The 55,961-nt window shown below is 69.0% G+C and carries 56 protein-coding genes (2 of these 56 only partly in view); 31 read left to right on the top strand and 25 right to left on the bottom strand.

The features are described from left to right. The 7 genes from ACZ6SF_RS25665 to ACZ6SF_RS25635 all read right to left on the bottom strand — a co-directional run. Positions 1 to 116 carry the 5' end (the start) of a thiocyanate hydrolase gene (locus ACZ6SF_RS25665; RefSeq protein WP_466065177.1) on the bottom strand. 256 nt of this gene lie to the left of the window's left edge, so the window shows 116 of its 372 coding nt (coding positions 1-116); the start codon lies at positions 114 to 116; its stop codon lies beyond the left edge, outside the window. A gap of 25 nt (positions 117 to 141) precedes the next feature. Then, a complete protein-coding gene (gene scnC / locus ACZ6SF_RS25660) occupies positions 142 to 870 on the bottom strand; it encodes a thiocyanate hydrolase subunit gamma (RefSeq protein WP_466065175.1) in 729 nt (242 codons plus the stop codon). Positions 871 to 900: 30 nt separating this feature from the next. Then, positions 901 to 1,722 carry an SH3-like domain-containing protein gene (locus ACZ6SF_RS25655; protein ID WP_466065173.1) on the bottom strand — a complete coding sequence of 274 codons (822 nt, stop codon included), beginning with the start codon at positions 1,720 to 1,722 and terminating at the stop codon, positions 901 to 903. An 83-nt stretch (positions 1,723 to 1,805) separates the two neighbouring features. After that, the gene (nrdF, locus tag ACZ6SF_RS25650) at positions 1,806 to 2,768 is read right to left on the bottom strand and encodes a class 1b ribonucleoside-diphosphate reductase subunit beta (protein ID WP_466065172.1); all 963 of its coding nucleotides are present in this window, start codon (positions 2,766 to 2,768) and stop codon (positions 1,806 to 1,808) included. Positions 2,769 to 2,921: 153 nt separating this feature from the next. Further along, on the bottom strand, positions 2,922 to 3,194 hold the full coding sequence (locus ACZ6SF_RS25645; RefSeq protein ID WP_466065171.1) for a hypothetical protein: 273 nt from the start codon (positions 3,192 to 3,194) through the stop codon (positions 2,922 to 2,924). A gap of 126 nt (positions 3,195 to 3,320) precedes the next feature. Then, a complete protein-coding gene (locus ACZ6SF_RS25640) occupies positions 3,321 to 4,217 on the bottom strand; it encodes a dioxygenase family protein (RefSeq protein WP_466065567.1) in 897 nt (298 codons plus the stop codon). A 251-nt stretch (positions 4,218 to 4,468) separates the two neighbouring features. Further along, on the bottom strand, positions 4,469 to 5,560 hold the full coding sequence (locus ACZ6SF_RS25635; RefSeq protein WP_466065169.1) for an ABC transporter substrate-binding protein: 1,092 nt from the start codon (positions 5,558 to 5,560) through the stop codon (positions 4,469 to 4,471). A gap of 297 nt (positions 5,561 to 5,857) precedes the next feature. On the opposite strand from ACZ6SF_RS25635, the gene ctaD reads away from it, so the two are divergent. The 9 genes from ctaD (at position 5,858) to ACZ6SF_RS25590 (ending at position 15,853) form a co-directional block, all read left to right on the top strand. After that, positions 5,858 to 7,597, top strand: a complete 1,740-nt coding sequence (gene ctaD / locus ACZ6SF_RS25630; protein ID WP_466065167.1) for an aa3-type cytochrome oxidase subunit I — start codon at positions 5,858 to 5,860, stop codon at positions 7,595 to 7,597. A 439-nt stretch (positions 7,598 to 8,036) separates the two neighbouring features. Further along, positions 8,037 to 9,254 (top strand): phosphoserine phosphatase SerB, encoded by a 1,218-nt coding sequence (gene serB, locus ACZ6SF_RS25625; RefSeq protein ID WP_466065166.1) that lies wholly within the window; start codon positions 8,037 to 8,039, stop codon positions 9,252 to 9,254. Between the two features lie 111 nt (positions 9,255 to 9,365). Then, positions 9,366 to 10,178 (top strand): aminoacyl-tRNA hydrolase, encoded by an 813-nt coding sequence (locus ACZ6SF_RS25620; RefSeq protein WP_466065565.1) that lies wholly within the window; start codon positions 9,366 to 9,368, stop codon positions 10,176 to 10,178. 93 nt (positions 10,179 to 10,271) lie between these two features. Beyond that, positions 10,272 to 11,105, top strand: a complete 834-nt coding sequence (locus ACZ6SF_RS25615; protein ID WP_466065564.1) for an ABC transporter ATP-binding protein — start codon at positions 10,272 to 10,274, stop codon at positions 11,103 to 11,105. Between the two features lie 121 nt (positions 11,106 to 11,226). Next, entirely contained in the window at positions 11,227 to 12,060 is an 834-nt protein-coding gene (locus ACZ6SF_RS25610) for an NUDIX hydrolase (RefSeq protein ID WP_466065562.1), read from the top strand. Positions 12,061 to 12,071: 11 nt separating this feature from the next. Continuing rightward, positions 12,072 to 12,875 (top strand): enoyl-CoA hydratase-related protein, encoded by an 804-nt coding sequence (locus ACZ6SF_RS25605; protein WP_466065165.1) that lies wholly within the window; start codon positions 12,072 to 12,074, stop codon positions 12,873 to 12,875. A gap of 140 nt (positions 12,876 to 13,015) precedes the next feature. Then, complete coding sequence (locus tag ACZ6SF_RS25600; protein WP_466065163.1) at positions 13,016 to 13,996, top strand: methyltransferase domain-containing protein; 981 nt, start codon at positions 13,016 to 13,018, stop codon at positions 13,994 to 13,996. Next, a complete protein-coding gene (locus tag ACZ6SF_RS25595) occupies positions 13,996 to 15,210 on the top strand; it encodes a THUMP-like domain-containing protein (protein WP_466065161.1) in 1,215 nt (404 codons plus the stop codon). Before ACZ6SF_RS25600 ends, ACZ6SF_RS25595 begins: the two co-directional genes overlap by 1 nt. 37 nt (positions 15,211 to 15,247) lie before the next feature. Then, on the top strand, positions 15,248 to 15,853 hold the full coding sequence (locus tag ACZ6SF_RS25590) for a GNAT family N-acetyltransferase (protein ID WP_466065159.1): 606 nt from the start codon (positions 15,248 to 15,250) through the stop codon (positions 15,851 to 15,853). Between the two features lie 6 nt (positions 15,854 to 15,859). Here ACZ6SF_RS25590 and ACZ6SF_RS25585 read toward each other — a convergent pair whose 3' ends face one another. Together ACZ6SF_RS25585 and ACZ6SF_RS25580 are read right to left on the bottom strand one after the other, a co-directional pair. After that, entirely contained in the window at positions 15,860 to 17,329 is a 1,470-nt protein-coding gene (locus ACZ6SF_RS25585; protein WP_466065157.1) for a type 1 periplasmic-binding domain-containing protein, read from the bottom strand. Next, positions 17,326 to 19,359, bottom strand: a complete 2,034-nt coding sequence (locus ACZ6SF_RS25580; protein WP_466065155.1) for a hypothetical protein — start codon at positions 19,357 to 19,359, stop codon at positions 17,326 to 17,328. Before ACZ6SF_RS25580 ends, ACZ6SF_RS25585 begins: the two co-directional genes overlap by 4 nt. A gap of 309 nt (positions 19,360 to 19,668) precedes the next feature. Here ACZ6SF_RS25580 and ACZ6SF_RS25575 point away from each other — a divergent pair, with 309 nt between their 5' ends. Beyond that, positions 19,669 to 20,217 (top strand): DUF1697 domain-containing protein, encoded by a 549-nt coding sequence (locus ACZ6SF_RS25575; protein ID WP_466065154.1) that lies wholly within the window; start codon positions 19,669 to 19,671, stop codon positions 20,215 to 20,217. Positions 20,218 to 20,228: 11 nt separating this feature from the next. Here ACZ6SF_RS25575 and ACZ6SF_RS25570 read toward each other — a convergent pair whose 3' ends face one another. Beyond that, entirely contained in the window at positions 20,229 to 20,978 is a 750-nt protein-coding gene (locus tag ACZ6SF_RS25570) for an acyltransferase (protein WP_466065153.1), read from the bottom strand. Positions 20,979 to 21,176: 198 nt separating this feature from the next. On the opposite strand from ACZ6SF_RS25570, the gene ACZ6SF_RS25565 reads away from it, so the two are divergent. Further along, positions 21,177 to 22,487, top strand: coding sequence for an outer membrane protein assembly factor BamB family protein (locus tag ACZ6SF_RS25565; protein WP_466065152.1), 1,311 nt, complete (start codon positions 21,177 to 21,179; stop codon positions 22,485 to 22,487). A gap of 35 nt (positions 22,488 to 22,522) precedes the next feature. On the opposite strand, the gene ACZ6SF_RS25560 is transcribed toward ACZ6SF_RS25565, so the two are convergent. The 3 genes from ACZ6SF_RS25560 to ACZ6SF_RS25550 are packed head-to-tail and all read right to left on the bottom strand — an operon-like array spanning position 22,523 to position 26,099. Continuing rightward, the gene (locus ACZ6SF_RS25560; protein WP_466065150.1) at positions 22,523 to 23,776 is read right to left on the bottom strand and encodes a glycosyltransferase family 4 protein; all 1,254 of its coding nucleotides are present in this window, start codon (positions 23,774 to 23,776) and stop codon (positions 22,523 to 22,525) included. Beyond that, complete coding sequence (locus tag ACZ6SF_RS25555) at positions 23,773 to 25,317, bottom strand: 1,4-alpha-glucan branching protein domain-containing protein (RefSeq protein ID WP_466065149.1); 1,545 nt, start codon at positions 25,315 to 25,317, stop codon at positions 23,773 to 23,775. The genes ACZ6SF_RS25560 and ACZ6SF_RS25555 overlap by 4 nt, the downstream gene beginning before the upstream one ends. Then, positions 25,314 to 26,099, bottom strand: coding sequence for a class I SAM-dependent methyltransferase (locus ACZ6SF_RS25550; RefSeq protein ID WP_466065147.1), 786 nt, complete (start codon positions 26,097 to 26,099; stop codon positions 25,314 to 25,316). Before ACZ6SF_RS25550 ends, ACZ6SF_RS25555 begins: the two co-directional genes overlap by 4 nt. 195 nt (positions 26,100 to 26,294) lie before the next feature. Between ACZ6SF_RS25550 and ACZ6SF_RS25545 the strand changes: the two genes are divergently transcribed. After that, positions 26,295 to 27,080, top strand: coding sequence for an electron transfer flavoprotein subunit beta/FixA family protein (locus ACZ6SF_RS25545; protein WP_450003709.1), 786 nt, complete (start codon positions 26,295 to 26,297; stop codon positions 27,078 to 27,080). A gap of 37 nt (positions 27,081 to 27,117) precedes the next feature. Then, on the top strand, positions 27,118 to 28,074 hold the full coding sequence (locus tag ACZ6SF_RS25540) for an electron transfer flavoprotein subunit alpha/FixB family protein (RefSeq protein WP_466065145.1): 957 nt from the start codon (positions 27,118 to 27,120) through the stop codon (positions 28,072 to 28,074). A 232-nt stretch (positions 28,075 to 28,306) separates the two neighbouring features. On the opposite strand, the gene ACZ6SF_RS25535 is transcribed toward ACZ6SF_RS25540, so the two are convergent. Continuing rightward, complete coding sequence (locus tag ACZ6SF_RS25535; RefSeq protein WP_466065143.1) at positions 28,307 to 29,329, bottom strand: Rpn family recombination-promoting nuclease/putative transposase; 1,023 nt, start codon at positions 29,327 to 29,329, stop codon at positions 28,307 to 28,309. A gap of 108 nt (positions 29,330 to 29,437) precedes the next feature. Here ACZ6SF_RS25535 and ACZ6SF_RS25530 point away from each other — a divergent pair, with 108 nt between their 5' ends. The 4 genes from ACZ6SF_RS25530 to ACZ6SF_RS25515 all read left to right on the top strand — a co-directional run bounded on the left by ACZ6SF_RS25530 (position 29,438) and on the right by ACZ6SF_RS25515 (position 32,392). Next, positions 29,438 to 30,406, top strand: a complete 969-nt coding sequence (locus ACZ6SF_RS25530; protein ID WP_466065561.1) for an aldo/keto reductase — start codon at positions 29,438 to 29,440, stop codon at positions 30,404 to 30,406. Between the two features lie 95 nt (positions 30,407 to 30,501). Beyond that, positions 30,502 to 31,389: an aldo/keto reductase gene (locus ACZ6SF_RS25525; RefSeq protein ID WP_466065141.1), complete on the top strand. Its 888-nt coding sequence runs from the start codon at positions 30,502 to 30,504 to the stop codon at positions 31,387 to 31,389. A gap of 198 nt (positions 31,390 to 31,587) precedes the next feature. Then, on the top strand, positions 31,588 to 31,908 hold the full coding sequence (locus ACZ6SF_RS25520) for a hypothetical protein (RefSeq protein ID WP_466065139.1): 321 nt from the start codon (positions 31,588 to 31,590) through the stop codon (positions 31,906 to 31,908). Positions 31,909 to 32,092: 184 nt separating this feature from the next. Next, entirely contained in the window at positions 32,093 to 32,392 is a 300-nt protein-coding gene (locus ACZ6SF_RS25515; RefSeq protein ID WP_466065138.1) for a hypothetical protein, read from the top strand. 149 nt (positions 32,393 to 32,541) lie between these two features. Here the strand turns inward: ACZ6SF_RS25515 and ACZ6SF_RS25510 are convergent, their stop codons facing one another. After that, on the bottom strand, positions 32,542 to 32,904 hold the full coding sequence (locus tag ACZ6SF_RS25510) for a VOC family protein (RefSeq protein ID WP_466065137.1): 363 nt from the start codon (positions 32,902 to 32,904) through the stop codon (positions 32,542 to 32,544). Positions 32,905 to 32,993: 89 nt separating this feature from the next. On the opposite strand from ACZ6SF_RS25510, the gene ACZ6SF_RS25505 reads away from it, so the two are divergent. Next, on the top strand, positions 32,994 to 33,938 hold the full coding sequence (locus ACZ6SF_RS25505) for a helix-turn-helix transcriptional regulator (protein WP_466065136.1): 945 nt from the start codon (positions 32,994 to 32,996) through the stop codon (positions 33,936 to 33,938). A 38-nt stretch (positions 33,939 to 33,976) separates the two neighbouring features. Here ACZ6SF_RS25505 and ACZ6SF_RS25500 read toward each other — a convergent pair whose 3' ends face one another. Next, positions 33,977 to 34,834, bottom strand: coding sequence for a LysR family transcriptional regulator (locus ACZ6SF_RS25500; RefSeq protein WP_466065135.1), 858 nt, complete (start codon positions 34,832 to 34,834; stop codon positions 33,977 to 33,979). Between the two features lie 111 nt (positions 34,835 to 34,945). Between ACZ6SF_RS25500 and ACZ6SF_RS25495 the strand changes: the two genes are divergently transcribed. From ACZ6SF_RS25495 to ACZ6SF_RS25485, 3 genes are all read left to right on the top strand, one after another. After that, on the top strand, positions 34,946 to 36,250 hold the full coding sequence (locus ACZ6SF_RS25495) for an NAD(P)/FAD-dependent oxidoreductase (protein WP_466065133.1): 1,305 nt from the start codon (positions 34,946 to 34,948) through the stop codon (positions 36,248 to 36,250). A gap of 172 nt (positions 36,251 to 36,422) precedes the next feature. Then, complete coding sequence (locus ACZ6SF_RS25490) at positions 36,423 to 37,250, top strand: GNAT family N-acetyltransferase (protein WP_466065132.1); 828 nt, start codon at positions 36,423 to 36,425, stop codon at positions 37,248 to 37,250. Continuing rightward, the gene (locus ACZ6SF_RS25485) at positions 37,247 to 38,158 is read left to right on the top strand and encodes a lysophospholipid acyltransferase family protein (RefSeq protein WP_466065131.1); all 912 of its coding nucleotides are present in this window, start codon (positions 37,247 to 37,249) and stop codon (positions 38,156 to 38,158) included. The genes ACZ6SF_RS25490 and ACZ6SF_RS25485 overlap by 4 nt, the downstream gene beginning before the upstream one ends. 101 nt (positions 38,159 to 38,259) lie before the next feature. On the opposite strand, the gene ACZ6SF_RS25480 is transcribed toward ACZ6SF_RS25485, so the two are convergent. Next, on the bottom strand, positions 38,260 to 38,850 hold the full coding sequence (locus ACZ6SF_RS25480) for a hypothetical protein (RefSeq protein ID WP_466065129.1): 591 nt from the start codon (positions 38,848 to 38,850) through the stop codon (positions 38,260 to 38,262). A gap of 274 nt (positions 38,851 to 39,124) precedes the next feature. Here ACZ6SF_RS25480 and ACZ6SF_RS25475 point away from each other — a divergent pair, with 274 nt between their 5' ends. Continuing rightward, positions 39,125 to 39,943: an alpha/beta fold hydrolase gene (locus ACZ6SF_RS25475; RefSeq protein WP_466065127.1), complete on the top strand. Its 819-nt coding sequence runs from the start codon at positions 39,125 to 39,127 to the stop codon at positions 39,941 to 39,943. A 172-nt stretch (positions 39,944 to 40,115) separates the two neighbouring features. Here ACZ6SF_RS25475 and ACZ6SF_RS25470 read toward each other — a convergent pair whose 3' ends face one another. Both ACZ6SF_RS25470 and ACZ6SF_RS25465 read right to left on the bottom strand, forming a co-directional pair. After that, on the bottom strand, positions 40,116 to 40,907 hold the full coding sequence (locus ACZ6SF_RS25470) for an ABC transporter permease subunit (protein ID WP_466065126.1): 792 nt from the start codon (positions 40,905 to 40,907) through the stop codon (positions 40,116 to 40,118). Further along, complete coding sequence (locus ACZ6SF_RS25465; protein WP_466065125.1) at positions 40,897 to 41,796, bottom strand: ABC transporter ATP-binding protein; 900 nt, start codon at positions 41,794 to 41,796, stop codon at positions 40,897 to 40,899. Before ACZ6SF_RS25465 ends, ACZ6SF_RS25470 begins: the two co-directional genes overlap by 11 nt. 72 nt (positions 41,797 to 41,868) lie before the next feature. Between ACZ6SF_RS25465 and ACZ6SF_RS25460 the strand changes: the two genes are divergently transcribed. Then, on the top strand, positions 41,869 to 42,348 hold the full coding sequence (locus ACZ6SF_RS25460; RefSeq protein WP_466065124.1) for a GbsR/MarR family transcriptional regulator: 480 nt from the start codon (positions 41,869 to 41,871) through the stop codon (positions 42,346 to 42,348). Between the two features lie 59 nt (positions 42,349 to 42,407). Here ACZ6SF_RS25460 and ACZ6SF_RS25455 read toward each other — a convergent pair whose 3' ends face one another. Beyond that, entirely contained in the window at positions 42,408 to 42,767 is a 360-nt protein-coding gene (locus tag ACZ6SF_RS25455) for a cold shock domain-containing protein (protein ID WP_466065122.1), read from the bottom strand. Between the two features lie 272 nt (positions 42,768 to 43,039). Between ACZ6SF_RS25455 and ACZ6SF_RS25450 the strand changes: the two genes are divergently transcribed. From ACZ6SF_RS25450 to ACZ6SF_RS25430, 5 genes are all read left to right on the top strand, one after another. Then, positions 43,040 to 44,266, top strand: coding sequence for a cysteine desulfurase family protein (locus ACZ6SF_RS25450; RefSeq protein ID WP_466065121.1), 1,227 nt, complete (start codon positions 43,040 to 43,042; stop codon positions 44,264 to 44,266). 2 nt (positions 44,267 to 44,268) lie between these two features. Further along, on the top strand, positions 44,269 to 45,369 hold the full coding sequence (mnmA, locus tag ACZ6SF_RS25445; protein WP_466065119.1) for a tRNA 2-thiouridine(34) synthase MnmA: 1,101 nt from the start codon (positions 44,269 to 44,271) through the stop codon (positions 45,367 to 45,369). Then, the gene (locus ACZ6SF_RS25440; protein WP_466065117.1) at positions 45,366 to 46,400 is read left to right on the top strand and encodes a methionine synthase; all 1,035 of its coding nucleotides are present in this window, start codon (positions 45,366 to 45,368) and stop codon (positions 46,398 to 46,400) included. The genes mnmA and ACZ6SF_RS25440 overlap by 4 nt, the downstream gene beginning before the upstream one ends. A gap of 160 nt (positions 46,401 to 46,560) precedes the next feature. Further along, positions 46,561 to 48,681: an NAD-dependent DNA ligase LigA gene (gene ligA, locus ACZ6SF_RS25435; RefSeq protein ID WP_466065559.1), complete on the top strand. Its 2,121-nt coding sequence runs from the start codon at positions 46,561 to 46,563 to the stop codon at positions 48,679 to 48,681. Between the two features lie 114 nt (positions 48,682 to 48,795). Next, positions 48,796 to 50,043, top strand: a complete 1,248-nt coding sequence (locus tag ACZ6SF_RS25430; RefSeq protein WP_466065116.1) for an AAA family ATPase — start codon at positions 48,796 to 48,798, stop codon at positions 50,041 to 50,043. Between the two features lie 33 nt (positions 50,044 to 50,076). Here the strand turns inward: ACZ6SF_RS25430 and ACZ6SF_RS25425 are convergent, their stop codons facing one another. Further along, the gene (locus ACZ6SF_RS25425) at positions 50,077 to 50,280 is read right to left on the bottom strand and encodes a hypothetical protein (protein WP_466065115.1); all 204 of its coding nucleotides are present in this window, start codon (positions 50,278 to 50,280) and stop codon (positions 50,077 to 50,079) included. A 297-nt stretch (positions 50,281 to 50,577) separates the two neighbouring features. Here ACZ6SF_RS25425 and ACZ6SF_RS25420 point away from each other — a divergent pair, with 297 nt between their 5' ends. Beyond that, positions 50,578 to 50,913, top strand: a complete 336-nt coding sequence (locus ACZ6SF_RS25420) for a hypothetical protein (RefSeq protein ID WP_466065113.1) — start codon at positions 50,578 to 50,580, stop codon at positions 50,911 to 50,913. Positions 50,914 to 51,015: 102 nt separating this feature from the next. Here the strand turns inward: ACZ6SF_RS25420 and ACZ6SF_RS25415 are convergent, their stop codons facing one another. After that, positions 51,016 to 51,666, bottom strand: coding sequence for an ACT domain-containing protein (locus ACZ6SF_RS25415; protein WP_466065111.1), 651 nt, complete (start codon positions 51,664 to 51,666; stop codon positions 51,016 to 51,018). 279 nt (positions 51,667 to 51,945) lie between these two features. Between ACZ6SF_RS25415 and gatC the strand changes: the two genes are divergently transcribed. Continuing rightward, on the top strand, positions 51,946 to 52,245 hold the full coding sequence (gatC, locus tag ACZ6SF_RS25410; protein WP_466065110.1) for an Asp-tRNA(Asn)/Glu-tRNA(Gln) amidotransferase subunit GatC: 300 nt from the start codon (positions 51,946 to 51,948) through the stop codon (positions 52,243 to 52,245). Beyond that, a complete protein-coding gene (gene gatA, locus ACZ6SF_RS25405; RefSeq protein WP_466065108.1) occupies positions 52,242 to 53,720 on the top strand; it encodes an Asp-tRNA(Asn)/Glu-tRNA(Gln) amidotransferase subunit GatA in 1,479 nt (492 codons plus the stop codon). The genes gatC and gatA overlap by 4 nt, the downstream gene beginning before the upstream one ends. Positions 53,721 to 53,832: 112 nt before the next feature. On the opposite strand, the gene ACZ6SF_RS25400 is transcribed toward gatA, so the two are convergent. The 3 genes from ACZ6SF_RS25400 to ACZ6SF_RS25390 all read right to left on the bottom strand — a co-directional run. Beyond that, positions 53,833 to 54,276, bottom strand: a complete 444-nt coding sequence (locus ACZ6SF_RS25400) for an SRPBCC family protein (RefSeq protein WP_466065107.1) — start codon at positions 54,274 to 54,276, stop codon at positions 53,833 to 53,835. Positions 54,277 to 54,308: 32 nt separating this feature from the next. Continuing rightward, positions 54,309 to 55,268, bottom strand: coding sequence for a hypothetical protein (locus tag ACZ6SF_RS25395; RefSeq protein WP_466065105.1), 960 nt, complete (start codon positions 55,266 to 55,268; stop codon positions 54,309 to 54,311). A 126-nt stretch (positions 55,269 to 55,394) separates the two neighbouring features. Continuing rightward, positions 55,395 to 55,961, bottom strand: the final stretch of a protein-coding gene (locus tag ACZ6SF_RS25390) for an alpha/beta-hydrolase family protein (protein WP_466065103.1). The gene runs 834 nt beyond the window's last position; 567 of the gene's 1,401 nt are visible here — the last part of the coding sequence; its start codon lies off the right edge, out of view; the stop codon is at positions 55,395 to 55,397.

The raw sequence follows: 55,961 nt of genomic DNA, 5'->3' as shown, positions 1-55,961 counted from the left end.
CACGGCGGGCTCGGATTCTCGACACCGTACTTCTCGGCCATCCGTGGCCACACCTGCCCACGGTCGATCAGCTGTTCCAGCAGCGGCACCCTGATCCCCGTGACATCCTGGTCCATCGGTATCCGTTGTCCCTTCGGTCGGTCAGTAGTTTTCGGCCGGATGGATCGCGGCATGGACCGGGCGCTGGATATCCGCGGTCCGTCCGGGCTTGGGGAGAGCGACACCGATCAGGGTGTCGCGCGTCACGATCTGCGTGAGCTCTTCCTCGTTCCACCCGTCCGTCCCGTCCGGGCGTACCGGAAGCACCATGAACCGGTGCTTGGAATTGGAGTCCTCGACCCGGATCCGGACGTCCTCGGTGAGGTAGAGGCCGAATTCGGCGAGAACCTGGCGCGGCCAGCGGACGAGCCGGCGGCGGTAGTTGGGCGTCCGGTACCACTCGGGGGAATTCCCGAGCAGCGGCCGGGGATAGCAGGAGCACAGGCTGCAACAGATCACGTGATGCAGCGTCGGCGTGTCCTCGAGGATATGCAGCGCGGTGAAATCGCTGGGCGTCCCGAACCCGGTCGGTTTCAGCCAATCGATCCCGATCTCGTTGCACGCGGCGATGGGATCGTCGAGGGCCAGTTCCCGGAATTCGGGATCGGACCAGATCTTGGCGACGAACCGGGAGCCCGGCGCCGGGCCGAGTTGCTCGAAATACTCGGTGTAACTGCGGTGATCCTCGGCGGTGAACAAACCCTTCTCGATCGCGAGTTCGCGTAGCGCGATCTCGAGCACCTCGAAATCGGTGACCTCTTCGACCATCGGCGCCGCGTGCCGGGGCGACTCGTCGTCGTGATCGTGATCCTCGTGCGACTGTCCGCTCATCGTGTTCCTCTCATGGAGGTGTAACCCGGTTTATGAGCTCGCCTGGAGCCAGGGCTCCGAAATTTCCGCTTGTAAGGTGTCCTCGGCGCATCCCCGATAGGGGTCCCACAGATCTTTCATATCGAAGCGCACGATGTAGAACCATTCGGGCCGCCGGTCCTCGCGGTCGAACGCCTCGTCCTCGGGGATCGGGCTCTCGTAGGTGACCTTGACGATGGTGCCCGGCTTACCGCGCAGATACTCCTGGGTGCGGGTGTAGAAGATCGTCGGATAATCGCGCACCAGCACCCGGTCGCCGACCGCGAACCGAGGTGTATCCGCCTGCCCGGCGAAACATTGGGGATCCCCGTGACCGACCGCGTCCCGGTGATGAATATTGCGCGCGACCTCGGCGCCGTCCCCGGTGCCGCGGGGCTCGGGTGCCAGCGGACCCGGCGAGCCCGCGCACCGCTCCCGGACCTCGTGGCTGCGTTCGATGAGTTCACGCAGCGTGATGTGGCGTTTGTCGATGAGGCAGCGGGCTATCGCCAGCACCCAGCGGCCGTAGTAGGGAAAACCGAGATACTGCGTACGCCCGAGATCGACATTGCCCAGCCTGCGCCGTTCCTCGGAGGTCCAGATACCGCGCCAGCCGAGCACCTCGCAGGTGATGAAAGTGTTGAGCTCCCAGATCTCTTCCTGTTTCTCCTCGAACACGGCCGGGGCATCCGGCTCCCCGCCCACATCGTGCGCGGTCTTCATGAATGCCCGGAAGAGCTCGTGATCGATCTGGTCGGGATAGGGCCAATCACTGAACCGATGAAACGCAACCCGCAGCTGACTGCCGAAATCGTCCATGACCGAATTTGCCATGTTCACCATCTCCCTGAAGTGGGCGGTTCGTCACCAACTCTAAAGGGGCCCGGCTCGAATTCATGGTTTCGAATTCGACAAGTTCAGAAGTCCCAGTCGTCGTCCTCGGTGTTGACGGCCTTGCCGATCACGTAGCTGGAACCCGACCCGGAGAAGAAGTCGTGGTTCTCGTCGGCATTGGGGGACAGGGCCGAGAGGATGGCCGGGTTGACCTCGGTCTCGTCCTTGGGGAACAGGCCCTCGTAACCCAGGTTCATCAGCGCTTTGTTGGCGTTGTAGCGGAGGAACTTCTTGACGTCCTCGGTGAGGCCGACCTCGTCGTAGAGGTCCTGGGTGTAGTCGACCTCGTTGTCGTAGAGCTCGAACAGCAACTCGAAGGTGTAGTTCTTCAGCTCGTCGCGTTCGGCCTGGGTGACCTGCTCGAGGCCGCGCTGGTACTTGTAGCCGATGTAGTAGCCGTGCACGGCCTCGTCGCGGATGATCAGGCGGATCATATCGGCGGTGTTGGTGAGCTTGGCGCGCGAGGACCAGTGCATCGGCAGGTAGAAGCCGGAGTAGAACAGGAAGCTCTCCAGCAGGGTGGAGGCCACCTTGCGCTTGAGCGGGTCGTCGCCGCGGTAGTACTCCAGCACGATCTCGGCCTTGCGCTGCAGGTTTCGGTTCTCCTCCGACCAGCGGAAGGCGTCGTCGATCTCGCGGGTGGAGCACAGGGTGGAGAAGATGGAGCTGTAGCTCTTGGCGTGCACCGACTCCATGAAGGCGATATTGGTGAGCACCGCCTCTTCGTGCGGGGTGAGCGCGTCGGGGATCAGGCTGACCGCGCCGACGGTGCCCTGGATGGTGTCGAGCAGGGTGAGGCCGGTGAACACCCGCATGGTGAGTTGTTTCTCGTCGGGGGTCAGCGTCGCCCAGGACGGGATGTCGTTGGACACCGGGACCTTCTCCGGGAGCCAGAAGTTTCCGGTGAGCCGGTCCCAGACCTCGGCGTCCTTTTCGTCGGGCACCCGATTCCAGTTGATGGCCGATACCCGATCGATGAGCTTCATCCTGCCTCCACACCCTTCCCGACGACTTGGACTCGTAACACTACCCCTTGGGGGTGAGATCATCGAGCAGTCCCACAGGTTGTGTCTGCGCGCGTCGAACCCGCTGCGGAAAACGGGTTTTCGGCGGACGGGACCGCAGGCGCCGAGCGTACTTCAGTCGTCGTGCGGGGGCGTGCGGTGGTGGGGCTCCTCGTCGTGGGAGGAACGGGATCCGCGCTTGCGCGGGGAGCGGTATCCGTAGTCTCCGGAAGGCGACGGTGACATGGCCAGACCGAACGCCAGGCCGAATCCGATACCGAGGCCGGCGCCCACGGCGAGATTGCCCAGGACCACCAGGCCGAGCGGGATCCCGATCGCCAGTCCGATGACGACCCCGATGCTCAGCCGGTATCCGAGTGAGCGATCACCCTCGACCTTGCCGCCCATACCTTCGACGGTACCGGTGAAATGGTCATCTACCTGGGATTATAGGTCTCGGAACGGTTGACTTACGGTTGCGGGACGGTATTCGGCGACCGGGAACCGCGTCGTCGGCGGAGTGGGACCGGACACTCAGTTCCCGGCCGGCGGCGCGCCGCCGCCCGGGGGCATACCGTCCGGTGGCGGTCCGGGAGGGGTGCCGCCCGGCCCGCCGGGAGGTGCGCCACCGGGGCCGCCCTCGGTGCGGTTCTCGGATTTCTCGGCGACGCCGATGGTCAGGGAGATATCCATCCCGGATTGGGCGCTGCCGGTGACGGTGGCCATTTCGGCGTCCCAGCCGTCGCCGAAGACGTTATCGGTGGCGAGGGTGACCTCGGACAGGTTGGTGAGGCTGCGCGCGTAGCCCGGGTCGGCGTTGAAGACCTGTTCGCACACATCCTGGGGGAGCGCGATCTGCGAGGTGAGGCGGGCGTTCTCACCGGCGACCGCGACCTCGAGGCTGTCGTAGACCTCGAAGTGGATATGGGGCCAGCGGCCGGCATAGCAGGCCGGGAAGATCGAGGTGAAGCTCACCTGCCCGGAGTCGTCGGCGACCTGCACCCCGCGCAGATAGTTCTGTTCGGTGATGCCCTCGCCGTACAGCGAGTACTCCCCGTCGCGATCGCAATGCCAAAGGTAGAGCGCCATTCCCGTACCGGCGGCGCCCTCGCGGGCGAGATCCTGCAGCGTGAGCCGGATGGTCACCGGCACGCCCTCGGCCGTACCGGAGTACGGGCCGAAACTGCTTTTGATATCCGAGCGCACGACACCGGATTCGATGAGCACGTTGGGTCCGTTGGAGCCGTCGCCGGGGTAGGGCCCGGCGGTCTCCTGCGGGGCCGCGGTCACGGTCTGCACGGTGCTGGACGCGGCCGAGGTGGCGGCCGAACCGCCGGAATCCCCGCCGGTGGAGCAGGCCGCGGCCACCGAGGCGGTCCCCGCGGCGCCCAGCAGCCACAGCGCCCGGCGCCGGGAGAACATCACCGACATATCGTGGGCGAGCCCGAGATCGTGCTCGTGGGGTTCCCCGGACGGCTGTGATCGACGTTTCCGCACGTTGTGCACCTCTTTCGACGGATGGTGACTCCGACGGTAGAAATGCTGCCTGGTCTCCACCTGGATCCCGGCTGTGAGTCCGCTGTGGACGCCGGGCGGGACCGGGGGCAGCAGGTGGCCATCGTAGGACCGGGTGGGCGCCGCCGCGTGGATCCCGGGCGGCGCCGGTGGTGTCGGAACCGGTATCAGTCCATGACGTAGGCGTTGAGGGTGTCGCGGATATCGCCGAGAACGGTGCGGGCGGAGGTCAGGCCCGTGGTGTGCCAGAGTGCGTCGTCGAGGACGAACATCCGGTTGTCGGCGACAGCGCCCAGCTTCTCCCACGGTTCCGACCGCATCACCGATTCACCGTGGGCCTGCCCCTCGGGGCCGTCGAACATGACGTAGATCAGATCGCCCTCGGCCGCGACCGGATCGGATTCGTCCACCGGTCCGGACGTCTCCCGCTGGGCGGTCGGCCGGCCCGCGCCGGTATCGGCCATGATCTGCGCCGCGAAGGTCTCGCTGCCCAGGAACTCGGTGCCCTGGGCGGTGAATCGCACGAGGGAGGCCTGGCTCAGCCGGGCGTTGATGGTGTCGCCGGTTTCGGCGGCCTCGGTGTCGTAGGCCCGCAGCGCGGCCTCGCCCGCTCCGGAGCGGCCCAGCGCCCCCGCGAACCCGGTGAACTGGTCGCGCCAGTCGCGGCCCGGGCCGACCAGCACGGTCGGGGCGATATCGCTGAGCGCCTCGTAACCCGCACGGCCCGCGGGCGCGGTGCCGATGATCAGATCGGGGTTCAGTCGCGCGATGAGCGCCGGGTCGGGATCACTGTCCGGGCCGACGCCCGGGATCTCGAGGACGCCGTACCCCAGATAGCCCGGCTGCGGAGTGGGTCCGGCGACCGTGGTCGCGCCGACCACGCGCTCCCACAGCCCGACCGCGCAGGTGGCATCGAGGGCGGAGGTGCCCAGCACCACGATCCGCTGCGGGTCGGCGGGCACCCGCGACTCCCCGGATTCGTGGCGCACGATGCGATCCGGGCCCGCCGCGGGATCCGGTGCGGTGGGCAGCGAGCACGCCTGGGTGGTGTCGCGTTCGATCCCGACCACGCCCGCCCCGGCGATATTGGTGGTGGTGCGGATGATCGACGCGGAATCGTCGGGATGGCCCGCGCACGCGGAGACCACCAGCGCGCAGCAGCCGAGCGCGGCCGCCGTCCACCGGCGGGCGCGGCCGCCTCGCGCGCCGATCCGGGAACTGCGCGCGACTGGGGTACGGACAGCGGGGCTCACCGGCATGCCGGGAAGGGTACATGCTGGGACATGGCGACGCCTCCGGCGTCGCGGGTTCGGGGGATGTGCGCAGTCACGGGTGGGATTTGCGCCGTCGGATTAGCGCGGCGCACCGGCGAGCTGGTGTCGGGGGCAGCGACGGGCCGGTAGTACGACACAGAGTAGGACCCGTTCGCCCCGCTCCGGAGGGAAGGTTTACGATTCGAGAAGCGCACAGCTAACCGTTGGCCGTCTCGTGCACCGGGGCGGCGGGCAAACAGTGGAGCCTGCGGAGCGACCCTAAAGGCACCTTCAGGAGGAACAGTGACTGCCGTAGAGCCCAAACCAGTCCCCCAGGGGCTGGAAGCGACTCGGCCATTTCCGGCGCGAACAGGGCCGAAGGGGTCGTTCATCTACAAGATGGTGACCACCACGGACCCCAAGGTCCTGGGTGTCATGTACTTGACCACCTCGATGGCGTTCTTCCTCATCGGCGGCCTGATGGCCCTGATGATGCGCGGTGAGCTCGCCCGCCCGGGTCTGCAGTTCCTCTCGCCCGAGCAGTTCAACCAGCTGTTCACCATGCACGGCACGATCATGCTGCTGTTCTACGCGACCGCGATCGTGTTCGGCTTCGCCAACATCATTCTGCCGCTGCAGATCGGCGCACCCGACGTCGCCTTCCCGCGACTGAACGCCTTCAGCTACTGGCTGTACGCGTTCGGCGCCACCATGGCGACCGCCGGCTTCATCACCCCGGGCGGCGCCGCGGACTTCGGCTGGACGGCGTATGTGCCGCTCACCGATATCCTGCACTCGCCGGGCGTCGGCACCGACCTGTGGATCATGGGCCTGGCCGTCTCCGGTCTGGGCACCATCCTCGGTGGCGTCAACATGCTGACGACCGTGGTCTGCCTGCGCGCTCCGGGTATGACCATGTTCCGGATGCCGATCTTCACCTGGAACATCGCCGTCACCAGCGTGCTCGTGCTGCTCGCCTTCCCGCTGCTGACCGCCGCCCTGATGGGTCTGGCCTACGACCGCCACCTGGGTGGCCACATCTACGATCCGGGCACCGGCGGCATCCTGCTCTACCAGCACCTGTTCTGGTTCTTCGGGCATCCCGAGGTGTACATCATCGCGCTGCCGTTCTTCGGCATCGTCTCCGAGGTCTTCCCGGTGTTCAGCCGTAAACCGATCTTCGGCTACACCACCCTGGTCTACGCGACCCTCGGTATCGCCGCCCTGTCCATCGCGGTGTGGGCGCACCATATGTACGCCACCGGCGCCGTGCTGCTGCCGTACTTCTCGTTCATGACCTTCCTGATCGCGGTCCCGACCGGTGTGAAGTTCTTCAACTGGATCGGCACCATGTGGAAGGGGCAATTGACCTTCGAATCACCGATGCTGTTCTCGGTGGGCTTCCTCGTGACATTCCTCTTCGGCGGTCTGTCCGGTGTCATCCTCGCCAGCCCGCCGCTGGACTTCCACGTCACCGATTCCTACTTCGTGGTCGCGCACTTCCACTACGTGCTCTTCGGCACCATCGTGTTCGCCACCTACGCCGGTATCTACTTCTGGTTCCCGAAGATGACCGGCCGCATGCTCGACGAACGTCTCGCGAAATGGCACTTCTGGACCACGTTCCTGGGCTTCCACCTCACCTTCCTGGTGCAGCACTGGCTGGGCGCCGAAGGTATGCCCCGCCGCTACGCCGACTACCAGGCCGGTGACGGTTTCACCACGCTGAACACCATCTCCACCATCGGCGCCTTCGTACTCGGCGCGTCGATGCTGCCGTTCCTGTGGAACGTCTTCAAGAGCTACCGCTACGGCGAAGTGGTGACCGTGGACGACCCGTGGGGTTACGGCAACTCCCTGGAATGGGCCACCACCTGCCCGCCGCCGCGGCACAACTTCTACGAACTGCCGCGGATCCGCTCCGAACGCCCGGCCTTCGAACTGCACTACCCGCATATGGTCGACCGGATGCGCAAGGAAGCCCACGTCGGCTTCAGCGGCGGCGCCAAACACCACGCCGAGGAAGCTCTGGCAAAGCAGTAATTTTGGAGCGGCTCCGCCGCTCGAGGTTCGGCTGGAATTTTGGAGCGGCTCCGCTGCTCGAGGTTCGGCCCTCCTGGGCGTCGGCTGTCAGCGCTCGAGACTCGTGGCTTCGCCACATGCGCTTCGAGCGCTGACAGCCGACGCGGGCCGAACCGGGGGCCTCGCTGGACTCGGCGCAGGGTGTGCGTGAGCACGCTCTGCGCCGTTTCTTTGTTTGGGGGCGAGTGCCACGAGGTGGGTTGCACCCACCCTCGCCGGGCCATCCGCGGCCCTCGCTAGGCTTTCCCCGGATGGTCCACCGACAAGGTTCGGGGCCCGTCTCGGTTCTGGAGCGACCAGAGGGAGGGAGCGCAGCGACCGACCGGCGGGAGTGAAGAACCGAGACACAAGGGGGCCCCGAACCCGCGCGCGCCAGCGCGCCAAAAATACAGGAGCTGTTTTGGCCGAGACGACCGTTCTCGTCACCGTCACCGGGCCCGATCGTCCCGGTGTGACGTCGGTGTTGCTGACGGCGATGGCGCGGCGGGGGGTGAGCCTGCTCGATATCGAGCAGGTGGTGATCCGCGGCCGGCTCACCCTGGGTGTGCTCGTCACCTGCCCCTCGGATCCCGAGGCGTTGCAGGACGAGCTCGAAGAGGCCATGAACACCGTCGGTATGCAGGTGGACGTCGATATCGACGCCGATGCCGCGCGGGCTCCGGTATCGACGCACGCGGTGGTGGTGCTGGGGGCGCCGGTGACCGCGCGGGCGTTCAGTGCGGTGTCGCGGGAGCTGGCGGGGCTGGGGGTCAATATCGATGCCATCCGCGGGATCGCCGACTATCCGGTGACCGGGATGGAGTTGCTGGTGACGGCGCCGGATCGGGGCGGGGACACCGATTCCCGGTTGCGGACGGCGCTCGCCGAGGTCGCGGTGACCGAGCGGGTGGATATCGCCGTGGAGCGGGCGGGGCTGGCCCGCCGGGCGAAGCGGCTGATCGTTTTCGATGTGGATTCGACCCTCATCCAGGGCGAGGTGATCGAGATGCTGGCCGCGCACGCCGGGGTCGAGGACCAGGTGCGGGAGGTCACCGAGGCGGCGATGCGCGGCGAGATCGATTTCGCGGAATCGCTGCGGCAGCGGGTGGCGACGCTGGCCGGTCTGGACGAATCGGTGATCGCGGAGGTCGCGGGTTCCATCGCGCTGACCCCCGGAGCGCGGACCACGATCCGGACGCTGAAGCGGCTCGGTTTCCGGTGCGGGGTGGTGTCGGGCGGGTTCCGGCAGGTGATCGATCCGCTCGCCCGGGAGCTGGAGCTCGATTTCGCGCAGGCCAATGTGCTGGAGGTGGTCGACGGGAAGCTCACCGGCCGGGTAGTGGGCGAGATCGTCGACCGGGCCTACAAGGCAACGGCGCTGCGCCGGTTCGCCGCCGATTCCGGGGTGCCGATGGAGCAGACCGTCGCGGTCGGTGACGGGGCGAACGATATCGATATGTTGAACGCGGCGGGGCTGGGGGTGGCGTTCAATGCCAAACCCGCGCTGCGTGAGGTCGCCGATACCGCGCTGTCCCATCCCTATCTGGACGCGGTGCTGTTCATCCTGGGCGTTACCCGCGACGAGGTCGAGGCGGCGGACGCGCGGGACGGACTGTTGCGCCGGGTGCCGCTGGGCTGATCGGCGGGGCCGCGTCCGATTCGGACGGCCGCCGCGTCGGTAGGCTGACCGGAGGCGACGGTCGGGTTTGTGGAGGGTGCTGGAATGCCGGAGTGCGGCGCGACGGAAGTGATGGCGGGCGGCCTGGACTCGGGCGAGGACGTCGCGAACCCGGACGCCACGCCGGAGCCCTGGGCGGACCCGGGGTTCACTCAGCGGCATACCGAGCTCGCCACCGGATACGGAGGCAGCGGCGACCCCGATGATCCGGCGCAGGTGCAGGCCATGCAGATGGTGCTACATATCCCGAAGGCCGACCCACCGGCCCGCAGCGCCTTGCTGGCCGCCGCGGCCGCCGCGGCGGTGGCGCTGTGCCTGGACCCGCGCGTGGGTGACGAGGGGGAATGGGAGCGGCCGTATCTGACCTGGAAGCGGTCGCGGATCCGGAAAGTCGCCCGGCGGGCGCGTGGCGCGCAATGGGCAGCGGCGAACGAGGTCGCGGGGCTGACCGTCGAATGCGGTGGTGCCCAGGCCCGGGCGCTGGTGCCGGGCGCGGTGGGCGATATCGATCCGCGGATCCGGCGACTCCAGATCGGCGGTACGGATCTGGAATCCGACGACCCCGGCCCGGCGCCCGCCGATCTCCCGGTCTTCTGGGTGAACGCGGCCCTCGGCATGACGGTCGGGAAGGCGGCGGCGCAGGTCGGGCATGCGAGCATGCTGTTCGCCGGGGCGCTGCCGGTGGAACACGCCCGGGCGTGGGCGCGCCGGGGTTTCGCCTGCGCGGTGCGCGAGGCCGGGCCCGAACAGTGGGAAACCCTGCGTGCGGCGGTGGCCGGGGGTACGGCGACCGCTGTCCGTGATGCCGGTTTCACCGAGGTCGCGCCCGGTTCGGTCACGGTGATCGGGACTCCGCCCGCGGCGCCGGATCAGGGCTGGTCCTGACGGCCGGGTCCGGTGTGCGAGACGGGGTCCGGGCGCGCCGGTGCGGAGAATCGCGGGTGCCCGGTGCCGCCGCCGATGATCGCTCGAGACAAGATGGAGCCCGTGGCGCACCCCGATCCAGATCTGCTCATCGACTTCTCCAACGTTTCCATCCGCCGCAACGGGCACACCCTCGTCGGTCCCGTGACCTGGCAGGTCGAACTCGACGAACGCTGGGTGATCCTGGGCCCCAACGGCGCCGGTAAGACGTCGCTGCTGCAGATCGCGGCCGCGGAGACCCATCCCTCCTACGGCACCGCCCATGTGCTGGGTGAACGTCTCGGCAAAACGAATGTCAGCGAACTGCGTCCACGGATCGGGTTGTCGTCGGCGGCGCTGGCCGCTCGGATCCCGGCCGACGAACGGGTCGCGGATCTCGTGGTCTCGGCGGGCTACGCGGTCCTCGGCCGCTGGCGCGAACAGTACGACGACATGGATACCGACCGGGCGATCGATATGCTGGAAAGCCTTGGCGCCGAACATCTTCTGGACCGCACCTACGGCACGCTCTCGGAGGGTGAACGCAAACGCGTCCTGATCGCCCGCGCCCTCATGACCGACCCGGAACTCCTGCTCCTCGACGAACCGGCCGCCGGCGTGGACCTGGGCGGGCGCGAGGAACTGGTGGAAAGCCTCGGCGATCTCGCCGCCGACCCCGACGCCCCGGCGCTGGTGCTCGTCACCCACCACGTCGAGGAGATTCCGCCCGGTTTCACCCACTGCATGCTGCTGAGTGAGGGCGAGATCGTCACCCAGGGCCTGCTGGACAATGTCCTGACCGCCGCGAATCTCAGCGAGGCGTTCCGCCAATCGATCGCCCTGGACCGGATCGACGACCGCTACTTCGCCCGCCGCGCCCGCCGTCTCGGCCGCCACCGTTCCCGCTGACCGGCGGGCTCGGTCGGCCGCCGCGACCGTAGTGCGGGGCCGGGGCTAGTGTGCAGGGGTGAGTGAGACGACTGTGCCGGATTCCGCCGAGGTGCCCGAGGCCAGGGACGCTTCCACCGTGATGCTGGTGCGCGACGGTGCTTCCGGTCCGGAGGTCTTCCTGCAGCGGCGGGCCGGGGCCATGGACTTCGCGGCCGGGATGACCGCGTTTCCCGGCGGCCGGGTCGATCCGGTGGACGCGGAGGTCGATATCGCCTGGGCTGGGCCGCCGCCGGCCTGGTGGGGCGAGCGGTACGGCATCTCCGAGACGCGAGCGAAGGCGCTGGTGTGCGCCGCGGTGCGGGAAACCTTCGAGGAATGCGGGGTGCTGCTGGCCGGCCCCACGGCCGAAACCGTGGTCGCCGAGACCGCCGGTTACCGCGGCGACCGGGAGCGGATCGAGCGCCGGGAACTGACCCTCGCCGAATTCCTCGCCGAGGAGAAACTCGTCCTGCGCGCCGACCTGCTGCGGCCCTGGGCCCGCTGGATCACCCCGACCGTCGAGCGCCGCCGCTACGACACCCATTTCTTCGTCGCGGTGCTCCCGGCGGGACAGCAGGCCGACGGCGCCACCACCGAATCCGATCATGTGCAGTGGTCCACGCCGGAGTCGGCGCTGCGGACCTGGAAGGACGGCGAGCATGTGCTGCTGCCGCCGACCTGGTCGCAACTGGTCTCACTGGCCGAATACGCGAATACCGGTGAGATACTCGCCGCCGACCTGCGGATCGATCCGATCCAGCCGGAGTTCGGCGAGGTCGACGGGAAGAAGCTGCTGATATTCCCGGACAATATGCGCTATTTCGCCGATATCCCGGACCCGAACCGGCTGGTGGGGTCGAAGGGGATGCGCGATACCGACCCGTCGCTGCTGGGCGGATCCCGGCCCGGCGGCGGTCCCGCGGACGCGCGGTAGCGTTACCGTCCATGGCCGAATTCGTAACCCTGTCCCGGCTCGGGTCCGCGGACCTCGGATCCGAGGAGGTGGACGGCTCGGACCGGGCGGTGGCGCTGCTGCGGATCGCCCGGCCGCCGATGAACCTGCTGAGTACGCAGGTGATCCGGGAGATCGCCGAGACGGCGGCGGTCTGCGGCGCCGATCCCGGGATCGCGGCGCTGGTCGTCTACGGCGACGAGCGGGTGTTCTGCGCGGGCGACGATCTGGCCGAACTCGCCGGACTACCGGCCGGGCAGGCGAGCGCCATGGCCGCGGATCTGCAGGCGGCGCTGGGCTGCCTGGCCCGGATCCCGCAGCCGACGGTGGCCGCGATCAGCGGATACGCCCTCGGCGCCGGACTCGAACTGGCGCTGGGCGCGGACTGGCGGGTGATCGGCGACAACGTGAAGCTGGGGTTGCCGCAGATCCACGCCGGGTTGATACCGCTGGCCGGGATCCGGCGGCTGTCGCTGCTGATCGGTCCCGGACCGGCCCGGGATCTGGTGTTCACCGGCCGTTTCGTGGAAGCGGACGAGGCGGCGCGGCTGGGGCTGGTGGATCAGGTGGTGGCCCCCGACGATGTGCTCGGCGCCGCGCTCGCCTGGGCCCGGCAGTTCGTCACCGGCCCGGGCCAGGCGCTGGCGGCCGCCAAGGCGGTGTTCGAGGCAGGGCCGCACGGTCACGAACGCGCCCGCACCGAATGGTCGCGGCTGTTCGACACCGAGGACCAGCGAATTGGAACACGTTCCTACCTGCGGGACGGGCCCGGAGTGGCGGAGTTCACGGGTCGCTGAGCGGGGCCTGACCGGGTCGAACCTACCCGGTGGTATTCGCCGCCGGAACAGGAAAGGATAGGCGTACCTCCGCCTTCGCTCCGGCCATGCGCGGACTGCGGGTGGGCTGCGCCCAGCAGCACCCATTAGGCTCTCCGACCATGACGGTACGCCCCGACGACCCCGCGCCCCATCCGCACGCGACCGCCGCGGAGGTCGAAGCAGCATTCGAGGACACCAAGCTCGCCCAGGTGCTCTATCACGACTGGGAAGCCGAGACCTACGACGACAAATGGTCCATTTCCTATGACGAACGCTGTATCGACTATGCCCGCGGCCGGTTCGACGCCGCGGTGGGCACCGACGCGGAGCTGCCGTACGAACGAGCCCTGGAACTGGGCTGCGGAACCGGTTTCTTCTTGCTGAACCTGATGCAGTCCGGGATCGCCAAGAGCGGTTCGGTCACCGACCTGTCGCCCGGCATGGTGAAGGTCGCGCTGCGCAACGCCGAGAACCTGGGCCTGGATGTGGACGGCCGGGTCGCCGACGCCGAGACCATCCCCTACGACGACAACACCTTCGATCTGGTCGTCGGCCACGCGGTTCTGCATCACATCCCCGATGTGGAGCAGTCGCTGCGGGAATGCCTGCGGGTGCTGAAGCCGGGTGGCCGGTTCGTCTTCGCCGGGGAACCCACCACCATCGGTAACCTCTACGCCCGCAACCTGGGCAATGTCACCTGGAAGGCCACCACGGCCATCACGAAGCTGCCGTTCCTGCGGGATTGGCGGCGGCCGCAGGAGGAGCTGGACGAATCCTCGCGTGCCGCCGCGCTCGAGGCCGTGGTCGATCTGCACACCTTCGATCCCACCCAGCTCGAGGACATCGCGCGGGCCGCCGGCGCGGTCGACGTCGCCGCCCACACCGAGGAATTCGCCGCAGCCCTGTGGGGCTGGCCGGTGCGGACCTTCGAAGCGGCCGTCCCCGACGAGAAGCTCACCTTCGGCTACCGGATGGCGATGTACCGGGCGTGGCTCGGCCTGAGCTGGCTGGACGAGAACGTCATGCGCCGGGTGGTCCCGCGGCAGTTCTTCTACAACGCCATGATCACCGGGGTGAAGCCGGGCGCCGCCGCGAACTAGTGGGATACGGCTTCGGCGCGGCCGACCTCGCCTACCTGAGGTCGGCGCCGGGCGCGGCCGCGCTGGCCGAGGTCGCGCGGCTCGAGCTCTCCCCGGCCTCGCAACTCCGCGATATCGCGTCGGTGCGGCGCACGCACGGTGAGCGGGCGCCCGCGCTCGTGGAAACCGTGCGCCTGCGCCGCCGGGCGGCCGTCAAACTGCCCGGTGCCCAGGACTGGTTGTTCACCGACGACGCGCTGCAGCAGGCCACTCCCGCGGCGGTGGCACGCCACCGCGCCCGGCGGCTGGCGGGTCGCGATGTGCACGACGTGACGTGTTCGATCGGCGCGGAGCTGGCCGAACTGGCCCGGGTGTGCCCGCGTGTGATCGGCAGCGACCTGGATCCGATCAGGCTCACCATGGCCCGGCACAACCTCACCCATCCCGCACCGGCCCCGGCGCGCGAGGTTCCGGCCGCCGGGGTGCTGCTGGCCCGTGCCGACGCCCTCGCCCCCTGCACCCGCGAGACGGTCATCATCGCCGACCCCGCCCGGCGCGCGGGCGGCCGGCGAACCCACGACCCCGCCGCCCTGCAACCGCCGCTGCCCGCTCTGCTCGCCGTCTACGCGGACCGGGACCTGGCCGTGAAATGCGCCCCCGGACTGGATTTCGACCGGCTGGACTGGCCGGGTGAGGTGGAGATCGTCTCCCTCGACGGCGCGGTGCGCGAGGCGTGCCTGTGGTCGGCGGGTCTCGCCGAGACCGGTGTCACCCGCCGGGCCACCGTGCTGACCACCGGCTCGGATACGGTCACGGTCACCGATGCCGAGCCCGGCGAGATCCCCGAGCGGGCACCGGGGGAGTGGATCGTCGATCCCGACGGCGCGATCGTGCGGGCGGGGCTCGTCCGTCACTGGGCGGCCCGCCACGGGCTGTGGCAGCTGGACCCGCGTATCGCCTATCTCACCGGCGACCGCGTACCTCCCGGGATTCGCGCCTTCCGGATCCTCGACGGACTCGACTTCCGGGAGAAAGCGCTGCGTGCCGAACTGCGCCGCCGCGACTGCGGACCGCTGGAGATTCTGGTGCGCGGAGTGGATGTCGACCCCGATGCCCTGCGCCGCCGCCTGAAACCCTCCGGTTCGCACCCTTTCACGCTGGTGATCACGCGAATCGGCCGCACACCGCGGGTGTTCCTCTGTACCGCTCACCGTCCGGACTCCCCGGACCGCTGAGTCACCGCCGCTCCCGCCGACCGAAACGAGGACAACGATGGCGAACGAGTTCTGGCAGCGGCCACCTACCCTGCGCGGCGACCATGTGCTGCTGCGGCCGCTGGAACCGGGCGACGCCGAGGGGCTGGCCGCGGCGCACGACGATCCGGAGACGCTGCGCTACTTCCCCTACGGCATCGAATCGCGGCCGCCGTCACCGGAAACGGTCGCGCACGCGTTGTCGAGTGGCCGCCAGGTGCTGGTGCCGGTGGATCCGCGCGACGGGCGGATCGTGGGCACCACCTCGCTGTACAACATGGACGAGAGGTTCGGCCGGGTGACCGTCGGCTTCACCTGGTATTCGCGCCGGGTCCGGGGCACCACCTGCAATCCGGAGGCCAAACTCCTGCTCCTGGACCATATTTTCGAGACCCTCGCAGCCGTGCGCGCCGAATTCACCGTCGACGATCTCAATACGCGATCCCGGGCGGCCGTCACCGCGCTCGGGGCGGTGCAGGAGGGAATCCTGCGTGATCACGCGCGGCGGCGGGACGGCACGCTCCGGAACACGGTCGTCTACTCGATTCTGGCCGGAGAATGGCCGCCGGCGCGGAGCCGGCTGCTCGAACGCATCGGCAGGCGGGCCGGCGGCGGCGCGGGCTGACGACCGCTACTGCAGTCCGATATAGCGCGGCGGCGCGCCGTCCAGTGCCTCCAGGATCGGAATGGGCTTATCGGTCGGCAGGCCGTTCTCGTCGAACGAGAGGGTCCCGCTGGCCCCCCGGACGGCCCCGGCCCCGTGCAACCGTTTCATCGCCTGTAGGACCTGGTCGGAATGGACGGTGTTCCCGTCGTACCCGGCCGCCTGGCGGATCGCGGAGACCGCTGTCACCACCGCGTCGTGTTCCATGACGGCGGCGAAATCGTCCAGACTGTCGTCGGAGAACTCGCGGTAGCAGATCGGGCCCGTGCAGTCGGGCGAGAACTGGGCGACCGAGTACATATTGAAACGCTCCGGGTGGTCGCGCCAGCCCTGCGGGTGGACCAGACCGGTGTAGAGCACCGAGACACCGGTTTCCAGCGCGACCCGGGCGGGGCTGTCGGAGAGGCGGTAGTAGGCCATATCGTCCCCGGTGACCACCTGGATCGGGGTTTCCCGGCAGCGACGTTCGGCCAGTGCGGTGAGGAAGGTGAGCGCGTGGGCGGCCCGGCCCGCGAAGTAGACCGTATCCGGCGCCGATTGGCAGATATTCGGCATCATGAACTGGAATGTGTTGGCCACACTGCCGATTTCGGAGTCGTAGCCCTCCACCGGCCCGGCGAACCGTTGCGGGTCGTCGGGGAAGCTCGCGGCGAAAGCCTCGGCGAGGGTGCGGCCGTAGTGATCGATAGGACTGTCGTCGCGGACGATCAGGATTCGCCGGCTCCGGGTCGACAGGTACTCGGCGGCCGTGCGCGCGTGCTCCGCGGCGGTCGGCGACACCCGCAGGAACCCCCGCAGGACCGGCAGATCGTCGGCGGTGAGTGTGGAACCGACGGTGGGGATCTGCAGTTCGGAGAGCCTTTCGACGGCCCGCACCGCGTTCTGGACACTGAAGGAGATCCCGGTGACCGCGACGATCCGGTCCGCGGAACGGCGGTCCTCGATCTTGCCGACGGCGGTCTCCCATTCGCCGAAATCGCTCCCGGGATTCGCCAGCAGCAGTTTGATCTTGGGCGTGTTACCCCAGATCGAGGTCCGGTTCGCCGCGAGCTGGGCCAGATGCGCGCCTTCGAGCCGGTGCCGGATACCCGACATGGTCACAATGCCCTCGGCGCTCGTGCCGGGCGTCATCGGCGACAGCTGCACCACGCTGACATAGGGCTCCCCGGAATCCTGAACGGCCCGGTTCTCCTCGAGGATGCGCTGCTCGATATCGGCCAGCTCCGGAGCGAAGACCACACTGCCGTCGGTGACCCCGGCGCATTCGTCGTGCGGTCCGCTGGTCACCACCCCGGCACCGCAGCTGCGGGCCGATTCGATCATCGCGGGCACCACCTTCGCCGCGGCCAGCACGACGACCAGGCCCACGACGCAGGCGCCCACGATCCACAGCCATTTCCGGTACCCGGGGGCCGGGGGTTCGATCTGGATACTCACCGATATCTCTCCGCCCGTTCGTACAGCAGCAGCGCGCCGCGGCCGAGGCCCCGGGCCAGCTGCCGGAATTCGTTCTCGATGGTGCGGTTCAGGGTCCGCTGCGGATCTCCGAGCGGATCGTTGGAAATCCACAGCGCGGCGATCAGCCAGGCGAGGTCGTCCTCCGGCGCCATCCCGTTCTCCCGGACGATCACCTCCACCTGGGTGAAAGGCGTGGCCGTGGCATCCGGCCGGCGCGGCGCCGAGGTGATGAGGTCGAGGTCGGACAGCCATTCGGTGGCGGCACTGCGGCCGAACTCGGGATGCCCGGACAGGAACGGCCGGTTCAGATACTCCACGGCGTCGGCGAGATTGCCGAGCGCGAGATCGTGGTAGATGGCCTCGGCCGCCGCCGCGGAATCGCCGTCGCGGGATCTGCGCCGGTAGACCTCCCGGCACAGGATATGGGTGTTGTACCAGTCGCGGGGATCGTCGGGCTCGCGCTCGGCGAGCTCCCACAGCAGGATCCGGCGCAGCCAGATATCCAGCAGCATCTCCGGATCGGGTCCGTCGGCGGCGCGAATCCACAGGCGGTTGCGCAATTCCTGCAACAGCGCCTCCCCGTCGGGCAGCGCCGAATCGAGAACCTCCGGCTGATAGAGCACGTCCACGGTGCGCCCGGCCGCGGCGGTGACCAGATCGCGCAGGCTCTCGGCATCCGGGAAATCGGTGAGCAGCCGTTCGCGGGCCCGTTCGAGCACGGTGCCCGGCGCGTCGACCGGTTCCTCGAGCGGATCGTGCCGCGTGCCCACGGCCGTGGTGAGCACGGTGCGCGCGGCCGCGAGCGGCTCGTTCTCGTCGCCCTGCCCCAGTGCCGCGATGACATCGGCGGTGCCGGCGGCATTACCGCCGGTGAGTCCCCGGACGAATTCCGCCACCCGGGGCACCGAGCGCATCCGCTGATCCGCCGCGACGTCACCGGTGGTCTGGACGCTCAACCGGCTCAGATCCACCAGATACCAGGGGAACCAGTTCGCCGCCGGATTCTCCGGATCCGGCCAGTCGGTGCGGATATCGGCCGGATCGCGGGGGGCCGGCCATTCGATTCCGCCGGTGCGATGTTCGGGTTCGCGCCGTTCGGTCTCCTCACTGAAACGGTGCATGCCCGGGCGGTGCCAGCATTCACTCCACGCCGGCAACCACTGCGCGCTGGCCGCGACCACCGCGAGCGGATCGGGGTCGGGACCGTTGCGCCGCCGCGCTTCGCGCAACGTCTGCAGGAACAACCGGCCCGACGGGGTGTGCGCGTTGTCCAGTAGCAGTACCGAATTCAAGGTGCGGCTGCGCCCCCGGACCCCGCCGTAGGCCTGGCGCAGATCGTGCAGGAAGGCCATTCCGAACACGGCATCGGCCTCGGCCCGCGATTCCTCGTCGCCGTGCGACCATTTGGCGAGGTCGATGAGCATATCCTCGCGCCGGGTCTGATCGCCGACCAGTCGTGGCCCGTGCGTGATCCGGTGCCGGATGTTGAGCCGGTTCAGGCTCTGCAGGAGCGATTCCACGGCCATCCCCACCCACGGCGCCAGGCCCTCGGGCACCTGCCCGGCGGCCTCGAGGATATCGGTGACCCCTTTGCTGCGCGCCTCCATCGGCAGGCTGCTCGACACCACATCGCGCAGATTCCGCAGCGCCGCACGGCGATTGTCCTCCTGCATATGCAGGGTGCTGCCCACCGCGACCAGGCAGAGCCACAGCTGCGGAAACGCGATGCGGCCGAATTGTTTCCGGTGTCTGCCGAGCTCGAAGGCGAGTTCGCCGAAAACCTCCCGCGGCGCGCGATCGCCGAGCGCGAGATCGATATAGGCGTGCGGAAGCCGGCCGCAACGCTGGGCCAGCGCCTGCAGCAGAACGGTTTTCCCGCTGCCGTGCGGGCCCACGGCCACCACCACCGGCAGCGCTCTGCTCCGGCGCTCCGGCCGCTGGACCAGCTGTTCGATCAGCGGCCCGGTGATCGTTTCCAGCCCATGCAGTTTCGGGCCCTCTGCAGGCACATCCCCTCCCGGTTCGGTCTCGATACCGGTATATCGAGCCCGGCGCGCCGAACGTTCACATCGCCGCCCCCGGTCGACGCCGGGAAACCCGGACGAAGATATCGATCGGTAGGGCCATATTAGGCAATAACGCCGACACCGGCGGGCCGCGGCGGGAAATCGTGGGGTCGATGATCCGGTGAGTGGAATGCCCGGCCGGCCGCGTACCCGGCGGGCAGGTCGCGCGTGCGGCCCTCGGCGGCCCGCTGATCAGCGGGGACGGAACGTCGCGACACCCGGTTGTCGGCCCGGTGGACTACCGTTCGGAATATGACGAGGTACGCCGCGCTGCTGCGGGGAATTGCGCCCAGCAATCCGAATATGAGCAATGAGAAGTTGCGGGGCGTGTTCACCGGTCTGGGGTTCGACTCGGTGAGCTCCGTACTGTCCAGCGGCAATATCGTCTTCACTGCCGATACCGCCCCGGGCTCCGAACTCGAAGACCGTATCCAGGAGGCCCTGAACGCCGAACTCGGGATCCCGGGCGGCACCATCATCCGCGACCACGCCGAACTGCGCGCCCTGCTCGACCGCGACCCCTTCGCCGGATACACCCACTGCCGGGAGACCTACCTGGTCGCGACCTTCTTCAAGGATGTGGCGCATTCCAAGGTCGCGACCCCGGCCGAGCCCGACCCATTGACCACCGTCGTCGGGTACGACGAGCAGGCCCGGGCCTTCCTCGCGATCGTCGACAACACCTCGCCGAAGACCCCGAACTTCATGGCCTGGCTGGAACGCAGCTACGGCAAGGACATCACCACCCGCACCTGGCTCACGGTGCAGCGGGTCGTGAAGAAGATGGAATCGGCGAACTAGGCCCGCCGGGCTCACGCGTCCTGTGCGACGCCGTTCTTCTTGCGTTCGATATCGGCCAGCGCCGCCTCGTGGGCGGCCCGTTCGGCGGCCCCGGCCTCCCAGGTGGATTTCCGGTTCTTCACCACCCGGGCCGGCGCGCCGACCGCGATGCTGTAGTCGGGGATATCGCCCTTCACCACCGCGTGCGCGCCCAGCACGCAACCCCGGCCGACCTTGGTTTCGCGCAGCACGGTGACCTTGGCGGCGATCCAGGTATCGGGGCCGATCCGCACCGGGCTCTTCACGATGCCCTGATCCTTGATCGGCAGGGTGATGTCGTCCATGCGGTGATCGAAGTCGGTGATGTAGCACCAGTCGGCCACCAGGGTCGATTCGCCGATCTCGATATCGAGGTAGGTGTTGACGACATTGTCCTTGCCGAAGACCACTTTGTCGCCGATGCGCAGCGACCCCTCGTGGCAGCGCACGGCGTTACCGTCGCCGATATGGACCCAGCGCCCGATCTCGAGCCGGCCCAGACCGGGGGTCGCGTGGATCTCGACCCGGCGGCCCAGGAACACCATTCCGCGCAGGATCACATGCGGATTGGCCAGCCGGAATTTGGCCAGCCGGTAGTAACGCACCAGGTACCAGGGGGTGTAGGCGCGATTGGCCAGCACCCAGCGCAGCGAGTCGAGGGTCAGGAAACGGGCCTGACGCGGATCGCGCCGGCGGGAGCCCTGCCAGCGTGAGCGCAACGGTGCGCCCCACATGCTCGTCACGAAGGTCTCTCCTGTTCTCCGGGCACGATCGGCGCCGCCTCCGGGTTACGCGGGCCGGCGCCTGCTCGTGCCGGGTATGCCGTGGCCGGTACCGCAGAACAGCCTACTTTCGTGGTCTGCCGCGCAGGCCTATACCCTTCCGTTAATCTCACACACGCGTGTGGCCGGGGAGATCAGGACTACGGAGGAGACCAGCAGGTGCGTATCGGCAGCGGCGTGCGGACCGTGTCCTGGCTCGCGGCGGTGACCGCCGTGATGGGGGTGCTCACCGCGTGCGGAACGGACGTCGACGACATCACCGTCGGCCGCGGGCTCGGCTGGCCCGCCCCCGGGCACGAGGCCCGCAACAGCGCGAACACCCAGGTGGAGGGATCGCGGGAGCTGAGCCTGCAGTGGTCGCGCCCGGTCGGCGGTCCGATCGTGCAACCGGTGACGGTGGGGTCGGAGGGGCAGATATTCCTCACCACCAGCACCGACGCGGATTGTGAGATCTTCTCGTACCAGATGCGGACCGGCCGCAAACGGTTCTGCAATCCGCTGGGCCCGCATTCCATCTATTCGCCGACGATCCTCGACGGCGCCAGCAATGTCTATGTCGGTCTCGACAGCGCCGTGGAGTCGGCGAATCAGCTCGGGCAGCCGCGCTGGCGCACCGCGGTGGCCGGGGTGCCGACGGGTATGCAGTTCACCGGTGACGGCCATCTGCTGGTGATCACCCAGTCCGGGCAGGTCGATGTGCTGGAACGGCAGACCGGTAGGCGGATGGTGCCCACCCAGCAGCTGCTGCCCCGGCCGGATTTCCTCCAGGATCCCGGCTTGGACTGGCCGCCGGCGGGCGCCGGTCTCGAGGACTGCCGCACCGGCGGTCCGGACTGCCCGGTGGCCACGGTGGCGGCGATGGATGTCGAGGCGGGACGGATCTACGCGACGGTCCGCAAACCCGGCGCCCCGAAGGCGTCGCTGGTGGCCCTGCGGTACGCCGACGGGAAGGTCGAGCAGGAATGGAGCTCCGAACTGCTGGCCGACGGGAGCGCCACCGATCCCGCGCTGTCGGCCGACGGGTCCACGCTCTACATCGGTGACAACAGCAAACGCCTGCTCGCGGTGAACACCGCCGACGGCACCCCGAAATGGGAGGCGCATCTGGACTGGGAACCGCGCCGCGGAATCTCGGTCTCCGATGACGGCCTGGTCATCCCGGCCGGTGACGACGGGTACCTGCTGGCCCTGCGCGATACCGGTACCAGCTACGAAAGGGTCTGGGAGCGTAAAGATCTCGGGCTGCGGGGTAGCCCGGTGCAGACCGCGGGCGGTACCGGTTACGTCACCGCCGCCATCGGCACCGGACTGAATCTGATCACCTTCGACACCGCCACCGGCGCGACGCTCGACTCCGATGTCCTGCCCGGCGGAAAGGGCACCACCACCGGTACCGCGGTGGGCGCCGAGGGCGAGGTCGTGGTGGCCACGCGGATCGGCGAGATCTTCACCTTCCGCGAGAACGACTGAGCGCGTCGCGTCCCGGCCACGCCGGGCCGGGGCGCCTACTTCGGATCCCGCTCCGGCAGTGGACGTTCCACGATCACCGGACGGCCGAGCGGGTTGCGGATCCGGCGTTTGGCCTCCGAATACACCCCGGCGGTTTCGGCCGCGACCACATCCCAGGCGAAATCGGCGGTGAGCCGTTCCCGGGCGGTGAACGCGCGATCCTGGGCGGTGACCGGATCGTCGAGCACCGAGATCACCGCAGTCGCCAGGCCCGAGACATCCGCCGGTTCGAACGAGGCGCCGGTGATCCCGTCGATCACGGCTTCCCCGAGACCACCCGCGGTCGAGGTGACCAGCGGAGTTCCGGCCGCGGCGGCTTCGAGTGCGACGATGCCGAACGGTTCGTAGCGGCTGGGCAGCACGATGGCGTCGGCGCCGTGCAACCAGCCCAGCAGTTCGGTGTGGTCGAGCCGGCCCGCGAAATGGACCGCCCGCGCCACCCGGTGCGCCCGGCTGCGTTCGCGCAGCCATTCGAATTGCGTTCCGACCCCTGCGACGGTGAGCGTGGTGCCCGGATGCGCCCGGCGGATCCGGGGCAGCGCGGCGATGGCGTCCTGGACGCCCTTCTCGTATTCGAGCCGCCCGACGTACAGCAGCCGGGGCGGTCCGGTGCGCGGGGTGCGGGTACGGAATGTCCACGCCCCCACATCGATTCCGTTGCGGATCACATGCAGCGGCACCCGGTCGGGGTGATAGAGCCGTTCCACCTCGTCCTGCATCGAGGTGGAACAGGTGATGAGCGCATCCGATTCGTTGGCCAGCCACCATTCCACCGAATGCACCTGGCGGTTGACCCGGCCCGCGACCCAGCCGCTGTGCCGGCCGGCCTCGGTGGCGTGGATGGTCGAAACGAGCGGCACGTCGTAGTACTCGGCCAGCGCGATCGCCGGATGCGCCACCAGCCAGTCGTGCGCGTGCACCACATCGGGGGTCCAGCCCTCGCCGATACCGGGTTTGTCCAGGGCGGTGCCGGCGCGGACCATGGCGTGACCCATGGCCAGGGTCCAGGCGAGCATATCCTCGCCGAAATCGAAGATCGGCGGATCCTCGGCGACCGCCACCACCAGGACCCCGTCGGCGACGAACGAATGCGTGGGATGGGTCGCCGGGCTGGTGCCGGTGGGGCGCCGGGACAGCACCACCACTTCGTGTCCGGCCGCGGCGAGCGCGGTGGCCAGGTGGTGGACGTGTCTGCCCAATCCGCCGACGACCACCGGTGGGTACTCCCACGACACCATCAAGATCTTCATCGCGGTCCTTCTGCAGGGGTGACGCGTAGCCTACGCGCGTCCAGGCCCGGGAACACCCCGTCGGCCGCCGCCCATCCCGCCGCCAGCTCCCGGGCGCGGGACAACTGTCCGGACTCCACCGCACCGGCGATCTCGCGGACCGCGTGGGCGTGCTGATGGGCGCGATCGCGGGCGTATCCGGCGGCGGAATCCTTGCTGACCATGAAAGCCCAGTCGCTCGACACCGTCAGAATCGCCTCGCGCACCAGCTGATCGGCGACCGGATCGCGGCCGGCCGGCGCGGTCGCGCGCATCTTCGCGACGGTATCGAGCGCCAGCCGCACCACCTCGTCGTTGAGATCCACCAGATCACGGACCTGGTCACCCGCCCAGACCCGCCAGTCCTTGCCCGATCCCCAGGAGGAATCGTTCAGCAGAACCGGATCGCCCACGAAACCGCGGTCGCGGGCATCGGCGAGCGTGCCGACCGTGATCCCGGCCTCCGGCAGCGCCCGTAGCACCTGGGCCAGCCACTGCGGTCCCTCGTGCCACCAGTGCCCGTAGAGTTCGGTATCGAACGCGGCGACGACCAGCGCGGGCCGCCCGATTCGTTCGGATTCGGAGATCAGCCGCTCGCGCACGGTCGCCACGAAATCGTCCACGTCCCGGGTCACCTGCGCCGCGGCGAGCCGCGGATCGTAGGGAGCCTTGTCCGGGCCGGCCACCGTTTTCCCGGTGACGCGCGCGGGTTTGAGGCCGGTGGCATGGTCGTAGTGATGGAAATCACGGTAGGCGCCGTTGCCCGGATAGCCGGATTTCGGCGACCAGACCCGGTAGCTGACCGTGAGATCGCGGCCGAACGCGAGCACCGGGGAGTACCGGACCGGTCGGCCGAGCGAGGTGTCGCCGCGCAGGGCGGGCCCGTCGACCATGAAATGCGTCACACCCGCGTCGGCGTAGTCGAATTCCATCCCGGGGGTGAATCCGCATTCCGGTGCCCAGATCCCCGAGGGAGTATGACCCCATCGCATCCGGGCATCGGCCAGGCCCTCGGTCAGCTGGAAGTCGCGCAGCTGTCCGTCGAGCAGCGGCTGGAACGGGTGGGCCAGCGGTCCACCCAGGAGTTCGATGGCCTCGGCGTCCAGGAGCTCTCGCCAGACCGGCGACGCCCCGTGCTGCCAGTTCTGTTCGAATTCGGCCAGTGCGGCCGCCGCCAGCCGGTGCTCGTGGCTGCCCAGCGCCGGATTGCCCGCCATCGCGGCCTCATCCGCGCGCAACTGCCAATTGCCCAGCCAGTGGTGCATTCCCGCGAGACTGTGCGGATCGTCGAGCTGGGCCGCCAGTACCGGGGTGATGCCGAGAGTCAGTAGATGCGAACGACCTTCGGCCGCGAGCGTGCGCAGCACGTCCACCACGGGCAGATACGAGGCCGCCCACGACTGGTACAGCCATTCCTCGCCCACCGGCCAGCGTCCGTGATGTGCCAGCCAGGGTAGATGGGAATGCAGGACCAGGGTGAACTGCCCGGGTACTGCGCCGCCGCCGGAGTCGTTGCCGCTCAAGGCTTCACCGCGCGGGCCACCAGATCGAGGCTGGCGTCGATATCGGCGGGGGTCAGCGCGAAATCGTCGACGGTGATCCCGGCGACATCGGCGGTGAGGTCGGCGGGCCACGGCTCACCGGCGAGCGCGCGCTCGATCTGGGCGTCGATGAAGGAGCCGCCGTGTTTGGCGTCCAGTGCCCGCAGGGTCGGTCCGTGGTGGACGCCGGTCATCAGCTCGACCCGGAAACCGGCCTCTTCCAACAGTTCCGTCAGTTCGGCGGCATTCAGCTCGCGCGTATGGAAAGGGTTGAGCGGGGTGTCGCGACCGGGCGAGAAGGTGATCCGGTTCGGAGTGCTGATGAGCAGTTCCCCGCCCGGGCGCAGTACGCGCAGGCATTCCCGCAGGAACTGCGCCTGATCCCAGAGGTGTTCGATCACTTGGAAATTCACCACGGTGTCGACGGACCCATCGGGCAGCGGCAGGGTGGCCAGATTGCCGCGGATCATCCGGACCCGCGGATACCGCGCGCGTACATGCTCGGCGGCGCCGCGATCGTAGTCCAGCCCGACCACCGCGGCGGCGACCCCGGCGATCATATTCGCGCCGTAGCCCTCGCCCGATCCCGCTTCGAGAACGACCTTGCCCACGCAGCGGTCCAGCAGGCGTTCGTAGACGATCTCGTGCCGGCGGAACCAGTAGTTCTCCTCCGCGATACCCGGCACCGTCCGCTCGCCGGTCAGCGGCAGCGGCTCCAGTACGTCTTCGGCGGCCGGTGCGGCGGGAATCACAGCCTTGCTCATTGGGACGAGGTTACTGGTAGGACCCGGTGCGGGGGATGCCCGGTAGCCCCCGGGAGGGGCCCGGATGCTAAGTTACCCACCAGTAACTTAACGTAGGGTAATGTCTCGGCCTGAGCTACTCACAAGGACGTACGGCCGTTGGAGATCGTGCGACCGCCAATACAGGTAACCAGAACAGGAGGTCGACGAAGACCGATGCCGAATATCGTCGTACTCATCAAGCAGGTGCCCGATACCTGGTCCGAGCGCAAGCTGACCGACGGTGACTTCACCCTCGACCGCGAAGCCGCCGACGCGGTGCTCGACGAGATCAACGAGCGCGCCGTCGAGGAAGCCCTCCTGATCAAGGAGGCGCAGGGCGGCGAGGTCACCGTGCTGGCCGCCGGCCCCGATCGCGCCACCGAGGCCATCCGCAAGGCGCTGTCCATGGGCGCCGACAAGGCCATCCACATCAACGACCCGGCCGTCCACGGCTCCGATACCGTCCAGACCGCGTGGGTCCTGGCCGGTGCGCTGGGACAGGTCGAGGGCGTCGAGCTGGTCATCGCCGGTAACGAGGCCACCGACGGCCGCTCCGGCGCCGTCCCGGCCATCATCGCCGAATACCTGGGCATCCCGCAGCTCACGCATCTGCGCAAGCTCACCGTCGACGGCGAGAAGATCACCGGCGAGCGGGAGACCGACGAGGGCGTGTTCAAGCTCGAGGCGTCGCTGCCGGCCATCGTCAGCGTCACCGAGAAGATCAACGAACCGCGCTTCCCCTCCTTCAAGGGCATCATGGCCGCGAAGAAGAAGGAAGTGCAGACCTTCACCCTGGAGGATCTGGGTATCGACCCGTCGACCGTGGGTGTCGAGAATGCGGGCACCAAGGTCACCGCCTCCACCCCGAAGCCGCCGCGCACCGCGGGCGAGAAGATCACCGACGAGGGCGACGGCGGCACCAAGATCGCCCAGTACCTGGTCGGCCAGAAGATCATCTGAGACCCCGCACCGCAGCAACTTCTAGGAGAAGAGACAAATGGCAGAAGTACTTGTGCTCGTCGAGCACGCCGAAGGTGCGGTCAAGAAGGTCAGCACCGAACTGCTGACCGCCGCCGCCGCTCTGGGCGAGCCGTCGGCGGTCGTGGTGGGCGCCCCCGGCACCGCCGACAAGCTGTCCGATGCGCTCGCCGCCGCCGGCGCCGCCAAGATCTACGTCGCCGAATCCGATGACGCGGACAACTACCTGGTGACCCCGAAGGTCGACGTGCTGGCCGGCCTGGTCGAATCGGCCTCCCCGGCCGCCGTCCTGGTCGCCGCCTCCGCCGAGGGCAAAGAGGTTTCCGGCCGGCTCGCCGCCCGGATCGGTTCCGGCCTGCTCGTCGACGTCATCGACGTGAAGGCCGACGGCACGGCCGTGCACAGCATCTTCGGTGGCGCGTTCACCGTCGACGCCCAGGCCACCGGCGACGTCCCGGTCATCTCGGTGCGTCCGGGTTCGATCGAGGCCAAGCCCTCGGCCGGTGCCGGTGAGAAGGTCACCGTCGAGGTGCCCGCCCAGGAAGAGGGCGTCGTCAAGATCACCAGCCGCGAACCCGTCGTCGGTGGTGACCGTCCGGAACTGACCGAGGCGAACATCGTCGTCTCCGGCGGCCGCGGTGTCGGTTCGGCCGACAACTTCTCCGTGGTCGAAGCCCTCGCCGATTCCTTCGGCGCGGCCGTCGGCGCCTCCCGCGCCGCGGTCGACTCGGGCTACTACCCGGGCCAGTTCCAGGTCGGCCAGACCGGTAAGACGGTCTCTCCGCAGCTGTACGTGGCCCTGGGCATCTCCGGCGCCATCCAGCACCGGGCCGGTATGCAGACGTCCAAGACCATCATCGCGGTCAACAAGGACGAAGAGGCGCCGATCTTCGAGATCGCCGACTACGGCATCGTGGGCGACCTGTTCAATGTCGCCCCGCAGCTGACCGACGAGGTCAAGAAGCACAAGGGCTGAGCGCCCGCGGGTTTCCGCGAAAGCTCACAGATCACGCCCGGCCGGATCATCCGGCCGGGCGTGATCTGTATTCGGCTGCCGCTGAATGCCCGGAAGCGTCGAGTCCGGTACTCGGCTCGGTGCCGGCGCGACGGGTGTTCAAGCCGTCGGCCCGGTGCAGTTCACCGGCGGTGCTCCGGATGGAGTTCATCGGCCGATGAGTGCGTACGGCCGGCACCGGGGTCCGATCTGGTCAGGCGAACATCTCGTCGAGGGTGGTCACGGTCAGTACGCGGGTGGCCAAGACGCGGACCCGAGCGGAGTCGGCAGACCGGACTCGGAGGATCGTGGCGTCGGTGAGTGGCCCGAATTTCACGGCCATCTGTTCGAGCAGCGCTTCGACGCGGCCGCGGGCTTCTCCGCGGGCTTCTCCGCGGGCCTCTCCGCGGGCTTCGATCATGTCTGCTGTGGTCACTATCGCCTCCTTGGCCCGTGGGCCGAGTTGTTCGAAAACCGTCGCGAGGTCGGTCTCGGTGGTTTCACCGACGGTCATGAGGTAGGTCAGGACGGTCAGGTAGTCGCCGAGGGGGTCCGGCCCGGATTCCAGGGCGCGTAGGTCTTCGAGCCAATCCAGCATATCGTGTCCGAGGGTGGTGTTCCTGGGAGCGATCCGCTGCAGGACCAGCAAGATCCTGGTCGCGGGTGTGAGGTCGCGCTCACGGAGCGCCCGGGGGTCGAGGGCGGCGATATCGTCGAGCAGGAACCGCAGCCGGGGCAGGTAGGGGTCCAGCGCCCGGCGGGCGGCGGGGTCGAGATCGAGCAGGTCGGCGAGTTCGGTGGGGTGCTGGGGTGACCAGGGATTGCCGTCGGCGGTGTTGTGGACGACCAAGGGGATGATCACGGGCAGGGTGGCGGTCTTGCCCGCGCGGTGTGTGCGGTGTTCGCGATCGTTGTCCGTGAGGTGCTGGCGCCAGATCGCGATCATGTATTCGAGCATGCGGAAGGCCATGAAGCGGTCGCTGCTGGATTGGTGCTCCATCAGTATGTAGATGTAGGCGGGGTGGCCGTCGAGGCGGGTGCGGAACAGCAGGTCGCTGAAGCGGTTGCGCAGGTCGGGGTGGACGTAGCTGCCGGGCTGGAGTTGCAGGGCGGGCCAGTCGATGCGGGTGGTGATCGATTCGGGTAGCACCGCGCGCAATTCCGAAGCCGCGTTCGTCGCGCGGGCCATGACCTTTCGGAAGTAGGCGTCGTGCGGGTTGGACCGCTGCTCGGACATGGCCGCGACCTTACGGCCGGCCGGTGACAAGCTTCGGAGGACCGAGACCGCCCGGAGCCATGTGGCGGACAACCCGGCGACGACCGGGCCTGCGAGACTGGCGGGGTGATGCGATACCGACTGTTCGGGCGGACCGGGTTGCGGGTGTCGGAATTCGTGCTGGGCACGATGGCGATCGGGGACAAGGACGAATATCGGCGGATACTGGAGGTTTTCGCCGAGGCCGGGGGGAACTTCGTCGATACGGCGTCCGCGTACGGGGCGAGCGAGGAGATGCTGGGGGAGGTGCTGCGGGAGCGGGATCGGTTCGTGATCGGCACGAAGTACACGCTCAGCCGCGATCCGGCCGATCCCAATGCCGCGGGCAACCACCGCAAGAACATGACGCTGTCCCTCGAACGGAGTCTGCGGCGGCTGCGCACCGACTACGTCGATATCTACTGGGTGCACGTCTGGGACCGGCATACGCCGATCGAGGAGACCATGCGGGCACTCGACGACGCGGTGCGGTCGGGGAAGGTGTTGTACGTGGGGATCTCGGACGCACCGGCGTGGATCGTGGCGCAGGCCAATATGATCGCGCAGTTCCGCGGTACCGTGCCCTTCTCGGGCCTGCAGGTGCCGTACAACCTGCTGCGACGTGACATAGAGCGGGAACTGCTGCCGATGGCGGAGGCCTTCGGGATGAGCGTGACGGTATGGGCGCCCATGGCCCAGGGGGTGCTGTCGGGGTCCGCGGGCAGGCGGGCGGACCCGGAGACGTTCGGTGAGCGGGAGCGCGCCGGGGCCGCCGCCGTCGCGGAGGTGGCGGCGGAACTCGGGGTCACCGCGGCGCAGGTCGCGCTGGCGTGGACCCGATACCGCTCGCCGGCGGTGCTGCCGATCGTCGGGGTGAGCAGCGCGGCGCAGCTCGCGGCGAATCTGGCTGCCGGACAGGTGGAGTTGCCCGCCCAGGCCGTGGCCCGGTTGGAGGCCGCGGTTCCGTTCGAGCCGGGTTTCCCACAGGAGTTCATCGCGCAATGTGACGTGTCACCGCACGTCTACGGCACAGTTGTGGATCGAGTCGATACTCGCTGAGGCCCGGCGCGGCGGCGCAGGTGTCCACCGGGCGCCGCCCGCGCCCCGGTCCGTGCGGAGCGGGCGCCGGGCTTGTGCGGTAAGACTGCAGGGTGATGCGATACCGACCTTTCGGGCGGACCGGGCTGCGGGTCTCCGAGTTCGTGCTGGGTACGACGGCGATCCGGAACAAAGACGAGTACCGGCGGATCCTGGACATCTTCGGCGAAGCCGGAGGGAATTTCGTCGATACCGCCTGGGCCCAGGATTCCAGTGAGGAAATGCTGGGTGAAGTCGTACGCAAGCGGGATCGGTTCGTCCTGGGGACCAGACATACCCTCACGCCCGACCCCGCCGACGCCGGGACCGTGGGCGGTCATCGCAAAAGCCTGATCCTGTCGCTGGAACGGAGCCTGCGGCGGCTGCGCACCGACTATGTGGACGTCTTCTGGGTGGACGTCGCGGATCCCGGTACACCCATCGAGGAAACGCTGCAGGCGCTCGACGACGTGGTGGGCTGCGGCAAGGTTCTGCACACCGGGATCATCGATGCTCCGGCCTGGACGGTGGCGCAGGCCAACACGCTGGCCGAATGCCAGGGCTGGACACCGTTCTCGGGCGTACAGGCTCCCTACAACCTGCTGCGCCGCGAGATCGAACGCGAAATGCTGCCCATGGCCGAGGCATTCGGGGTGAGCGTGACGGTGTCGTCGCCACTGGAGCACGGGGTACTGGCCGGGGCCACCGACGCGCCGGAGGCCGGCCCGCGCGGGCAGGCCGCGGCCGCGGCGGTGGCGGAGGTCGCCGGGGACCTCGGGGTTCCCCCGGCGCAGGTGGCGCTGGCCTGGACCCGGCACCGCTCGCCGTCCGTCCTGCCGATCGTGGGAGTCGACAGCGCCGAGCAGCTCGCGGCGAACCTCGGAGCGTGGCAGGTGGAACTGCCCGCGGACGCGGTCGCGCGATTGGAGACGGCCGCGTCCGGCGGGGTTCCGGCGGTGTCGTAGCTGAGTCGGCGAAGAGGCATTGCCTCCGGACCGGGTGGCCGAGGTCATCCACCCGGACATGGCACGGGCGGCCCGCGACCGGACCGACACGATTCCGGAATCGTTCGGTACCCCGGACCGACCCACGCGGACCGCGGCGGCGGGGGAGAATCACGTGCCCGTGGTCATCTGTCCAGGAGGTCGGAATGGTGCAGTGTCGTGGTCGCGCCTGAGGCGTTCGAACGGCCGGTGTGGAAGCGCACCGGCAACGGTAGGTTCCCGGTCGCCGCACTGGTGGAAGGCCGGTGGTGGGTGCTGCGGATGAACCCGTTCCCCGACCACAGTCTGTGGACCCTGTTCGTCGACGGTGTGGCCCGCTACGACGTGGACCAGGCCCCGCCGAACTGGGGCCGGCCCAGCGCGGTGACGGCGCCACTGGACCCCGGCACCGCCGAGGCGGTCCTGGCGCCGATCCGGCATCTGGGCACCTACGGCAGTGAAGTGGGCCGGCCCTGCGACGACCCCTTCTGCTGCGGCTGACCACCTCCGGTACCGGGGGTCATGCGGGGAGGGTGCGGTCGCACGTTCCCAGGAACGGCCGGATGTTCCCAGCGGACTCCCAGCTCGGCTCGCAGGGCGGGCACAGCGAACCCGGATAGCGTCACTGATGTCGGAGAGCCGATCGAGCGGATCGGCGAAAAACGCAGTGCGACAAGGAGTTCCCATGGTGAAGCTGAAACCGGCGAGTAGAGCTCTGGTAGCGGTGATGTGCGGTGCGGGTGTCGTGGGTGCGGCGGTGACGGGTGCGGGCGCGGCCGGGGCCGACCCGGGCCCGGGTGAGAAGAAGATCGTCATCAACGGCCAGGAGCGCACCGATATCGACCGGGTGATCCTGCGCGAGAACATCGACCGGTACCTCCCCGGATATCAGCTGCCGCCGGGAAGCCCGGGGGTGATCATCCTGAAGAACGGCCAGGTACAGGCGGTGCCGGAAGGAGCCGTGCTGCGGCAGCAGCGCCGGTAGCGACCGCCGCCGGAAGGCGGCCCGAACGTACCGGTCCGAGAGGGTCCCTCGCCGCTCGGGCCGGTAGATGGGGCACCGCGGGTGAACCGGTGCCGCCATCGAACGCCCCGGCGGCCACTGCCCGGCCGCCGGGGTTTCGCGCTCCGGGATCAGTCCACCGGCGCCACCCGAATCAGGTTGCCGTCGGGGTCGGCGACGACGAACGTGCGGCCGAACACCGCGTCCTCGGGTTCGGAGACAACGGTGACGCCGCGGCCCTTCCAGTCCGCGAACCGGGCGTCGATCACCGCCGAATCGCCGGCCAGCGTCAGGCACAGTTCGCTGGTCCGGGGTGTGGTGGCGAGATCTGCCGCCGGCGAGCGCCACAGCGCCAGCTGGACCCCGCCGCCCAGGCCGAAGGCGACGAATCCGGGAGTTTCGAAGACGGGAGTCATCTCGAACAGATCCCCGTAGAACCGGGCCGCGGCCGGAACGTCGGCGACGTAGACGATGAACATATCGGGGGCGGGCATGTGCTGTTTCCTTTCGTAGAAGCGGACGACCCCGGTTGTATCCGGCAAACCCGACGGAATCCGTCAGGTTTTTCTGAGATTCTTCGGATATGACTCCCGATCGCTTCTTCGGACTGCTGCTGGCGCTGCAGTCACGCCCGGTCACCACCGCTCCGGCACTCGCCGATGAGCTGGGAGTCTCGGAGCGGACCGTGCTGCGGGATCTGAACTGGCTGCAGGAGGCGGGGTTCCCGGTGCATGCCCGGCAGGGGCGCGGCGGCGGGGTGACATTGCTTCCGGGTGGCGCCCTCGACACCTCCCGCCTCACCCCGGGTGATCGTGACCACCTGGTCCTGGCCGGGCTCGACGATCAGCAGCGCGACGATCTCGGCGCGACCGCGGACAGCGATCGGGCCCGCCGCAAGGTCGCGCCCGCGAAGCCGGGCACCGCCGGGCTGCTGCCGCTCAGCGGTCTCGTGGTCACCGACAACCGGCCGTGGTTCGCCGCGGACGGTGACGGCGTCGCACCGGCCGAACTGGTGGGCGACCTGCGCCGCGGGGTGCGGCTGCGGGTGCTCTATCGCCGGTCGGACGAGCGTGAGCCGGTGTGGCGGGTGACCGATCCGTACGGGTTGCTGGCGAAATCGGGGCGCTGGTACCTGGTGGCCGACGAGCGGGAGACGCCGCGGCTGTTCCTGCTCGACCGGATCGCCCGGTGGCGGGCGCTACGGTTGCCGCGACGCCTGCGGGCCGGAGCCACCCTGCACACCGTCGCCGCGCAATTGACCGCGCGCTGGGAAACCGCCGGTGATCTCACGGTGCACGCCGAACTGGACACCCGGCAGCTGGATCGCGCCGCCCGCATTCTCGGTACCCGGTTGACCGTGCACGACACCGTCGCGGATCACCGGGTCCGGGTGACCATCGCCTGCCGGGTACTCGACGACACCCGGCAACTGCTGCAGTTCGCGGGCCATCTGACGGTGCTGGCCCCGCCGGAGGCCCGGACCCTGCTGCGTGAACTCGCCGCCGGCATCCAGCGGCAGTACAGCTGACCACCACGCCGGTGCGCCGGGCGGAACCGGCCATCCGGCTATATGTCGCGCAAACCGTTCAACAGCGCGGTGAGGATGGGAGTGCGGCGGGTGTCGGCGCGCAGTACCGCGCATACCGGGATACGCAGGTGGTGGTCGGCCAGCTGCAGGGTGGCGATGCCCTCGGTGGAACTGTTCGCGTAGAGCGCGGTCCAGGCGTCGGGGTGATTGATCAGTTCCATCGTGGCCGTATGGTCCGGCGGGATGGGCGGGCCGTAGGTGGGACCGCTGGGGAGATCGGCGAAGGCGGCGCGGATGACATTGTGGATGAGGACCTGCTCGGATTCCGGAGGCAGCAGCAGCGGGTAGTCGCTGAGCTCCGGCAGGGTGACATCGGTGCGCCCGGCCAGCGGGTGCGACGGTGCGGTGGCGAGGGTGAGATCCTCCACCCACAGCTGCTCGACCACCATGCCCGCCTGCTGCACACTGCCGCGGATGAGGGCCAGATCGCAGTCCCCGTCGGCGACGGCGGCCACCCGTTGCCGGAACGGTTTGATGACGAATTCGATCTCCGCGCCGGGATGGGTTTCGCGGGCCCCCGCGATGGCCGACAGCGACCGGGTGGCGAACGACATATTCGCGGTGAGCCGGATGCGCGGGCCGGTGGTACGAATGGAGGCGCGGATGGCCGATTCCAGACCTAGCATCTGCTTGGCGAGCGGTAGTAATCTTGTGCTCGCGTCGGTGGGGACGACCGATCGGGTAGAGCGCTCGAAGAGCTGCACACCGAGGTCGTGTTCGAGCCGGGCGATCTGATGACTGATCGCCGACTGCGAGATGAAACAGCGGGCCGCCGCCCTGCTGAAACTGAGCTCCTCGCACACCGCGACGAAGTACGTGAGCTGCCGAAGCTCCACCCGGACCTCCATTCATGACCAGAACAGATAAGAGTCATCTCAATTATGCGCCCTGAACCTTGAAATATCTTGGATCTGGATGACGGTTCCTAATGAGTGAAGGAGGCTGTCATGCAGAACGTCACCGGTATCGGCGCAGGGGTCGAATACGCGGATGTGGTGATCATCGGATCGGGTTTCGGAGGTTTGGCCGCGGCCAAACAACTGGCCAAGGCCGGAGTCGATTATGTCCTGATCTCGAGCACGCCGGAACACCTGTTCCAGCCGCTGCTGTATCAGGTCGCCACCGGGGTGTTGGCGTCCGAGGAGATCGCGCCCCCGATCGCGAACATCCTGCGCCGTCACGAGGAGGCCGATGTGCGCCTCGGTGAGGTCACCGCCATCGAACCGGACGCGGCGATCCTCACCTACCGCACCCCCGAGGGCGCGCGCCGGATCCGCTACGGATCGCTGATCGCGGCGACCGGCGCCAGCCAGTCGTATTTCGGCCGCGACGACTTCGCCGACAAAACCTATTCGCTGAAGACCATCGACGACGCCAAGCTGCTCCGCGCCCAGATCGAGCGGGTGTTCCGGGAGGCCTCGGGCGCCGACGAGGAGACCCGCCGCCGTCTGCTCTCGTTCGTGGTCGTGGGCGCCGGCGCGACCGGTGTCGAGGTCGCGGGCCAGCTGAAGGAACTGGCCAAGCGGCACTTCCACCAGGACGTCTCGGTGAGCCTGGTCGAGGGCGCGGGCGCGGTGCTGCCGCCCTTCGGCGGGGGTCTGTCGGAATACGCGAAGAAGACGCTGAACCGCAGCGGTGTCGAGGTGCTGCTGGGCACCTTCGTCACCGATATCGCCGACGGCGAGGTCACCGTGAAGGACAAGGACGGCGCCGAGCGGAGCATCGAGGCCGAGACCATCGTCTGGTCGGCCGGTGTGCAGGCCGGTGGTTTCGCGAAACTGCTGGCCGAGGCGACCGGATGCGAGACCGACCGGGCCGGCCGGTTGCTGATCAACCCGGATCTCACCGTCGGCGGTTACGCCGATATCTACGCGATCGGCGATATGACCTCGCTCAACGGCTACCCCGGTCAGTCGCCGGTGGCCATGCAGGAGGGCCGGCACGCCGCCGATATCATCAGCCGCGACAAGCACCCGGGTACGCCGTTCGTGTACTGGGACAAGGGCAGCATGGCGGTGATCAGCCGGTTCAGCGCGGTCACCAAACTGAACGAGCGCATCACGTTCAAGGGTGTGTTCGCGTGGTTCATCTGGCTGGCCGTGCACCTGTTCTATCTGGTCGGCTTCCGGAACCGCTTCGCCGCGGTCCTGTCGTGGCTGGTGGCCTTCATCGGAACCGGGCGGCCCGGGTTCGAGGAGGTCGACGAGCAGCGGCGCGACCGGATCCGGGAACCCGAGCGCTTCGTCGCGTAGCCGCCGGAGATGGATTCCGGCCGAACTCCGAGTGCATAAGCGCAGTTCGGACGAACGGCCGGAAACCCGGCGGTGAACGCCGGGTGTGATGAAGGTCTCGTTAACCGAACCGGCATGCGGCCGACACTCGGCGGTTGCTCCACCGCCGTGTCGGACTGGCCTCCTAGGCCTTATGGCTATTACGTCCGTGCTGACAGCGCCGGCCCGGCCGGCCGGCAGCGAGGATCACCGGTCCCGATACGCACTGATCGTCTCCTCCGATTCCGACCATCGCATCGCGGCGCAGCGGTTGCGGTACAACGTTTTCGCCAGTGAGCCCGGCTTCACGATTCCCGACGCCGGTACCGGTCTGGACGCGGACCGCTTCGACGAGCACTGCGACCATATGCTGGTACGCGACGAGGTCTCCGGCGAGTTCGTGGGCTGCTACCGGATGTTGCCGCCGGACAAGGTCGCGGCGGCGGGCGGGTACTACACCGCCACCGAATTCGATCTGACGCGGCTGGATCCGCACGGGATGCGGATCGTGGAGATGGGGCGGGCGTGCGTCGTTCCCGAGCATCGCAACGGGTCGGTGCTCACCCTCATGTGGGCGGGAATCCTGCACTACATCCAGCTCACCGGTTACGACTGGGTGATGGGCTGCGCGTCGGTGCCGATGCGCAACAACCCCGAGGACCCCGCCGGTGTGAACGTCCGCGGCGTCCGCGATTTCCTGCTCGGCAAGCACGCCTGCGATCCCGGAAAGCGGGTGCGGCCCTACCGGCCCGTGGTGGTGGACGGGATGCCGCTCGACGAACTGCCCGCGCCGGCCCGGCCGAAACTGCCGCCGCTGCTGAACGGCTATCTGCGCCTGGGCGCGGAGATCTGCGGGGAGCCGGCCCACGACCCGGATTTCGGCGTCGCCGATTTCGTGGTGCTGCTGGGCCTGGACACCATCAACACCCGGTACCTGGACCGGTTGCGCGGCGCGGCCGCCAATTTCGGCGGTGCGCGGTGACGACCGTGGTGGAGCCGGCCGCCTTACCGGCCGGGCACGCGTGGATGCCGGCGAGCCCGTGCGGGACCGGTTGCGTCCAGCACCGCCCCGAGATCGGGGTGATCCGGGCCGGGTTCCGCGCCGCCGCCGCGATCTCGGTATTCCTGGCGTATCCGTTCGCCCATCTCGTGACGCCGCCCGCGCGGCGTTCGGGTGTGCAGCGGCGGTTCGCGCATACCCTGCTGCGGGCCTGCGGTATCCGGCTGCGGGTGGTGGACCGGCGCGGCGGGACCGTCGCCGCACGGCCCCGGTTCGCGGAACCGGATACCCCGGTCCTGGTCGCCTGCGGGCATATCGGATGGGCGGATATCGTCGTCCTCGCCGCGGTACAGCCGCTGGCGTTCGTGGCCCGCGCCGATCTGATCGACTGGCCGGTGCTCGGCCGGCTGGCCCGGGTGATGCGCGTGGTGCCGATCGAACGAGAGCGGCTGCGCGAGCTCCCCGCGGTGGTGGACCGGGTGGGAGCCCGGCTGGCGGCGGGCGAGCGGATCGGTTTCTTCCCCGAGGGCACCACCTGGTGTGGTCGCGCGTACGGCACCCTTCGTCCCGCGCTGTTCCAGGCCGCGGTGAACACCGGAGTACCCGTGCAGCCGGTGCGGTTGCGCTATCTGGACGCGCACGGGGATCGCAGCACGATTCCCGGTTTCGTCGGCGACGATACGCTGGTCGGCTCGATCGCCCGGGTGCTGCGGGCACGTGGGCTCACGGCGGAGGTCGTACTGGCTCCGGTCGAAGCGGCGGGAACGGATCGCAAGGATCTCGCGCGGCGCTGTGAGCGCGCGGTGCGGCAGGAGGAGTTGTCCGACGCCGCGCACGCCGTGCTGGCCGCGGCGGGCCGGCAGCTGAGCGCCGCGGCGGTACCTGCCTGAGCGGTGTGGACGGCCGGATCCGAGATTTCGGATCCGGCCGTTTCGCGCGTTATGGCGAATCGCTAATCTATGGGCCGCTGTATAACGGCAACTTATTTGTGTCATCGAGCGCTACCGGTGCCGGGAAGCCCCGCGAGTCCGGGCAGGGGCGGCAGGCCCGGCAGCGGCAGGGGTGGCAGGGCGGGCAGGTGTACCTGCGGGATCGGGAACGGGCTCGCCGGGGCCGGCGGGATATAGGGGTTGGGCTTGTTCCAGGTCTGCGGGATGCCGCCACCGCCGCCGCTGTGATTCTCGCGATCCCAGTCGACCGGGGTGTCGTAGTCGTGGCCCCGGCTGCCGCCGCGGTTGGGGTGGCTGTCGTCGCGCTCGTCGTGGCCGCTGTTGAACTGGTCGTTCCAGCCGTCGTAATTCTGCCGGTTGTGGTCCCGGTAGCCGTACTGGCCGTGATCGTCCCAGCCGAATCGGTCGCCGTCGCCCCAGTCGTCGCCGTCGTAGGCCTGCCAGTCGTTGTCGTCCCAGCCGTTGCTGTCCCAGCCGTTGCTATCGCCGAAGCTGTGGCCGGAATCGTGGGAATCGCCGGGACTTGCGAGGGCGGGGCCCGCGACGGCGACGAGGGGGGTGAGGGCGAGCACCGCGATCGCGGCGATCCGGGCGGCCAGGCGGCGGGTGCGCTGTTCGGGATTTCGGTTCATCGGTGGTCCTCACTCGGTCGCGCTCCGGTCGGGGTGGGTTGTCGGAGCGCCCGCGCTGTCGCGCTTTATTGATACACCAATGACCGTACCGCTAATTAACGGTACGTTCAATGGGTAGCGGTAAAGAGGACTGGAACGGGGGGTGGCGCGCGGTCGGCGGTGCGGAGTGGTGGAACGTGATCGCTCAGGCGCAGGCATATCCCGGGCCGGCCGGATCGCGACGACGCGACATTCGTACAAGACGGTCCGAGGACCCTTCGACGAAGCTGCCGGTATGAGCGAATCGAGCCCCACCCGGACACGCGCCGACACGACAGTCCAGGGGGTGCACGTTGTCATCGACGGAGACCCGGCGGCACCGCCCCTGTTGCTCATCCACGGTTCGGGCGCAACCGGTTCGATGTGGTCGCCGGTGGTGCCGGCGCTCGCGACGGCGTATCGAGTGATCACGGTCGACCTTCCGGGATGCGGCCGATCCGATCCGGCGTCCACGTACGCCGTTCCGCAGCAGGCGGATCAGACGGCGGCAGTATTGGACGAACTCGGGCTCCGGGATCTGAAGGTGGTCGGTCACTCCAGCGGGGGATACGTCGCTACCGCCCTCGTGGAGCGTCGCCCGGACCTGGTCGCCGAGCTGGTCCTGGTCGGCACCGGGCCGAGCCACACGGCGCTCTTGCCCGAGCCGGCGATCGTCAAGGTGCTCACCTCGCCGCCTTTCGGCCCGCTCGTATGGGCGATTCGTACCGACTCCATGATCCGCCGCGGACTGGCGGCGACAGCGGCGGCTCCGATAACGGTGCCCGACACCGCGGTAGCCGATCTGCGACGGGCGACCTATCGAGCGTTCCGCGCGATTCTCTCCGCCAATATGGACTACCTCGCCGCGGGAACGGTGCCCGAGCGCCTCATCGCCGCCGGAAAACCCCTACTCGCGATATTCGGGGATTCCGACCCCCGGTGGGACCCGGCCTCGGCACACCAGTACGAGGCGGTGCCGGGTGCCGAGCTCCGATACTTACGCGGAGTAGGGCATATGGCGATGCTCGAGGATGGCGACGCCCTCGCCCGCTCGATACTCGATTACACGCTCTAGGCATGCGCCGCGGACTCCGGTTCGGGGTCGGTGACGAGGTGTAGGCAGACCGGCGGCCGGTGCGGGACCCACCCGCACCGGCGGTTCGGCGCTTGCGTGCAGCGGACCCATCATTGATGGGGTCGCGCTGGTTGCCGATTCATCAATGGCCGTTGTGGACGGCTGGTGTGGGTCAGTTGTGGAGATCGCGGCGGTCGAAGCGCCAGAACCCGAGCGCGAGCAGAACGACAGTGACTGCGAGCAGGACCGCGGCATCGCCTGCTTGCAGGCCGTGGCGCAGGGGTTCACCGCCGATGTAGTAGTGGAACGGGGACAGGTATTTCAGCCGGTCGGCGCCGATCACACCGGCGAGATTGCCCGCCACGTAGGTGAACACGCCGATCCCGGCCGCGATACCGAGTGCTGCCCCGCGGCTACCCAGTGCTGCGCCCAGGCCGATGGCCAGGGCTCCGAAGGTGGTACCGAGCAGCGCCAGGTGTACGCATTGGCCGGCGAATCCGGCGATACCGACGGTGTCGAGGTCGGCGCCGGATCGGATCGCCATCATCGCGGCGAAGACCAGCACCGCGATGGCGGCCGCGCCGGTGGCCAGGGCGGCGAAACGGTGGAGCGCCAGCGGGATACGGCCCAGCGGGTGGGCCAGCAGCAGGGCCAGGTATCCGGTTTCCTCGTCGCCGGCGATCAAGCGGGCGCCGAAGGTGATCCCGAAAGCGGTGACCAGCAGCGGCAGCAGCAACCCGAACACGGTGGACCCGAGATATCCGGCCGCGGAGCTCATGTCCTGCATCCGCAGGGCTTCCCGCATCGCCTCGGGGTAGTTCGCCACGGTATCGGCCATCCCGCCCTCGGACACCTGCGGGTAGAACGCGGCATACATCAACCCCACCACGGCGATACCGACCGACCACGCCAGTAGGGCACGGCGGTTATCGGCCAGGGTGCGGGTGTAGAGGTCAGGCAGCATCGGCTTCTCCGGTGTAGTAGCTGTGGAACAGGTCCTCGAGGGCTGGTTCGGTGACCAGCAGCCCGGCCACGTGATGACCGGCCAGCGCACGTAGCAGTGCGTCCGGGCTCCCGGTCACCCGGCAGTGCAGGGTGCACCCGTCGACCTGCACATCGGTGACCCCGGGCACCGCCGCGAACTCCGCGGCCTCGACCGCGCCGGCGAAGTCGACCTCCACCTCGCGCACCGCGTCGGCGCGCAGGCCCGCCACGGTGTCGAGCGCGACCAGGCGTCCTTCCCGGATGATCGCCACCCGGTCGGCGACGGCCTCGACCTCGCTCATGATGTGGCTGGACATGAACACCGTCTGCCCGCCGGCCGCCGCCTCGCCCACCATGTCCAGGAAGATCTGCTGCGCCAACGGATCCAGGCCCGAGGTCGGTTCGTCGAGAATGAGCAGCTCGGGTTCATGCATGAAGGCCTGAACCAACCCGACCTTCTGCCGGTTACCCTTCGACAACGCCGCGATCTGTTTGCCCTGATCCAACTCCAGCCGCTCACACAATCCGTCGATGCGGTCCGCTCCCGCTCCGCCCCTCAGCGCGGCCAGAAACCGCAGGGCCGCACCGACTCGCTGACGACCCGGTGCGACGAAATCCCCGGCCAGATAGCCCAGCCGCGCATGCAGCGCCACCGCATCGGTACGCGGATCCACGCCGAGGACCCGAGCAGTGCCGGCAGTGGGACGGATCAGATCCAGCATCAGCCGGATGGTGGTGGACTTCCCGGCGCCGTTGGGCCCGAGAAAGCCGAAGACCTCACCCCGCTCCACCGACAGCGACAACTCGACCAGCCCGCGGGCCGAGCCGTAGGTCTTCGTGAGCCCGTGCAGCTCGATTACTTTCACCATTAACAGAAAGTATCCAGTGTTCAGAGATTTGTAAATCTTCTGAAGGTTCATCCTTCTGATATTTTGACGGATATGGGCACCAACGAGCGATTGCGCGAAGCCGCCGAGAAACTGGCCTTGACCCTGTCGGCCGGTGGTGGGATGCAACGCTCCACTGCGAGGGTGCTCACCGCGCTCCTCTACACCGAGCAGGACACCATGACCGCCGCCGACCTGTGCCAGGAACTCTCGATCAGCTCGGGCGCAGTATCGACCGCGATCAAGCACCTCACCCCGGTGGGACTGATCGAACGCGTCCCCGCCCCGGGCAGCCGCCGCGACCACTACCGGTTCCGGTCCGGGGCATGGGCGGCGCTGATGTCACAACAGAACAGCCTGCTCGCCACCATGCGCGATTCCGCCCAGGAAGGTCTCGACGCCACCGGCTCCGACACCGTCACCGCCCGGCGCCTGCACGAGATGCAGGACTTCTACACCTTCATGCTCAACGAACTGGTGCCCCTCATCGACCGATGGCGCGAGAACTACGCAGCCGAACACCCCTGCCCATGACACGTCGGTGAGACCACACGACGAACGAAGACCTCGCGCCGCGGGCTTCTCCCCTCGGATCACCGCGCGCGCACGTGGTCTCGGTGCGGGTGGCCGGTGAAATCTATGGCGCGGGATCGCCTGATGTGGCGGGCTTGCGGGCCGTTCGGGACGACGACGATCTCGAATTCGACGGTTTGCCCGGCATGTAGTGCCGCGTCGTCGTGTTCCGTGCTGCTCTTGTCCTGTTCGATCAGGAGGTCGGGTCCGCCGTCGGCGGCGGCGATGAAGCCGAATCCGCGGTCCTCGTTGAACCATTTCACCGTGCCGTATGCCACCGCGCTCTCCTTTACCATCTGCTGCACAGGATTTCGGGCAGCGGCGGCGATCGGATGGGTCGACGATTCGACGCGGCTCGCGATGCCGGATTCCGTCGTCACGCCACGTGGCGAGGCAGGTCCTGCCTGCCCCTCACAAGAGGTAGGCGCTCGGCGAGCTCAATCGGGGCCCTGGCTCGGACACGGGACATCCGGTCCTGGCCGAGGACGGGCAGTATCTCTTGTATCAAGTCCTCTGGCCGAGGCCGGGAATCCGGGAATGTCGGCGGTGCCAGCACTGTTGTGAATCGGGTGCAAAACGTAGAAAAATCGTAGGAAGCAGGGGGTAACCCCCAAAGATGTGCAGGTCAACGGTGGGATAGGCTTTGTCGGTCATGAAGTCGGCTTTCCCGGGTGCTGTCAGCGGTGTGCCCACGACGGTCTACCTCGATCACGCGGCGACCACACCGATGCTGCCCGCCGCCATCGAGGCGATGACCGCTGTCTTCGCGCAGGTCGGTAACGCGTCCTCGCTGCACGGATCGGGCCGGGAGGCCAGACGTCGGCTGGAGGAATCGCGCGAATCGATCGCCGCGGATCTCGGCGCCCGGCCCTCCGAGGTGATCCTGACCTCCGGCGGCACCGAGAGCGACAATCTGGCGGTCAAGGGCATCTACTGGGCCCGCCGCGACGCCGATCCCCGCTGTACCCGGATTCTGGCCTCGTCCACCGAACACCACGCGGTGCTCGACGCGGTGGAATGGCTGGAACGGCACGAGGGCGCGCAGGTCACGTGGCTACCGGTGGACGCCGACGGGATCGTCGCGCCCGGCGCCCTGCGCGCGGCCCTGGCCGAACACGCCGGTGAGGTCGCGCTGGTGACCGTGATGTGGGCGAACAACGAGACCGGCGCGATCCAGCCGGTCCGTGAACTCGCGGCCGTCGCGCAGGCGGCCGGTGTACCCATGCACAGCGACGCCGTGCAGGCGGCGGCCCAGCTGCCCATCGATTTCGCCGCGAGCGGGCTCGCGGCGGCGAGTTTCACCGGACACAAGCTGGGCGGCCCGCACGGGATGGGCGTCCTGCTGCTCGGCCGGCAGGTGGGCTGCGTCCCGCTGCTGCACGGCGGCGGCCACGAACGCGACCTGCGGTCGGGCACCTCGGACGTGGCGGCCGCCGCCGGGCTGGCCGCGGCGCTGCGCGAGACCGTGGCGGAGATGCCGGCGCGGACCGCCGAACTGACGGGTCTGCGTGATGCCCTGATCGCCGGTGTGCGCAATGCCGTGCCGGAGGCGATTCTCAACGGCCCGCACGACGAACGCCGGTTGCCTGGTAACGCCCATTTCACCTTTCCCGGGTGTGAGGGCGATTCGCTGCTGATGCTGCTCGATGCCGCCGGGATCGAATGTTCGACGGGGTCGGCGTGTACGGCCGGGGTGGCGTCGCCGAGTCATGTGCTGATCGCCATGGGCGTCGGGGCCCGGGAGGCGCGGGGTTCGCTGCGCTTCTCCCTCGGGCACACCTCGCGGCGTTCCGATATCGATGCTCTGCTGGATGTATTGCCACAGGTGGTGGAAAGAGCCAGGGCCGCGGGCCTGGCCGGTGCGAGAGGAGGGGCGTAGACATGCGCGTACTCGCCGCGATGAGTGGCGGAGTGGATTCGGCGGTGGCGGCGGCACGGGCCGTCGATGCCGGGCACGAGGTGGTCGGGGTGCATCTGGCGCTCTCGTCGGCCCCGGGGACCCTGCGCACCGGATCGCGCGGATGCTGCTCCAAGGAGGACGCCGGTGACGCGCGCCGCGCCGCGGACGTCCTCGGCATCCCGTTCTACGTCTGGGATTTCGCCGATCGTTTCAAGGAAGACGTGATCGACGATTTCGTGGCCGCCTACGCCGCCGGAGAGACGCCGAATCCCTGTCTGCGCTGCAACGAGAAGATCAAGTTCTCGGCCCTGGCCGATCGCGCGGTGGCGCTCGGATTCGACGCGGTGGTCACCGGGCACTACGCCCGGCTGGCCGACGGTGTGCTGCGCCGCGCGGTGGACGCGGACAAGGATCAGTCCTATGTGCTGGCGGTGCTGACCGCCGACCAGCTGACCCGGGCCATGTTCCCGGTGGGCGACACGCCCAAGCCGCGGATCCGGGAGGAGGCCGCCGAACGCGGGCTCGCCGTGGCGAACAAACCCGACAGCCACGACATCTGCTTCATCCCCTCGGGCGATACCCAGGCCTTCCTGGGCGCGAAGATCGGTATCCGGCCGGGCGCCATCGTCGATTCGCAGGGTGCCGAGCTGGGGCGTCACGACGGCGTGCACGGCTTCACCATCGGCCAGCGCAAGGGGCTCGGACTGCCGGGCCCCGGCCCCGACGGCAAACCCCGCTACGTCACCGATATCGACTCCGATACCGGCACCGTGCACGTGGGCTCGGTCGACGACCTGGAGGTCTGGGAGATCGAGGCCGACCGGGCGATCTGGACCTCGGGTGCCGCGCCGGAAGGCCCGGTCGACTGTGTGGTCCAGGTCCGCGCGCACGGCGGTACGGCGCCCGCCACCGCCGAGGCCTCCGGCGCCGGGATGGTGATCCGGCTGCGGGAACCGCTGAGCGGGGTGGCCCGCGGTCAGGCCGCGGTGCTGTACCGGCCCGACGACGCCGGTGACGCGGTCCTCGGCAGCGGCACGATCTCGGCGACCTCGCGGACCGCCACCGCCGGCGCGCCTCGATGAGCGAGGCCGGTTTCCCGGCCGGCGCGGCGACGGGGGTCGGGTCCTGGCCGGGCACCGACCCGCGCGAGGCCGCGGCCGTGATCATCGGCGAACTGCCCGGGCTGCCCCACCTGGTGGAACTGCCGGCCCGCGGGGTGGGCGCGGACACCATCGGGCGGGTATCGGCGCTGCTGGTCGATATGCGATTCGACACCACCCCGCGCGGCTACCGGCTGGCCGCCCGGCCGGGGTCGGCCTCACGGCGGGCGCACGATCTGCTGCGCACCGACCTGGACGCGTTCCAGGAGGCATGGGAGAACGCCGGACTGCGCGGCGCCGGCCGCACACTGAAGGTGCAGGCGGCCGGTCCGCTGACCCTCGCCGCGCAGGTCGAACTGCCCGGCGGGCACCGGGTGCTCACCGACCGGGGTGCGGTGCGTGATCTGGCGGGGTCGCTGGCCGAGGGGCTGGCGACGCATATCGCCGAGATCGCGGCCCGGCTCGAGGCCGACGTGGTCCTACAACTGGACGAACCGTCGCTGGGGCAGGTGCTCGACGGTTCGCTGCGCGGCGCGAGTGTGCTGAACACGGTCGCCGCCGTACCGGAACCGGAAGCGCTGTCACTGCTGGACTCGGTGCTGGACCTGCAGCGGGTGCCGACGATGGTGCATACGTGCGCGAGCCCGCCGCCGTTGGCCTTCCTGGGTCGCTCGTCGGCGTCGGCGCTCGGATTCGATCTCGCCACGGTCTCCGGGACGGCCGCGCTCGACGCGCTGGGAGAGACTCTCGACCGGGGCAAGCGCCTCGTTCTCGGGCTTGTTCCCACCACCGGTCCGACGCCGCCGGTGACCTGGCGGGAGATCGCCGAGCCCGGAGTCCGCCTGTTCGACCGGCTCGGGTTCCCGCGCGCCGAGCTGGCGCGGCGGGTGCTGGTGAGCCCGGCGTGCGGGCTGGCGGGGGCGCGGCCGGGCTGGGCCCGGGAGGCGCTGCGGCTGGCCTCCGATACCGCGAAGGCGTTCGCCCAGGATCCCGAATCGGTGGTCGCGCAATAACGTTCGGCCCGCGCCCAGCGTGCCGTCGGGCAGGCGCGCCTCGGCATCGCCGGGACGCCCGCCGACAGACCGGCGAAAGGACCGGGAACCGGCCGCGACGTGCGGTTCCGGTGCGGCCGCGGTGTCGGTGGGCTGGACTAATCTGCCAGATGTGAGTGAGATCGGAAGCCCCACCGAGCCCGGTACGGACGCCGCTCCGACCCCCGCCGCGGGAGAGGAGCGCGCGCGTTGGCAGGAACTCGCCGAGACGGTCCGCGAACACCAGTTCCGGTACTACGTGCGGGACGCGCCGATCATCTCCGACGGCGAATTCGACACGCTGTTCCAGGAGCTGCTGGCGCTCGAGGAACAGTTCCCCGATCTGCGGACCCCCGATTCACCCACCCAGTTGGTGGGCGGCGGGTTCGCCACCGATTTCACCCCGGTCGACCACCTCGAGCGGATGCTCTCCCTGGACAACGTCTTCTCCGAGGCCGATATGCGGGCGTGGGCGTCACGTGTGGAGGAGGAGACCGGTCCGGACCTGCACTATCTGTGCGAAGTGAAAATCGACGGGGTCGCATTGAATCTCGTCTACCGCGACGGAAAGCTGGTGCGCGGGGCGACCCGGGGCGACGGACGCACCGGGGAGGACGTCACCCTGAACGCGCGCACCGTCGAGGACATCCCCGGTGAGTTGACCGCCGACCCGGAATTCCCGATCCCCGCGCTGCTCGAGGTCCGGGGCGAGGTGTACCTGCGGCTGGAGGATTTCGAGACCCTCAACGCCGCCATGGTGGCGGAGGGGAAACCGCCGTACGCGAATCCGCGTAACACCGCGGCCGGGTCGCTGCGCCAGAAGGATCCCTCGGTCACCGCGCGGCGGCGGCTGCGGATGATCTGTCACGGTCTCGGCCGGACCGAGGGTTTCACGCCCGCCTCCCAGCACGACGGGTACCGCGCACTCGCCGCCTGGGGCCTGCCGGTCTCCGCGCATACGAAACTGGTGCGCGGCGTGGACGCGGTGCTGGAACGGATCGCCTACTGGGCCGAGCACCGCCACGATATCGAGCACGAGATCGACGGCCTGGTGGTGAAGGTCGACGAACTGCTGCTGCAGCGCCGGCTCGGTTCGACCTCCCGTGCGCCGCGCTGGGCGATCGCCTACAAGTACCCGCCCGAGGAAGCCACGACGAAGCTGCGCGATATCGCGGTGAACGTCGGGCGCACCGGGCGCGTGACCCCGTTCGCGGTGATGGAACCGGTGGTGGTCGCCGGGTCCACGGTCTCGATGGCCACGCTGCACAATGCCGCGGAGGTGGTGCGCAAGGGTGTGCTGATCGGCGATACCGTCACCATCCGCAAAGCGGGCGATGTGATCCCGGAGGTGCTGGGTCCGGTCGCCGACGCCCGCACCGGCGCGGAACGGGCGTTCGTGATGCCCACGCACTGCCCGGAATGCGGTACCGAACTCGCCTACGAGAAGGAGGGCGACGCCGATATCCGCTGTCCCAACCAGCGTGGTTGTCCCGCGCAGTTGCGGGAGCGGGTATTCCATGTGGCCGGTCGCGGCGCCTTCGATATCGAGGCCCTCGGCTACGAGGCGGCGATCGCGCTGCTGAACGGCGGCGCCATCGGTGACGAAGGTGATCTCTTCGACCTCGACGCCGGCCGGTTGCAGCGGGTCGGCCTGTTCGTCAACAAGAACGGCAGCCTCTCGGCGAACGGGCGGCGGTTGCTCGACAATCTCGGCGCCGCCCAGGATGTGCCGCTGTGGCGGGTGCTGGTGGGTCTGTCGATCCGCCATGTCGGGCCCACCGCCGCCCGGGCGCTGGCCGCCGAGTTCGGCAGTATGGAACGGATCGAACAGGCCTCGCTGGACGAACTGGCGAACGCCGAAGGAGTGGGGCCGACCATCGCCACCGCGGTCGCGGAATGGTTCGCTGTGGACTGGCATCGCGCCGTCGTCGAGAAATGGCGGGCCGCCGGGGTGCGGATGGCCGACGAACGGGACGAGTCGATTCCTCGCACCCTGGAGGGGCTGTCGATCGTGGTCACCGGTTCGCTCCAGGGGTTCTCCCGCGACGGCGCCAAGGAGGCGATCCTGGTGCGCGGCGGTAAGGCGGCCGGGTCGGTATCGAAGAAGACCGCGTTCGTAGTGGTCGGCGATTCGCCGGGCACCAAGGCCGCCAAGGCCGAGGAACTCGGGGTGCCGATCCTCGACGAGGACGGTTTCCGGATGCTGCTGGAATCGGGTCCGGACGCGGTCCGTCCGCCCGGGGAGGCCGCCGGAGCGGAGTGAACCGCCGGTACCGGCCGCGAGGGGCCGCGGTCGCGTGGGTGGTGGCGGGCCGTGCCCCGACACGGGCGGATGCCCGTCCTGCGGCGGCGGGACCGGACACGGCAGGATGGCGGGATGCTGCGCAGTTTTCGGGTGTCCAACCACAAATCCCTGGCCGACCTACAGGAACTGCGGCTGACCCGTGGCGCCACCGCGCCGGTGGCGATCCCGGTGACCGCGGTGCACGGCGGGCCCGCGGCCGGTAAATCGAACCTGGTCGACGCGCTGGGACATATGCGCGCCGCGGTGCTGGAATCGGTGACCGGCTGGGACCCCTACGCCGGTCCGGTGCGGTCGCCGCATCTGGAGCACACCGGGCGGGCCTCGGAATTCGAGGCGGTTTTCGTGGCCGAGGGGATCCCCTACACCTACGGATTCCGCACCGACTCCGCCGATGTGGCCGCCGAATGGCTGTACAGCCATCCGCGCGGCCGGCGGCGGATCGTCTTCGAACGGGAGGGGGAGCTGGTCCGGGTCGGGCCGATGTTCGAACCGGCGCGGTTCGGGATCACCGCCCTGGTCCCGCTGGTGCGCCCCAACGCGCTGCTGCTGAGCCTGGCCGGCCAGATGTACGCCGAGGCGCTGGTTCCCGCCTACCGGTGGTTCGAGACGATGCTCGAGGTGGTGCGCGGCGCCGGGGATATCGAGGACGTCGAGCGGCGGGTGGGGTCGCATCTGTCCCGCTCCACCGAGAACGCGGCCCGGCTGCTGACCCTGTTGCAGACCGCCGATCTCGGGATCACCGATCTGCTCATCGCCCAGAACGATCCCGGATACGCCGATTACCTGCGCGATCTGGACTCCGATATCGCGGCGCTGACCGAACAGCTCGACCACGGCGCGGCCTCGCCCGGTTACGCGGCGCAGCTCGAGGAGGACACCGGGCTGACGGCCGTTCAGCTCGCGCGCGAACTCACCAATATGCGCAATGCCCGCGACGCGCTGTACACCAGGATGGTCGCCCGCCGCGGGGTGGGCCTGCGGCTGGTGCATAGCGGAGTGGAACCGGTGTTCACCCTCGCCGAGGAATCCTCGGCGACCCTGGCGCTGCTGCGATTGCTGCCGGTGCTGCTCGACGCCTTGGACACCGGAAAGGTGCTGGTGGTCGACGATTTCGGCACCCGCCTCACGGTGGAGGAGGCCGATCGGCTCGTTCAGCTGTTCCAGAACCCGGAAACCAATACCCGCGGTGCGCAACTCGTGTACACCACGGGTGACCGCGCACTGGTCGATCGCGGGAACGGCCGGTCCGCGCGGACCCGCACCGGGGTGTGGACCATCCGCCGTTCCGGCGCCGGGGCCAGCACACTGGCCACCACATGAAACCGGCCGCCCGATCGGGCGGCCGGTTCCGGATCATTTACTCGGTTCGGGGAGTGTGCATCCCATACGCGGGTTGAGTCCCACGTAGTTCAGCGGTCCGGCGACGACGGTGACCGCCAGCGTCGCGATATGTGAGCACTCCTCCGGTGGATCATTGAAATAGCCCCGCTGCCACGCGGCGATGATGCCCGCCACGAACCAGATGAGGATGACGAGGCTCGCTACACGGCTTCCCATTGCACCTGCTCTTATCGTTGATTCCGGCATGTCGATCGCTTCCTTCCACAACCGGTAGGCAGGGGATACCCCGTCGTTTCACATTGATTCGCGCCCGCCCGGGAGTCGAAGAAGTACGGGTCTGCGGGGGTTCGTGCCGATTTTTCTCCGTCGCACGGTCATTCGCGCGGACTTTTCACCGGTTCCGGGATATCCGAGGGCGCCGGGGGAGTGCCGGGCCGGAGTATTCGCGGGGGCATTCGTGATCTCCGGGGCGTCGGCGCCGGACCGCGCGCGGCCGGGGCCTAGCATGGTGGGGTGTTCGAACTGGCGATGCTGGCGATCATGGTGGCCGCACTGGTGGGAATGCTCGTGCTGGTGTTCCGCGGGCGACGCGGCGGACGGCTGCCCGCCGACGCCGAGGTCGGGTCGCTGTATCTGACGGGCGTGAGCCCGCGACCGGAGGCCATGGGCGAACAGTTCGTGACCGTCACCGGTAACCTCACCGGCCCCACCGAGCCCGGCACCGTGGTCTACGGCCGGATGGTCTGGGATGCCGCGTACTGGCCGGCCATCGGCGACACCCTCACCGTCGCCTACCCGCCGGGTAAACCGGACCGGTGGCGGATCGTCGAACCGGGCGGCGCGGGATAACGGCCGGGAGGACGTGAATCGTCCTTTCCGTGATCTTCGACGGACTGCGTCGCGGTTGACACCGGCGCCGGCCCTGATGACGGGTATCGGCCGCGCGGGGTGTCAGCCCAGGACGGTGGCGACGATTCCGGCCAGATAGCCCAGCCGCGCGATCTCCGACGGCCGGAAATCGGGTCCGCCCGGCCGGCCCAGCAGCAGGGCCTTGGTCGAGGGGCCCAGCGGGGCGGCGGCGAGTTTGGTATCCATATCGCGCCAGATCTCGGGGACCCAGTCGGCGTCGCCGTCGAGCGCCAGCGGTTTCTGCAGCGGCATCCACGGCACCGAGCCGGCCTGGGTCTGCGGGGCGCTCTGGCTGCCGACCACGCGGTAGGCGCCGTGTTCGCCGATATCCAGGACGGTGCTCCAGCCCACCCGCAGGACCCGCGGCACCCCGTCGACCAGCACCTGCAACCTGTCGTCGCGGGCATTGGCCACATTGTCGATGAGTTCGAGCTCGCGATGGGTGTCGAGGACGCCGGAGTAGGGGCGGATGGAATCGACCCGGACGTCGGCGAGTGATTCGGCGGCGGTGATGAGGGTGTCGGGAAGCGCGTTCGGCGCGATCTCGACCACCAGATCATCGACCGCGAAGCCCGCACCGCGCTCGACCACGTCCAGCGAGAGGATGTCGGCACCGACGGTTCCGAGTGCCACGGCCAGCGAGCCGAGGCTTCCCGGGCGATCCGGAAGTTGCACGCGGAGCAGATATGACACGTGCGTTTCCCTTTCCTTCTGCGGCCGAGGCTCTCAACGGATACCCGGTCTGCTCATGCTTACACCCATTTCGGAGGGTTATCGAGTCGAATTGTGCGTGCTACCCGGGGTTCACAGGTAGTCGATGAGTGTGAAATATGCAACTTTCGAATATTTCGGACCGCGGTCCGGCGGTGCGCCCGGCCTGCCCACCGGTCCACGGTGGACGCACCATTAGGCTGATCGGTGCTCGTGATCGATCGCCGTAACAATCGAAACTATCGCCGAAAGGGGTTCGCGGTGACCGCCATCTCCCGCGACGAGGTCGCACACCTCGCCCGGCTGTCCAGGCTCGCGCTGTCGGAGGACGAACTCGATCAGTTCGCCGGACAGCTGGATTCGATCCTCAGCCATGTGCAGACCATCTCCGAGGTCGCCGCCGCCGACGTGCCGGCCACCTCGTCGCCGGATCCGGTGACCAATGTGACCCGCGCCGACGAGGTCCGCCCGGGCCTGACCCCGGATCAGGCCCTCGCGGGGGCGCCCGCCGCCGAGGAACAGCGGTTCCTGGTTCCGCAGATCCTGGGAGAGGGCGAATGAGCGACACGGATCTGACGACACTCGGCGCGGCCGATCTCGCGGGAAAGATCCACGGCCGCGAGGTGACCTCGGTGGAGGTGACCCGGGCGCATCTGGATCGCATCGCCGAGGTCGACGGCGAATACCACGCCTTCCTGCACGTGGCCGGGGAACAGGCGCTGGCCGCCGCCGCCGAGGTGGACGCCGCGCTGGATGCCGGCAAGGCCCCGGCCTCGCCGCTGGCCGGGGTGCCGCTGGCGCTCAAGGACGTGTTCACCACGACCGATATGCCGACCACCTGCGCGTCGAAGATCCTCGAGGGCTGGGTGGCGCCCTACGACGCGACGCTGACGCAGCGGCTGCGGGCGGCCGGTATCCCGATCCTCGGGAAAACCAATATGGACGAGTTCGCGATGGGCTCCTCCACCGAGAACTCCGCCTACGGTCCCACCCGGAATCCGTGGGACACCGACCGCATCCCCGGCGGTTCCGGCGGTGGGTCGGCGGCGGCGCTGGCGTCGTATCAGGCGCCGCTGGCCATCGGCACCGATACCGGCGGCTCCATCCGGCAGCCGGCCGCGGTGACGGCGACCGTCGGCACCAAACCCACCTACGGCACCGTCTCGCGGTTCGGTCTGGTGGCCTGTGCGTCCTCGCTGGACCAGGGCGGCCCGTGCGGCCGGACGGTCCTGGACACCGCGCTGCTGCACGAGGTGATCGCCGGGCACGACCCGCGCGACTCCACCTCCCGTGATGTGCCGGTGCCGCCCGTGGTCGAGGCCGCCCGGCGCGGCGCGGGCGGGGATCTGCGCGGGGTGAAGGTCGGCGTGGTCAAGGAACTGCATTCCGACAGCTATCAGAGCGGCGTGCTGGCCTCCTTCGACGCGGCGGTCGGTGTGCTGAAGGATCTCGGCGCCGATGTGGTCGAGGTGTCGTGCCCGCATTTCGAATACGCCCTGGCCTCCTACTATCTGATCCTGCCCAGCGAGGTCTCCTCCAACCTGGCCCGGTTCGACGCCATGCGCTACGGGCTGCGGGTCGGCGACGACGGTAACCACAGCGCCGAACAGGTCATGGCCGCCACGCGCGCCGCCGGCTTCGGCCCCGAGGTGAAACGGCGCATCATGATCGGCACCTACGCGCTCTCGGCCGGGTACTACGACGCCTACTACGGGCAGGCGCTCAAAGTGCGCACCCTGATCGCCCGTGATTTCGACAAGGCCTACGAGCAGGTCGACGTCCTGGTGTCGCCGACGAGCCCGTTCACTCCGTGGAAGCTCGGCGAGAAGGTCGACGATCCGCTGGCGATGTACCTGTCGGACCTGTGCACCCTGCCGACCAACCTGGCCGGGCATCCGGCGATGTCGGTGCCGTCGGGGCTCAGCGCCGACGACGGGATGCCGGTGGGCCTGCAGATCATGGCGCCCGCCCTGGCCGACGACCGGCTGTACCGGGTGGGCGCGGCCTACGAGGCGGCGCGGGGCGCGATCGCCTGACCGGGCACCGCGGCGGGACGGTCCGGCGCGGTGACCGCGAGTTGTGAGCAGGGCGGCGATCCGTGATCGGGTCGCCGCCCTCGCGCTGTGCGCGGGCGCGGATACCGGGCCGTCAGTGCGAGTGCAGGCGTTCGGCCTCGCGCTGGACGCCGGTGGTCATGCCCGGGAAGCCGCGGCCGAAACCGCGGCCGAACAGGAGCCCGACCAGCGGCGAGAGCCAGCCGTCGAGTTCGAAATGGGATTCGTAGCGGGTCCGGCCGCCGTTCAGCGGTATCAGTGTGTGTGAGCGGTGACTGCGGAGCGCGCCCAGGGGCAGCGGTTTCATCGAGTAGCTGAACTCGCGGCCGGGAGTGACGCTGCGGATGAATTCGCGCATCGGCAGCGGCCGCGGCAGCAACTGACCGACCGACATATCGATCGGCGCGCCGACTGTCAGCTCCGCGCGGCAGCGGCCGATGAACGGATTCCATTCGCCGTATCGCCCGAAGTCGGTGAGCACCGACCACACCACCTCGGAGGGCGCGTCCACCTCGACCACATCGTCCACTACCAGCACAGGATCAAAACTAGAACGTGTTACAAGGTGGGTCAACCCGCGGGCGATTCGGCGGCGACCCGGTCCGGCGTGACGGCGGGCAGCGTGGGCAGTCGCGGCAGCGGGACCGGGTCCAGATGCGGTAGCGGAACCGAGATCTCCATCGGCGCCACCGGCAGGCGAATCAGATTCCGCACCGGTCGGGGGAAGATACTCGGCCGGGCGTACCGGGGCGCGATCAGATCACCGGGTCGCGGCGGCCCGCCCAGCCGGCCGGTGACGCCCGCGAGCGCGGGCCGGCGGACCCGGCGGTGCAGTCGGCGCATACCGGCGAACAGCAACGCCACCGCGGCCAGGCTCAGCGCCGCGGCGCGCAGCAGCCACGGCTGGGTCGGATGCTCGGTGACGGCGTGGGTCGCGGCCTGGGTGAAGGTCTCCACCACCGGGACCCCGTACTGCTGACGGCGGGAGTTCAGCTCCACCGCCTTCGACGCGATCTCGGCGAGCGTTTCGCAGCGGGTGCGGACCATGGGCTCGGAATGCGCCTCGCAGGCCTGATGCAGCCGTACACCCAGCGCCTGGTCCATCGCGTGCCGGGCCCAGGGACCCAGTGGCGCGCCGGTCCTGTCGGCGTAGCGCAGCAGGTCGTAGCCCAGGTCGTGGGCCATGCACGCGGTATCGAACTCCGGCGGCAATTCGACCGGTGAGGAGCACTGGCCGTCCGGCGCCACCAGCAGTCCCTGCCGGAGCACCGGTTCGTAGCCCGAATAGGACGCGAAATCGCGCGGGATATCGGCGGCCGCGGCCGCGCCGGCCTCGCCCGAGGTCAGATCCACCACCGCCAGACCGGTCGGACCGGTGCTCGAGGCGTCGATACCCACCGCCTCCGAGGCGGGCGCCGGCACCACGGGGATCACCAGACCGAACAGCGCGGCGATCAGCAGTGCCGGTCGCGAAAGCCGCCGGATCCGGCGCCGCCCGCGACGCGGGTGGTGGTAACTCGGTGAAGCCATGGTGGGACACCTTAAGCGCAGTGCGGTCCGTCGTGCGCACGGCAGGTCCCGGTGCGGAGCGCGGGAACCGCGGTGGGACCGGCCCGCATCCTTTCGGCAAACGGGCCGGTCCGGCACCGGAATCGCTCAGCGCTCCGGACCGCAGCCGGGCATCGCGGTGCCCTGGTCGGTGCCGTAGCGGTGGCCGTGTCCCGGCGGCGCGCCGAGAGCGCCGAGGAGGTCGGTGGCGGTCTGCACGAAACTCACGACGGGCAGCCAGGGCGGGGTCGGAGCGTCGTGCCGGACTCCGGTGCGGTCCGGTGGCCGCCAGAGCAGGTCGAATGACCAGTTGACCACCGGGTCGGAGGAGTTGGCCAGGATCGCGGTCCGCGCGCCCGGCTCGGGCCCACCCCCGCCGGGAGTGCCCGCCCACAGGACCGCACAGGCGCGGCGATTCTGTTCGGCCGCTCCGGCGAATACCGCGCTACCCCCGAACGCGCCCAGACTCTGTCCGTAGAGGTACAGCCGCGGCGGGTCCGGCAGTGTCGCGCTGTACGCCTCGACGGCCTCGAACAGCGTCCGCGCCGAGGTCGCGGCGGCATCCCGCCCCACCACGAAGGTCGCCCAGCTCGGCAACCGGGAGTACTGCAACGCCACCACGGCCACATCGGTCCCGAACCGGGTTCCGAATCCCTGCAGGGCCCGGGCATCCAC

The organism is Nocardia sp. NPDC049935, from assembly GCF_055586645.1.
Note: the sequence above shows the minus strand (reverse complement) of the source record. Positions and strands in the feature narration are given on the sequence as shown.

Bases quoted from the DNA above. Each gene is read 5' to 3' on its own strand.
- scnC (WP_466065175.1), bottom strand. From the start codon at position 870: ATGAGCGGACAGTCGCACGAGGATCACGATCACGACGACGAGTCGCCC.
- ACZ6SF_RS25655 (WP_466065173.1), bottom strand. From the start codon at position 1,722: ATGGCAAATTCGGTCATGGACGATTTCGGCAGTCAGCTGCGGGTTGCG.
- nrdF (WP_466065172.1), bottom strand. From the start codon at position 2,768: ATGAAGCTCATCGATCGGGTATCGGCCATCAACTGGAATCGGGTGCCC.
- ACZ6SF_RS25645 (WP_466065171.1), bottom strand. From the start codon at position 3,194: ATGGGCGGCAAGGTCGAGGGTGATCGCTCACTCGGATACCGGCTGAGC.
- ACZ6SF_RS25640 (WP_466065567.1), bottom strand. From the start codon at position 4,217: ATGTCGGTGATGTTCTCCCGGCGCCGGGCGCTGTGGCTGCTGGGCGCC.
- ACZ6SF_RS25635 (WP_466065169.1), bottom strand. From the start codon at position 5,560: ATGCCGGTGAGCCCCGCTGTCCGTACCCCAGTCGCGCGCAGTTCCCGG.
- ACZ6SF_RS25620 (WP_466065565.1), top strand. From the start codon at position 9,366: ATGGCGGGCGGCCTGGACTCGGGCGAGGACGTCGCGAACCCGGACGCC.
- ACZ6SF_RS25615 (WP_466065564.1), top strand. From the start codon at position 10,272: ATGGAGCCCGTGGCGCACCCCGATCCAGATCTGCTCATCGACTTCTCC.
- ACZ6SF_RS25610 (WP_466065562.1), top strand. From the start codon at position 11,227: ATGCTGGTGCGCGACGGTGCTTCCGGTCCGGAGGTCTTCCTGCAGCGG.
- ACZ6SF_RS25605 (WP_466065165.1), top strand. From the start codon at position 12,072: ATGGCCGAATTCGTAACCCTGTCCCGGCTCGGGTCCGCGGACCTCGGA.
- ACZ6SF_RS25600 (WP_466065163.1), top strand. From the start codon at position 13,016: ATGACGGTACGCCCCGACGACCCCGCGCCCCATCCGCACGCGACCGCC.
- ACZ6SF_RS25590 (WP_466065159.1), top strand. From the start codon at position 15,248: ATGGCGAACGAGTTCTGGCAGCGGCCACCTACCCTGCGCGGCGACCAT.
- ACZ6SF_RS25575 (WP_466065154.1), top strand. From the start codon at position 19,669: ATGACGAGGTACGCCGCGCTGCTGCGGGGAATTGCGCCCAGCAATCCG.
- ACZ6SF_RS25560 (WP_466065150.1), bottom strand. From the start codon at position 23,776: ATGAAGATCTTGATGGTGTCGTGGGAGTACCCACCGGTGGTCGTCGGC.
- ACZ6SF_RS25550 (WP_466065147.1), bottom strand. From the start codon at position 26,099: ATGAGCAAGGCTGTGATTCCCGCCGCACCGGCCGCCGAAGACGTACTG.
- ACZ6SF_RS25545 (WP_450003709.1), top strand. From the start codon at position 26,295: ATGCCGAATATCGTCGTACTCATCAAGCAGGTGCCCGATACCTGGTCC.
- ACZ6SF_RS25540 (WP_466065145.1), top strand. From the start codon at position 27,118: ATGGCAGAAGTACTTGTGCTCGTCGAGCACGCCGAAGGTGCGGTCAAG.
- ACZ6SF_RS25535 (WP_466065143.1), bottom strand. From the start codon at position 29,329: ATGTCCGAGCAGCGGTCCAACCCGCACGACGCCTACTTCCGAAAGGTC.
- ACZ6SF_RS25530 (WP_466065561.1), top strand. From the start codon at position 29,438: ATGCGATACCGACTGTTCGGGCGGACCGGGTTGCGGGTGTCGGAATTC.
- ACZ6SF_RS25525 (WP_466065141.1), top strand. From the start codon at position 30,502: ATGCGATACCGACCTTTCGGGCGGACCGGGCTGCGGGTCTCCGAGTTC.
- ACZ6SF_RS25515 (WP_466065138.1), top strand. From the start codon at position 32,093: ATGGTGAAGCTGAAACCGGCGAGTAGAGCTCTGGTAGCGGTGATGTGC.
- ACZ6SF_RS25510 (WP_466065137.1), bottom strand. From the start codon at position 32,904: ATGCCCGCCCCCGATATGTTCATCGTCTACGTCGCCGACGTTCCGGCC.
- ACZ6SF_RS25505 (WP_466065136.1), top strand. From the start codon at position 32,994: ATGACTCCCGATCGCTTCTTCGGACTGCTGCTGGCGCTGCAGTCACGC.
- ACZ6SF_RS25495 (WP_466065133.1), top strand. From the start codon at position 34,946: ATGCAGAACGTCACCGGTATCGGCGCAGGGGTCGAATACGCGGATGTG.
- ACZ6SF_RS25490 (WP_466065132.1), top strand. From the start codon at position 36,423: ATGGCTATTACGTCCGTGCTGACAGCGCCGGCCCGGCCGGCCGGCAGC.
- ACZ6SF_RS25480 (WP_466065129.1), bottom strand. From the start codon at position 38,850: ATGAACCGAAATCCCGAACAGCGCACCCGCCGCCTGGCCGCCCGGATC.
- ACZ6SF_RS25475 (WP_466065127.1), top strand. From the start codon at position 39,125: ATGAGCGAATCGAGCCCCACCCGGACACGCGCCGACACGACAGTCCAG.
- ACZ6SF_RS25470 (WP_466065126.1), bottom strand. From the start codon at position 40,907: ATGCTGCCTGACCTCTACACCCGCACCCTGGCCGATAACCGCCGTGCC.
- ACZ6SF_RS25465 (WP_466065125.1), bottom strand. From the start codon at position 41,796: ATGGTGAAAGTAATCGAGCTGCACGGGCTCACGAAGACCTACGGCTCG.
- ACZ6SF_RS25460 (WP_466065124.1), top strand. From the start codon at position 41,869: ATGGGCACCAACGAGCGATTGCGCGAAGCCGCCGAGAAACTGGCCTTG.
- ACZ6SF_RS25450 (WP_466065121.1), top strand. From the start codon at position 43,040: ATGAAGTCGGCTTTCCCGGGTGCTGTCAGCGGTGTGCCCACGACGGTC.
- mnmA (WP_466065119.1), top strand. From the start codon at position 44,269: ATGCGCGTACTCGCCGCGATGAGTGGCGGAGTGGATTCGGCGGTGGCG.
- ACZ6SF_RS25440 (WP_466065117.1), top strand. From the start codon at position 45,366: ATGAGCGAGGCCGGTTTCCCGGCCGGCGCGGCGACGGGGGTCGGGTCC.
- ACZ6SF_RS25430 (WP_466065116.1), top strand. From the start codon at position 48,796: ATGCTGCGCAGTTTTCGGGTGTCCAACCACAAATCCCTGGCCGACCTA.
- ACZ6SF_RS25425 (WP_466065115.1), bottom strand. From the start codon at position 50,280: ATGGGAAGCCGTGTAGCGAGCCTCGTCATCCTCATCTGGTTCGTGGCG.
- gatA (WP_466065108.1), top strand. From the start codon at position 52,242: ATGAGCGACACGGATCTGACGACACTCGGCGCGGCCGATCTCGCGGGA.
- ACZ6SF_RS25395 (WP_466065105.1), bottom strand. From the start codon at position 55,268: ATGGCTTCACCGAGTTACCACCACCCGCGTCGCGGGCGGCGCCGGATC.